Below are 57,671 nucleotides of genomic sequence, written 5' to 3'. Positions count from 1 at the left end.
TTTATCGCCCTGAAAACATGTACCAGATCGCCGGTTAAGCGTTTGCTTGCGGTAAGCAAGGTATGGTCGGCATATATTTGCGATGTTTTTTCGTTAAAGTTTCCGGTCGACAGGCTGGCATAATAAGCGGGCTTACCTTTTTCCATCCGGGTAACCAGGCATATTTTAGAATGCACCTTGTAGCCTGGCATACCGTATATCACCTTCACGCCCTCTTCTTCCAGCCGGTTGCTCCAGGCAATATTGTTCTGCTCGTCAAAACGGGCGCGCAATTCCACCAGGCAGTTCACCTTTTTGCCATTTTTGGCGGCGTTAATGAGCGCGTGTACCACCTTGGAGTTTTCGGCCAGGCGATAAACCGACAGGCTGATCTCTTTCACCTTGGGATCGATAGCGGCTTCCCGCAAAAAGTGGATCACATAATCAAACGACTGATATGGTGTGTTAATCAAATAATCGCGTTTGGCAATAGATGTCATTAAGCTTTTACCGAACGACAGATCATCTACCGTTAGCGATGGGTGTTTGGTATACTCCAGATCGGGCCGGCCCACATTGGGGAATTTAATAAAATCCTTAAAATTCTGATAGCGGTTGCCGGGTATCAGACTTTCCTTATTAATGCCCATCTTGCTCACCAGAAAGTCCAGCATGTCATCGGGCATATCCGCATCATATTGCAAACGCATGGGCTTGCCTTTTTTGCGTTTTTGCAAGCTTTTAGCCAGTGCGTCTATAAACTTCTCGCTCACCTGCTGGTCAAGATCAAGCTCGGCATCGCGGGTAAGCTGTATGGAGTAAGCTTCGATACTGTCATGATCGAAAATAAAGAACACATCCTCCAGGCTATAGCGGATAATATCATCCAGCAGGATAATGAACTTCAGATTATTGGTTTCGGGCAGTACCAGGAAACGCGAAACCGTATCGGGGATCTCCATCAGCGCCAGCCGTGTCTTCTTATTCTTCCGAAGCTTAACAAAAAAATAAATAGCGCGGTCGCGCAGTTCGGGCAGCGGCGAGTGGGGGTCCAGCATTACCGGCACCAGGTTACTGAGCAACCGCTCGCGAAAATAGTTTTTCACAAACGTACCCCGGGTAACATTCAGCTGGGTTTCATTGATCAGGAAGATGCGCTCATCGGCCAGTTCTTTAACAATAATGTTTTCGTACAGGTTGTTAAATTTTTGCTCCTGCTTAACCACCATATTTTTGATCTGGTTCAGCAGTTTTTTAGGATTGTAGCCCAAAAGCTCCTTGGCTTTCTCGTTCAGGCTAACCAGCCGGCTAAGCGTAGCCACGCGCACCCGGTAAAATTCATCCAGGTTAGATGAAAATATAGCCAGGAAGCGCACACGGTCTATCAAAGGCACGGTTGGGTCGGCAGCTTCCTGTAGCACCCTATCGTTGAAATACAGCCAACTGATCTCCCTGTTAATTAATGGTAAACGCTGATGAGGCATAGTTGATAATCTCCGGGCTAAATCGCCCTATGGCAAATCTGCTTATTTATTTGTTAAGATAATATTAAGTTAATTGTTTTTGTTAATTAAGTCGGTAAGTCCGGAAGACAGAAAGTCCGAAAGACAAATGCGCAGATTTCTTACTATCTTTCGGACTTCCAGACTTTCCGTCTTCCGGACTAATCAACTATCTTTGTAAAAACCTACAGATATGCCAACATTTGATATTGTAAGCAAAATTGACGGGCAAACGCTCGACAACGCTATCAACACCGCCAAAAAAGAAATACTGAACCGCTACGATTTCAACGGATCGAAAAGCACTATTGACCTGGACAAAAAAACTAATATGGTAACCATTGTTACCGAGGATGATATGCGCCTGAAAGCCATTACCGATTCCATCATCAGCCGCATGGTAAAACAACAGCTTGACCCCAAAGCGCTTGATTTTGGCAAAGAGCAATACGCATCGGGCAATATGATCCGCAAGGAAATCAGTATTAAGGAAGGCCTTGATAAAGAAGCCGCCAAAAAAGTGGTTAAAAAAATAAAAGACAGCGGTCTAAAAGTACAGGCATCTATTATGGATGATATGGTGCGGGTACAGGCCAAAAAGATCGACGATCTTCAGGCTGTGATCAGCCTGTGCCGCGGCGAAGACTTTGGCCAGCCCCTGCAATATGTGAATATGCGTAATTAACACCGCCCGTTATCAAAAAGTAAGCTATTTAATTAAACATAAAACAGATTTTTGATATATTTAAGCACGCTCTGCCTAAACAAGGAATGATTAAAGACCGCAATGCTTAAAAACCTAATATTCTTATTATTTATACTGCCTGCCGCTTTATTTGCACAAACCATTACGGGTAAAGTGGTGAGCCAAAATGGCAAAAAGGCTGTGCCCGATGCCAGCGTATTCTTAAGTAACGCAAGTGTAGGCAGCAAAACCGCCGATGACGGCTCTTTTATCCTGAATAATATTAAAAATGGCCAGTATGATTTAGTGGTTTCCTGCATTGGTTTTGAAACCTACCATCAAAATGTAATGATCAATAACGATGGCCTTAATTTGCCGGTTATTGAACTCTCTCCCAAAACAACCATACTGCAGGAAGTAAAAATTCTTTTTGACGGAAGCCGCGACAGATATGTTAAAATATTTACGGAAGAGTTTTTGGGCCGCTCAGAAAATGCGGCGGAATGCAAATTAATAAACCCCGAACTGCTTGACCTTGATTTTGACAAAAGGACGGGTAAACTGACCGCCAGTACTACCGATTTTTTAATTATCGAAAACCAGGCTTTGGGTTACCGGATTAAATACCTGCTTAAATCTTTTACCAGGGACCCTACGCGGGGATATGTTGCGTACCAGGGCTCGTCCATATTTGAACCGCTTACAGGTAAAGAATCGCAGCAGAAACGCTGGCAAAAAGCGCGCATTAAAGCCTATCGTGGTTCGGATATGCACTTTTTGCGGGCCTGTATTGCCCAGCAGGTAGATGAAGAAGGCTTTACCGTGCGCCGATTGATCAGAAAATCAAACGCCGACCGACCGCCTGATAGCCTGATTAAGGCAAAACTTGCTTTTTTTAGAGGGACCTCACCATTTACTGCAGGCCGGAGCGATTCTATACAGTATTGGTCGGGCAAATCAATGCTGGCAAAATACATTCAAACATTAGTGAAAGCCCCCATCAGCAGTCGTGATTATATCAAGCTAACCCAAAAGAAAGGCATCTATGCTTTTGGATATGAGGATTGCCTGCAGATTAATTACAAAGGCGACCGCAGTACCGTGGTTATTTTTAACACCCCCTACGCATATTTTGATAGTAACGGCATTATCTACAACCCCGACAGCCATACGGTGGAGGGTTATTGGGGAACGCTGCGCATAGCCGATCTGCTGCCCGTTGATTACGAGTTACCTACAACGTTTTAATTACGATTTTGGCTTCAGTCGCGCTTCCAGCAGGGTTAGCAGTTCGTTAAACTCTTTTTCACTGTAGCCTATAGATTGGTAAATAATCCGGCCGTTCTCGTCCAGTACCACATTACGGGGGATGGATTGCGTGGCATATAATTTAAATATGGCCCGTTTCTCATCGGGCAGCATATCAAAGGTATACTTGTTTTGCTCTTTAAAGGGCAGCACTTTCTCCCATCCTTCTTCGCGGGCAAAGGCAAACATCGCAAATTTGGGATTATCCTTATATTTTTCCCAGATCTCTTTTTGTACCCTTGGCAATTCGGCGCGGCATGGCGGGCACCAGGTAGCCCAAAAGTTAAGCAAAACTATTTTACCGCGATAATCCTGAAGGTTAGCGGTTTTATCCTTGCTGATATTAAAGGCGAAAACAGGGGCTATATCGCCGGTTTTGGTTAACGTGGTTGCATCAGGCGCCTGGGCTTTTGCACCAAGGCCAATAACTGCCAGCGCGAATATTAAAGTAAGTTTTTTCATGATGATAGTATTTATGGCAATTTAAGTGAATGTGGCGAAATATGCAAGGCTTTGCAATTACAGACAATCCTTATCGTCAACAGACGACCACTCATGCTCAATATTGGTCATTAGTAAGGCATTGTCAAATTGCACTGATCCTTTTGGAAATATTTGTTCATCTTCAAAAAAACTTGATCTGACGTGAATTACATCCAATGGTTGCACCTCCCATTTATAGGCATTAAGTAGCAGGCCGTCATATTTTTTACCATTGGGCGAATACCCTGTTGCGCCAGCTTTAAAAAAGTTGGATGCGGTTTCCAGGTCGTTAAAGACAGAACCGGGTGCAAATGTGTTCGTTAGCTGCGCGTCAACACTGATCTCCGTTCCATCTTCACTTTTAAAAGAGACATGATAATTACCGTTGCTTTCTTTTACATCAAACTTAGCCCGGTGGTGTTTGCCAGGAAAAACGCGGCCGCCTGTTATCGTATTAAACAAAGATGAGCTATCGCGTCGTGGAATGTAAACGCCTTCCTTAAGTTCACCTTTCTCTGTCCATTCCACCGCTATGCGATGCGCGCCATTCTCAGAACTCATGCCTACGAATGCGGGTAAACCGGCAGGCCGTATTTCTTTTAACCTGATCAGGCAAATGCCGGCAATAGCCTTTCCGTTCACTATTTTAGGTGTGAAAGGTGCGGGAACAATTGTCTTAGCGATATCGGGGTCGATGGTGTAATTAACCAGTATGCGCCTGTCAATTATTCCTTTTATGTTGGGAATCCTCATTTATGGGGACAAGGTAGCTTATTTCCCATAAATTTCCCTGATCACTGATCAACCAATCTCTAATCACCAACAAATCTACTGCACCATCTTATTAGCGCAGCACGAACTGGCAAAAGCCTCGGGCTTGGCCTTAAACACAAAGCCCATGCTTAGGATGTAGCCCATCGCCTCGTGCAGGGCCTGGTTACTTTTAAAGGCCGGATTGGTATTAATATCGGCATGCACTTCCAGGTCTACATCGTAAAGGTCAAGCAAATCGCATAGTTTGTAGGAAATATCGATAGACTTTTGCACTTCGCTCAGCATGCGTTCCTTAATGCTCATTTGCTGGCTGCTGCGTTCCTGGTGGATATACATAAATCCGCCGCGTTGTTCGCGCAAAAAAACAATCACGGTGGCAAAGTCGGTAACCGTACCCTTTACCTGCGAATCTGTCCCGATACATACTTTTAACTTATTGCCGAGGGCAGCTTCGCGCTCAATAGCTTTCTCCACTTCCTCCATAATTGGCGATTGGATGATCTCGCCGCTGAATTTTCTCCAGGTCATATAAAAATCGTGTTAGGTGAAATTATAACAACCTCTGCTACAGGTTTATAAAAATAAGCGATTATGTATGGTATTAACGTTAACTCCTGGTAATTTATTTGTTAACATCTTACTTATTATCAACAAATTAACCGCCTTAATTACACATAGCCAGTATCAGGCATTTTAAAATATGTTTCATTATCTCCATCTTTAAACAAAAAACCCCTTAGAAATGAAATGGAGTAATTATTTATGGTTAGCGGTCCCGGCAATTTTGGCGGCGGGCTGCAAAGGCAAATCCGACTCAGCATCCGAAGCGCCAAAGCGCAGCGTTTTCTTTGATAAAGCTAATATGGATACTACGGTATCGCCCGGCGAAAACTTTTTCGACTATGCCGGCGGCGCCTGGATAAAGAAAACGGAGATCCCCGCATCTGAAACCGGCTGGGGCTCATTCTACACCCTGGATGATGACAATACCAAAAACCTGCACAAAATATTGGAGGAAACGTCGGCCCAAACGCATGATGCCGGCAGCCTTGAACAAAAAGTAGGCGACCTGTATGCCAGTGGTATGGATACGGCCGGTATTGATAAGTTGGGCTATACCCCCGTTAAGCCACTACTGGCACGTATTGATGGGGTTAAGGATTATAAAGGGTTGATCAATCTTGCGGCCGGTAGTTTTAAAGATGGCGACGGCTTTTTGTTTGGCTTTTATGTAGCGCCCGATGATAAGAACAGCAAAAAGAACATGGCGCAATTCAGCCAGACTGGTTTAGGCCTGCCTAATTGCGAGTATTATTCAAAAACAGATTCGGCATCGGTAAAAATACGGGCCGAATATGTAAAGTATATCGCTAAACTGTTTACCCTTACCGGCGCAGACGCGTCGACAGCCGCTAAAAAGGCCGCCGATGTATTGAAACTGGAAACCGAGATTGCCAAATCGCACTCTACCCCGGTTCAACTGCGCGACCCGCAGGCTAACTATCATAAGTATACGGTTACCGACCTGCAAAAACAGGTGCCGGATATCGATCTGAAAAATGTGCTCGACCTGATGGGTATTAAAACCGATACTATTTTAGTTGGCCAGCCTAAATATTACGTGGCGCTGGGTCAGTTGCTAAAATCGCAGCCTATTGATGTTTGGAAAACCGAGCTGGAATTTACCGCCTTAAATAGCTCGGCATCGTACCTGAGTAAAGATTTCAGGGACGCCCGGTTTGCATTTTTTGGCACCACCCTTAGCGGACAGAAAAAACAAAAGGAACGCTGGAAAACCATTACCTACGCGGTTGATGGTGGTATTGGCGAACTGCTGGGCCAGCTTTATGTAAAGCAATATTTTACACCTGATGCTAAAAAACGCATGCTTGATTTGGTGAACAACCTGCAAAGCGTATACAAAGCCCGCATAGAGAAACTGGACTGGATGAGCCCGGCTACCAAACAAAAAGCCATAGATAAACTGGCCGCCTTTACTAAAAAGATCGGCTATCCTGATAAATGGAAAAAATACGATGATGTAGAGGTTACCCGTGTTGGGTATTACAGCAATATGGAATCTATCAGTAAACATAATTATAAAGAGCAGCTAAAACGTATTAATAAGGAAGTGGATAAAACCGAATGGGGCATGACGCCGCCTACTGTTAATGCCTACTACAATCCGTCGTTTAACGAGATCGTTTTCCCGGCCGGGATCCTGCAGTTCCCTTTCTTTGATAAGGATGCCGATGATGCCATTAATTACGGTGCCATAGGCGCGGTAATAGGCCACGAGATGACACACGGCTTTGACGATCAGGGTGCGCAATATGATAAAGACGGCAACCTGAAACAATGGTGGACTAAAGATGACGAAACCAAGTTTAAAGCCAAAACCCAAATGGTGGTTGACCAGTATAATAAATTTGTTGTATTGAAAAACCTGAACGTAAACGGCAAGCTAACTCTTGGCGAAAACATTGCCGATATTGGCGGTTTAGCCATTGCCTACAACGCCTTCAAAAATACCGAACAGGGCAAAAGCGAAACCAAGATTGACGGCTTAACGCCTGATCAGCGTTTTTTCCTGTCGTTTGCACAGGTATGGCGTATTAAAACCCGCGACGAAACCATGCGCATGCGGATCAGTACAGACCCCCACTCGCCCGAAATGTATCGTGTTAACGGTCCACTATCCAATATGCCCGAGTTTTATAAAGCATTTAACATTAAACCCGGCGATAAAATGTATCGGGATGATAAGGATAGGGTGAAGATTTGGTAATTACCCCCTAACCCCCTGAAGGGGGAATAAGCTATAAACGCAAAACGCCCCGGAAAATCCGGGGCGTTTTGCGTTTATATACACCTTGTCATTGCATTGCGGCCTGGCCTGTGAGTTGGGGCGACGCGGCAATCCCGTAGCTATATAATGGAACATAAGTTAGATTATTGTGGAGCCCTCTATAGGATTTTCATCCCACCAAGTTTCTGCTTCACCGAAGTTTTCAATCACCTCCTTCGCCCGTTTTTTGTAGATATTTGTAAAAAAAGACTCGTTTTCGAAATTATACCAATAGTCTGTTTTGTTTTTTTCACTCCCTACACGTAACCTCATACCCATAAAACTTACTCGGCATTCAGAAGGCTTAAGGTTTTTACCCCAACTTGTTAAATATCCTCCGGGTGGACAGCTTGATATTTCTACCACAAATTTTGGGCTATATAAGCTAAATTGAAAAGTCAATAAATTTAATTTGTCATTCTTCTCCCGTCTGAAATGTGGATATGACCCTTTGAAACCATTATTCTTTAAAAAAGGTATAACAATTTCTTTAATAGCATTATCCATTTTAACTCGTTTTTCAGCTCCGGTCATGAGTGACAGATTAAAATTACTACCCCAACTTCTTATACCTAATCCTTTTCGGAGCAACATCTCCCAAACGTTTCTTGCGGTTTTCCTCGTAATCCGAGTAGTTACCCTCAAAGAAGTATACCTGCGAGTTACCCTCGAAGGCCAGGATGTGGGTACAGATACGATCCAGGAACCAACGGTCGTGACTAATGATGACGGCGCAACCGGCAAAGTTCTCTAACGCTTCCTCTAACGACCGCAGCGTGTTTACGTCGATATCGTTGGTGGGCTCATCCAGTAACAGCACGTTCGATCCTTTTTTTAGCGTGATGGATAGATGCACACGGTTACGTTCACCGCCAGACAGCACGCCTACCTTTTTCTGCTGATCGGCACCGTTAAAGTTAAAGCGCGATACATAAGCGCGCGAGTTCAACGGGCGGTTGCCCAGCATAATGGTTTCGTTACCGCCGGTAATGTTTTCCCAAACCGATTTCTCGGGGTCCAAATCATCATGCATCTGGTCAACATAACCTAAAGCTACCGTCTCCCCTACGCGGAATGTACCGGCATCGGGCTGCTCCTGCCCGGTAATTAAGCGGAACAGCGTAGTTTTACCAGCGCCATTGGGACCAATAATCCCAACAATACCTGCAGGCGGCAGCGAGAAGCTCAGGTCTTCAAACAGCACCTTATCGCCATAGGCTTTGCTTACATTGGTCGCCTCAATTACCACGTTACCCAAACGCGGACCAGGCGGAATGAACAGTTCCAGTTTTTCTTCGCGTTCCTTACCTTCTTCGCTGGCCAGTTTTTCGTAGTTGGCTAAACGGGCCTTGCCTTTGGCGTGGCGGGCTTTTGGCGCCATACGGCTCCATTCCAGTTCGCGTTCTAATGTTTTCTGGCGTTTGCTTTCGGTTTTATCTTCCTGGGCTAAGCGCTTGGCCTTCTGATCCAGCCATGATGAGTAGTTGCCTTTCCATGGGATCCCTTCGCCACGGTCCAGTTCCAGGATCCAGCCGGCTACGTTATCCAGGAAATAACGATCGTGCGTTACGGCTATAACCGTGCCTGCGTATTGTTTTAAGTGTTGTTCCAGCCAGTCTATCGATTCAGCGTCTAAGTGGTTGGTAGGCTCATCCAGCAATAATACATCCGGCTCCTGCAACAGCAGGCGGCACAGGGCCACACGGCGGCGTTCGCCACCCGATAGTACTTCTATTTTGGTATCCGGCTCGGGGCAACGCAGGGCATCCATAGCGCGCTCCAGTTTGGTATCCAGTTCCCAGGCGTTAACGGCATCAATTTTATCCTGCAGTTCGCCCTGGCGCGCCATCAGTTTATCCATGGCATCCGGGTCGCTGTAAACCTCTTCCAGCCCGAATTTATCGTTGATCTCTTCGTATTCCTTCAGGATGGCGGTAATTTCGGATACACCTTCTTCTACCACCTCGCGTACGGTTTTGTTGGGATCAAGGATAGGCTCCTGCGCCAGATAACCCACGGTATAACCCGGCGAAAATACCACCTCGCCCTGGTAGGTTTTATCCAGCCCGGCTATGATTTTTAATACAGATGATTTACCCGAACCGTTTAAACCGATAACGCCAATTTTAGCGCCATAGAAAAACGACAGGTAGATATTTTTTAACACTTGCTTTTGCGGCGGATAGATCTTGCTGACCCCCGCCATTGAAAATATGATCTTCTCGTCGGCCATGTAGAGTTTTATTTGAGTGCCAAATATAGGTTGTTTAGTGATGAATTAAATAGCTGTTGGAGATTAGTTTGCGTGGATAAAAATGCAGACATGCTCCCGTAGATATGTAGAAAGCTTACCTTATACCATGTTTGGACGAGGGTTCGAACTATATTTTTGAGCGGGTTTGCTCTTGGGCTGCGGGAGCGAAAAATCCCTCGCCTCCACTTTAAACAAAAGCCTGCCCTGATAAGGAGCGGGCTTTTCGATTTAAAACAGTTCCGTCCCATGGGGAGGGGCGCGATGGACTGTGCGTTGGCAGGGAGGGGTTTAGTCGCCAATGCAGCATCACCACTAAGTCATACCGAACTTGTTTCGGTACTCCACACGCAAGGTGGCCACTGTTGTAATCTGACCTGATTGATGGGGTGCTGAAACAAGTTCGGCATGACATGATGCAAATGTTTAGGGGGTTAACACGACTTAACACAATTCAATTTTAACTGTCTTTAACTTATTAAAAATCAAATAATTAACTACTTTTAGGGGTTAACATAAAAATACCATTTTAAATACTAATAAAATTAGCATTATTCAATAATATTCCGTATCTTTATAAACTCTAAAATAAAGATCACGATGAAAACAAAATCACCAACCGGTACTGATCTTACCGCCTCCCGCAGGAAAGTTGACAACCTCTTCTCCCAACAAAAGATCACTTTAAAAGATATTCAAAACTTCAGCAAAGCCGAACGCACCTATTTGGGAGAAACAGCGAGCCGTATACTGAAGGACTTAAAAGGCGCAGAAAGGGATAACTTTTTGGAAAAGATTAGCCCGATATTTGCCGACGACATGAATACTGCCGTTTGGGAATATAACCATGAGGCTATTAGTAACGCCCTCTCCAATTATATGCGGCAACATGGCACCATGCCCACCAAAAACGCCCTGGCCGAAGCGACGGGCCTTAGCCGCCAAACGGTGGCCAAACACGTTAAGGATTATAAATCGCACCCGGAGTATTTAGCAGAAAGGGAACAATTTAAATTGATGTCGCACAATGTATTGGCTAAGGTATTTACGTTTGCCAGCAACGGCGACATGAAAGCCGCCCGCCTTTATTTTGAAATGGTTGGCGCCATTAACAAGCCGCATACCGGCACCGTGGTGAACGGACAAACCAACTATATCCAAATTAACAATACCATCCTGAGCCAGGAAAATTTAAAACAGCTCAGCGCCGAACAGTTGACCCAGATAGAGAATATTGTGACGAATAAGGAGTGTAGGATGCTTGCGTAGGTTCTCTAAAAGAACCCAAGTTAATATATAAATGACTCGACAAGTCGTTTAGCGATTCTAGTTTTTAACAACTACCCAAAAGAGACACTCGTCAGCGAATTGCTTTACAGAAGATATTTCAGGGGCAATATGTTCACGAAATTCTTTATAGACAAGCCGAAATCCGTGTGCCACAAATAACGCCGAAACTTCTTCTTGGGTAGGAATGTGAATAAACTGATCGAGGGCATCTTTATTTTTGAAAAGGATGTCGCCAAACTGATCAAATCTCTGGTCGTTTTTCCCTATTTGCCACCTTTCATGCTCGGATTTCCAAAAATCGTCAAATTCCGGCTTGCTATGCCTATCGTGAGTTGTAAAAATAAAATAACCTTCTGGTTTTAATATTCTTGCGATTTCTTTTATCGCTGCAATACGGTTTTGATTTCCAGGAATCATCATTAATCCGTTAAATGCATAGATGACGGCATCGAATTGAGCATCAGAAAATGGAAGATCCGTGGAATTGATTTGAAAAAAAGGAATATTGGCCTTTGCTTCAGCGCCAATGCGGACAGCTGCTTCAATCATTTTTGGAGTCAAATCTGAACCGACGATATTTAGGTACCCCAGTTGATGTAATCCAAAACTAACCCTCCCTGTGCCGCAGCCTATGTCAAGAATGTGATCGTCAAAATTAAGATATTTAGTAAAAATAAGCTTTTCTGATGACCATAGGCCCAATTGGGTAGTTGCGGTTGCATAATATTCCTGTTCTTTAGAACTACTGAATGATTCGATGACGAATGTATTGTCTAACATTACAACACACTTTAATTGTACATTATAGATCTAAACCGTTTTATAATTTCTAGCGGTTCACTACTTCCCACAAGATTTACCTCTCGGTTGAGTAAAGTAACTTTGTTGGCATAACCATCTAACAAACTAAAGTCATCTTCCAGAGAAAAGGTTTCGCAAAAAGGATCGAAAGTGTCAAGCGTAGATATTAATTCATCTTGGTCAAATTTTTTAAGAGGAGGTAGGGCAAGCATGATAGGAGAACGATAGCCATCACCAAAAATTGGCGTTAAGTTTCCACGCTTCCGAAGCTGATACCACACTGTTTCTAATTCTGAACCTCCAGTTACAACATAATTAGGTTTAATGAAAGCTTCATATAATAGGCAACACAACGAGTCAATATGATCAAAAGATTTAATAACCTGACTACTGTTAATCGTCTTATCAGCGATGCTGGATAATTTGATGAGATCATAAAAAAATTTTCTGTGCCCACGGTTATATAACCTCAGCAAGCTAGATTCAGGAATGATCTCGATATTGTCTAATTTTCCGACAAATATTTTAATACGGTTAAACAAAAGATTCATCGCTTGATTTGCTTCATCTGGTGTGTTGATCTCATTGTGAAAATCCCCATTGGCAGTTATTAGATCCTGCAGTATAATCGTACATTTAAAATTATTCTCTGAAAATACTTTTAAATAAGAAAATAATGCAAAATGTATCACATTGAGATGATTAAGTGGCTTGAGATTAAACAAAATATTGCCGTTGTGACCAGACGAATTTAGGGAAGCAACCTCAGCATGTAGCGTATGGCCTGCTGGTTCGATAATCTGGATGTGAAATTTTTTTGCTATATCCTTGATTTTCATTAAATCTCGTTTGCTGTACGAATTTTATTATTATGTCTATTTGCCAATAGCTTGCATATACCTACAAATGCCGGAACGGGAAAAATATAGGTAAAGTTACTATTCAAAAGAAAAGATATATATTGTCGGAATTGATTGATCTCAGGATGGTGTTCATCATAAGTATATTTCCCATGAATAAAAACCACGTGAATAACTAACCACGCTATCATGCCGACTGCCGCAATTACGCTCGGTTGCGTTATAAAGCCCAGCAGTTCTGTTTTGTCGTCCGACAAATGCCCAAAATCAGACCTGATGATTTTATAATTTCCCTCAATAAGTTCGGCCACATCCGTTGGCCGTAATTTCGTAATGTTTATTTTGCGAGCCATACCTGTTCTAAAAAAACATTATCGTTTTCCAACGCATTTTTTCTTTCAATGCATTTGATGCACTTACCACAAGTTATTCCATTTATAGACGAGAAGCAACTAACCGTTTCATTAATAGCAATGTTGTAATCCTTTGCCATACTAAATATGTCCTGTTTGTGAAGTTTTTGAAAAGGAGTCAATATTTCAAATGACTGACCAATTTCGTCGGCAATTAATTCCGTTACCAAATATTTAGTTTTTTCAAACTCTGTTTCTGTAAGGTTGATAAAATCATCTTGATGAACAGCCCAATTTAAACTGTAAATTTCATTGGCCACAGAGTTCATTGCCGCTATCATTAACATAAGGTGAATACTTAACGGTGCTTGCTGCAACCCATTGGGAATACAATCTTTGGCACCACCTAAAGAGAATTTAAATGCCGGATTATTCCCATAAATATTGACAAGCATTGACACATCGAACACTTGGTGGCTGATTTCTAATTTTTTTGCAAAAAATTCTGCCGATCCTACTTCGTCTGCATTTGTACCGCGAGGATGATGAAGGAATGTAAGCGCATTGACTTTATACCCTTGTCTGACTAGATGATATGCCAGAGTCACAGAATCAGGGCCTCCGGATAATAATAGACTAGTTTGTTTCATGATTAGTGAGGTCTAGACTGCAAATTACAAAATTAATTGAAATCCACATATTTATCTCTTTTATAAAGGCACCCACCCATTCAAGCGTGCCGCTTGAATGCAAGATAATATAAGCATCCCGCTTAATATTATAAAATTTAGTTTAAGCGGGACGCTTAATTGCTATATATCCAAGCGGCACGCTTGGACGGGCGGATTATGATGGATTTCTTGTTCTTCTTTGTAACTAAATATTTTGGAACGGGTCAAAGATTTAGTATAATTATCGTGATTCTGAATTCATCTGGCACCACAAGAACGGCAACAGGAATGCAGCATGCCTTGCCTCTTGTATTATAAGGCTTATTCGCGGGGACTTCTTTAATTATACCAATTCTTATATTTATACATGAAAAAAACAATTTTCCTCGCCCTGTTAGTACTTCCATACTTTTCCAAAGCACAAATCAGCCATAAGTATCTCATTAAAACAGGTAAACTGTTTGATAGCGAAACGGGAACATTTAAAACTGGTTTGGATGTGTTGGTTGATGGCAGCAGGATAGAAGGCGTTAAGCCCGACAAGGACGTTACAGCCAATGAAAAGCAAGATCATCAGTTGATTGATCTTTCTAAATACGCTATTTTGCCGGGTCTTATTGATTCGCATACGCACCTGCTTTTTCGGGAAGAGTTACAGCCAGGCATGGACTTTTCGACCCTTTCTTTAGAAAAGGTCTTAACTCAGCAGGGTGATGCTTACCGGGCCATTTATGGGGCTGTAAGGGCCAAAGCCTATTTAGAGGCGGGCATTACTTCCGTGCAGGATTTGGGCAACTCGGGCAAATTTGCCGATATCGCATTGCGCAAGGCTATTGAGGATGGTTTGGTCATTGGGCCACGTATGAGCTGTGCCGGGCAGGGACTTTCCAGCGAGGGCGGTCAACTGCCTGGGCTGATTTACCAGCATCGCGGTATCGCAAATGATGAATACCGAATAGTGACCAGCCCTTTCGACGCTATTCAGGCAGTGCGTGAAAATGTCACTCAAGGGGTAAACGTGATAAAAATTTATTCCAACAATACACCTAACCGTACCGCACTTTCGGTTGACGAGATGCGGGCAATAGTTATCGAAGCGCATCGCTATCACCTTCGTGTAACCGCTCACGCTACTGATAATCAGGCCGTTTACAACGCTATAATTGCCGGGGTCGACGGCATTGAACATGGCTATGAAGTGGCGGACAGTACGCTTATTATGATGGCCAAAAAGAAAGTTATACTGGTGCCAACTGACGGCGACAGTACTATTTTCGCAAACTATGTAAAGATTGCCTACCCCGATGACAAAAACGCTGGGCCGCAAATAAAAAAAATGCTAAATGCCCAGGCCAGCCGGCTGCAACGCGCCCTCAAATATGGCGTTATAATAGCTGCCGGCTCGGACGATTACATTGACGTAAAGATGCCTTATGCGGCTTGGTCTAAACATATGCTCATTGGTTATCAGGAAGAAGGGGTAAGTATCCCGCAAATCCTCCAGTTTGCAACCGTGAACGCAGCAAAGCAGCTTAATATGTCCGGCAAAATCGGCGCGCTCAAAATCGGCTTCCTTGCTGATATTATTGCCGTGGACGACAATATTGATACGGATATACACGCCATTTTGAATATCCATTTTGTAATGAAGGATGGGGTGGTATACGTGAATAAGTAGTCATTTATTTAAACGCTGCTATCCATAGAAACACATCTTAATTATCAAATTTATTAAGAATGTACCACGCCCATTCAAGCGTGCCGCTTGAATGCAAGATAATATAGCGTGCCGCTTAAATTATAAAGTTTAGTTTAAGCATACCGCTTAAATTTCTATATGTCCAAGCGGTACGCCTGGACGGGCAGGGACTTTAAAATCATGTTACTATTGAGCTCTTCTTTGCTCATCAAAAGATATGTTCTTGTTGTTTCCGGAAACTTTTGATCTTCCGAATAAGTAGGTAACACCAAGACTGAAGGTTTTATAATGATAGTCCGTTCTTTCTGTCTGCACAAATTGGCTAAAACGTGCATCATATTTGTTTACCGTACCCAGAAAGTAAGATGGGTTGATTATCAAATTATTGTTAAGCAATTTTAATCTGGCCCCCACCCTAAAATCACGTTGACTGTATGTATAAGTATTTCCACTGGTTGAGGGAAGGCTTTGGCTGTAGTTCAGGTAGAAATTTAACAGTTTAGTTGCCTTGAAATTATTATTGACGCTAAACGATGCAGAGGTTCCGTTTTGGATGGGAATCGCTGCTATTTTGGATTTTGAGGATGAATAAAAAAAAGAGGCTGAGCTGCTGTTTTCCCACCAATTAAAAAATGCCCGGTTAAAGGAAATGTAGGCCCCCACGTTATCCCGTGTTAAAAAGTTTCCTCTGCTTGAAACCACTAATGGCCCCTCAATCGTTGTAAGTAATGAATTTACATCACTGGCGTGTTGTGTAAATGCAGTAAAAGAAAACATGCTTTTATATAGGTAATTAAGTTCGAAATTGTTACTGTATGAAGGTAATAGCAGTGGATTGCCGGTAGCATAAGTATAAATGTTTGTATAATAGTCAAAGGGGTTTAAGGAACTGAGGCCCGGGCGGTTGATCCGTCGCGAATAATTTAAAGAAAAAACATTGTTTCCGTCAGCTTTGTAAACGATATAGGCCGTAGGGAATAGGGCACCATAATTACGCTTATTACGCTGGTTTAAAGTAGGCGAATAACCATCCGTCATTGTGTACTCATAACGCAATCCTGCCTTGGCCGTCCATTTTTTTGATAGTTCAGATGCCATACTGTAATACGCGGCCAGGTTTTTTTCGGTATAATCGAAATCGTTACTGCGCGTTTGGTCCAGCAGGAGATTATCGTTGACATTATTATAATATGCTACGCTGGCCTTATTATCATAGTTGGCAAACTTAGCGCCTGTTTCTATTTTAGCCCATTTATAAGGCAATGTTAAATCTGATTGAATAGACCAGATATTGTATTTTGACAAGTTATTATTTTGAACTGAAGCATAGGTGTTTGCAGATTCAGAAACAAAACTATTTCTTACTTCAGGCCTGTTCGTGAAAAAATTAACAGAACTGCTTAATTTCTTTCCGGCCGAATCAATCTTTAAATCGTGATATATATTTAAGGTCTGTGCAAATAATGGCCTTGACATTTCGCCTTTAGTGTTCAAAACCGAATCGACAGTATTGCCCGTACCATAGCTATAATTATTAACATAGGTATCCTTCTCTTTGCTGTGTGAAATATTATAAATAAACCCGATGTTATTGTGCTTGTTTAACTCATAATCTATACTTAAACCAGCCTGCAAACCTGGTGTAATTGATATACGTTGCTCGTTACTAAGTATTTGACTGGGGTTCCCAATTATATTGAGCCAATCGTTCAGTATATTATGATAACGTGATTGGTTAAATGTAAAAGAGCTGTTAATTTTTTTTGAGCGGAAAAAAAGGGCGAGATTGTTGTTATAGGAGGCGTAGACGGCCTTCCGATATGTCGAACTTAATGACCCGCGCCAGCCTAAAGATTCGTTTTTCTTTAAAACAATGTTAATCAGGCCGGCATTGCCCTGGGCCTCATATTTTGCGGGCGGGTTGGTAATGATCTCGATTTTTTCCACACCTTCAGATCTGAGAGCTTTCAGATAATTAGTCAGGTCTGTTCCGCTTAAATAAATTATTTTCTCATTTATCATAACGCCCATACCGCCTTTGCCCACCATAGAAACGCCATTGTCGGATACCTTTAAAAAAGGCGCCACCTGCAAAGCCTCAAAGAGGGACGAGCCATTTGCCATTATCGTGTTGTTCAGGTTAAATATCCACCGATCAACCTTTCGTTCAAGAACAGGACGTGTACTTGCAATGGCGACTTCCTTTAGCTCTTTCAATTGTTTGTTGAGAATAACATCAGTTAATTTAACAGAAGAGCCGTTAAATGTAATATTGTTTAACAACTGATTATTGTAGCCTATGCACGAAACCTTAACGGTAAATACGCCGTTATTTAAATTAGTGAGCTCGAAATAGCCTTCCTTGTTACTTACCCCATATTTTACCACGGTTGAGTCTGCAGCATTTAAAACTGTTATAGTTGCACTTTCAATTCCCCTACCCCCGGTTTCTATTACCCTGCCAGAAACAGCCTGCGCAGAACTTTGATAAATTAAACTTAAAAGCAAAAGAAAACTTAATGTGCTGGCTTTGTAAAAAAATAAATTCATATAAATTTTTCATGGGTTTGCCTATAATACTCAACCAATAAAAAAAGGTTACAACAAATTAAGCTTTGATGGAGCAAGATGTGCCGCGTGTAGAATGAAATGTCATATGCGATATGAAAATTATCCATCCTCTTACCCACCTTTACCCCGCCCATTCAAGCGTGCCGCTTGAATGCAAAATAATTTAAGCGTCCCGCTTAAATTATTATAGTAGCTTAAGCGGGACGCTTAAAACTACTATGTGTCCAAGCGGAACGCTTGGACAGGCAGACAGAGAATGAAATATCGTACACGATATCAAAACTATTCCCATCCTCCTGCCCACCTTTACTTTTATATTTTAAACAACTACATTTACGGGTCATTCAGTTGCTCATATGCACAAGCCCTTTTTAATTAAAATTAGTTTAACCTTTCTTATACTGTTCACTTGTGCAGGTTTAAAGGCCCAGGACAGCCAGACAAAACAAGTCCCCGGCTTCCCGACCAAAGAGATCTACGACCTGCATGTAGACCGGCATGGCTTTATATGGATAGCCAGCGATTATGGCGTAAGCCGGTACGATGGTGTTAACTTTACCCATTTCAGTCACCCCCGCCAAATTTCCTTAGGCTGCACCAATCTGCTGGAAGATGGTTACGGCCGCATCTGGTTCAACAACTTCAACGGACAGATCTTTTATATCGAGCATGAAACGGTTACGCTGGTAGAAAGTTATGATTACAAAAACGAGCACAACTTCCCCCGGATGGCCCTGTTTAACAACCAGCTTTTGGCCACATCAGATAAAGGCTTGTTTGTGCTGAACACCCAAAACTTAACAGCAAAATACATCGGCAATACTTATACATCAAGCCTGGCGGTATTACAAAACCGGGTACTGGTACGCGGCGACCAAACCTGGTATGCCTATACCCCGGCAAGCGGTCTGAAAAAAATAACCTATACCGGCGACCAGGAAATGAAGGGTAATGTTTACCAGTTGGCCCAAAATACTTACCGCGATACCGTATACATGATGGTTAACCCCACAGGCGTGGTAAAAAAACTGCTGCTGCAAAACGATACCGTTAAACAGTGCGGGCAAATAGCGTTTAACACTTTCATCAATACCATAGCTATCGCACCCGATAATCAATGGATTAACACCAACAATTACAGCTACAATTTAAAAACCGGGGAGAAAATAAAAGGGTATAACTTATCTGATATTGTAACCGACCACGAAGGCAATAAATGGTTCTGCAGTTTATACTACGGGCTATTAACCCAATACAAAAATGATATTGCCAATAAAACAACATTACCGGCTTTAGATCCCGACGACCTGGTGGTTAGTATCAAAAAATACAAAAACGGGCTACTGCTGGGCACGCAAAAAGGATGCCTGATGCTGTATGATCCGGTTTCAAAAAGTACCGTTTTTAAGATCAGGCTAACACCTGCCGGGGGGGCCATTAACTACATTGCCCCCATTAATCCGGATGAATATATCATCGCGTCGTCGCTGGCTACGTATAAGATCGCCCTGCTCACCAAAACAGTTACCGAGTTAACCAGCATTAAAACCGTAAAGCAACTGTGTTACGATGATAAAGCTATTTATATTGCATCAACCAGCGGCCTTTATGTAATACCTAAGGAAAAATCTGACCGATTGAACCAGCAGATCGCCGCCGCGTTTGGCCATATCTTTAAATACAGCCCGGCCGATAATTATTTTTACCTGCGGTTACGCAGCCGCACGTTAGCCTATTTCCCGGACCAGGCCGCCTTGTTTGTTGCGATAAAAAACAGCTTATTTAAAATCGACAAAAACGGCATGAAGCCCTTTTTATTTAATAACGAACAGGTTTACGCAGCTTCGTTAGCGTATGCAGATCACCGGCTGTATATCGGTACCATCAGCAACGGCATGTTGGTGGTCGAAAAAAACGATATCAAACAGATCTCTGTGCAAAACGGACTATTCTCTAAGTCGGTATTTAAGATCAAACCTATCGATAAAAATTTATGGATCTTAGGATCGGGGCCTTTACAGATCTTTAACACACAAAAACAAGCCCTGCTTGATAATTACGAGTTCCCCGACCGCAGCGCGTCCGAGGTGTTAGACTTGGACGGAATAGGCCCAATGGTGTATTTAGCTACGGCAACAGGTTTGGATAATTTCCCGCTGGTAAAGACCAGGTTTGATAAAAAACTGAAAAATTATTTACTGTATGTTAAGGTGAATAACCAGATATCAACAGAAAACCACAGTAGTAAACTATCCTACTCGCAAAATAACGTATTGTTTAATATCGGTATCCCGGCTTACTTAAAGGCTCGTGAAATTTATATTAAATACTGCCTGGCGACAAAAACAGACAGTACCTGGCTAACAACCGAGCCGGGCGAACGCACCATTCACTTCTCGTCGTTAATGCCGGGATCGTACACCTTAAAAGCTATCGCGGTTGATCCCCGGTTGGGAATGGCGGATAGTATGATCAAATATAATTTTACTATTAAAGAACCCTGGTGGCGCGGAACAGCTTTTAAAATAGCGGTTGTTTTGGCCTTCCTGCTTTTTGTTTTTTATGGTTATGTGCTGATGTTGCGTAAAAGGCTGTCGCTTAAAAAGGCGTTTGATACCCAGCAACAACTGATCCTGGCCGAAAGGCAACGGATAAGTTCTGAAATGCACGACGATATTGGATCGGGGGTATTTGCCATCCAATCGTTGGCTAATAAGGCCGGCAAGGCCGAACATGCAGGCCCGGAGATTGACCAGATAAAAAGCATGGTTAACGATTTGTCGGTAAAAATACGCGAAGTTATCTGGAGCACCCATGTGGGTAACGATAACCTTGAAATGCTGATCTATTACACTTTTGCCCAGATCGATCGTTTACTGGAGCACGCGGAGATAGATCTGGTTTCAGAGTTCCCCGATCAGATCCCGGATTTAAAGATCACTGTTCAAAGCCGTCGCACCATCTACCTTTTAGTTAAGGAAATAGTGCACAACGCCATTAAGCATTCAAAAGCAACTACCATAACGCTGAAGATGTTTACAGATGAACAAACGCTTTATATCGCTGTAAGCGATAACGGAGTTGGCATAAACCCCGGTAATTCGCCATCAAAAGGAACCGGGAACGGCATGGGCTTGGGAAATATCCGGTCGAGGGTTGAAAAATTTAACGGCAAGCTTTCCATAGAGAGTAATAACGGCGCCCATATTAACATTGAGATACCGCTTAGCGCACTGAAGGTTGTTGAATTTGATAAAAAGCTGAATAAATGGCAGTTACTCATCGCCCGCCTTTTAAAGCTGCCAACGGATCACCGGTAGGGCGAAACCTGCGAATTTTATCTTTGGATTGGCGTAATTGCTTATATTTGATCAAAACGTTTATCTATGAGCGATATTAATAAAGCCGACATCAAGCAGGAAGTGTTTGATCTCTATGATGATTATGCCCATAACCGGTTAGACCGGCGTTCCTTTGTACAAAAGCTATCCTTATACGCTGTAGGCGGACTAACCGTACCGGCCTTAATGAGTTTCCTGATGCCCGATTATCAGGGAAACGTACAGATTAAACCGGATGACCCGCGTTTGAAATCTGAGTATATCAAATACGATTCGCCAAAGGGCGGCGGTGCCATCAAAGCTTTACTGTCGGAACCTAAAGATAATAAAAAGAAACTGGGCGGCATCATTGTGGTGCACGAGAACCGGGGCTTAAACCCTTATATCGAGGATGTAGCCCGCCGGGCTGCCTTGGCAGGCTTTATAAGTTTGGCACCCGACGCCCTGACGCCACTGGGTGGTTACCCCGGTAATGACGATGAAGGCCGTACGATGCAAAGCAAACGTGATCCGAAAGAAATGGTGGAGAATTTTATAGATGCCTTTCATTACTTAAAAAATCATCCGGATTGCAACGGCAAAGTTGGTGTAGTTGGTTTTTGTTACGGTGGCGGCATAGCCAACACCCTGGCTGTACGGCTGCCCGATCTGGCGGCCGCGGTACCTTTCTATGGCAGTCAACCCACAGCAGATGACGTGCCGAAGATTAAAGCCCCGCTCCTGCTCCATTATGCCTCGCTGGATGCCCGCATCACAGGCGGCTGGCCGGCTTATGAAGCGGCCTTAAAAGCGAACGGTAAAAAATACCAGGCCTATATTTACGATAATGTTAACCATGGTTTCCATAACGACACCACACCGCGCTATGACAAAGCCGCCGCGGAACTGGCATGGAAACGCACCATTGAGTTTTTCAGCGAGTATTTGAAATAGCAGATCGCATGAAAATACTTTTCTTCTCGGCAAAACCTTATGATAAGGCATCGTTTGATACGCATAATGCCAATTATGGTTTTGAGCTGGAATACCTGGAAACCCACCTGGGGCCGCATATCGTTAACGCGGTAGATGAGGGTACATTTGCCGTATGTGTATTTGTTAATGATAAGTTGAACGCCGAAGTGATTGGGATATTAGCCGGGAAAGGCGTAAAAGTAATAGCCCTGCGCTGTGCCGGCTTTAATAATGTCGACCTGGCAGCAGCTGAGCAATACGGGATCAGCGTGTGCCGGGTACCGGCCTATTCGCCCGAGGCAGTGGCCGAACATGCGGTTGCGATGCTGTTAACACTCAATAGAAAAACACACAAAGCCTATAACCGGGTGCGGGAGCAAAATTTTTCGTTAAACGGATTGTTAGGCTTTAACCTGCATGGTAAAACCGTCGGCGTAATCGGTACGGGCAAAATCGGTAAGGCTTTTTGTAAGATCATGCTGGGCTTCGGGTGCAAGGTTTTAGCTTACGACCTGATGCTTGACGAGCACATGGTAGCTGCCGGTGTACAATACGGCTCCTTTAACCAGGTGTTGCAGCAGGCAGATATCCTTTCCCTGCATTGTCCGTTGACACCGGAAAACCGCTACCTCATTAACGAGGCTACGCTTAGCCAGATGAAACAGGGCGCAACGCTGATCAACACCAGCCGCGGTGCGCTGATTGATACCCACGCGGTGATCGCCGCTTTAAAAACTGGCCGACTGGCTTATCTGGGTATTGATGTTTATGAGCAGGAAGAACGCTTATTCTTTAAAGATCTGTCGGGCAGTATTATCGAAGATGATACCATACAGCGGCTGATGAGTTTCCCGAATGTGCTGGTAACGGGCCACCAGGCCTTTTTTACCGCCGATGCCCTGTCCCAAATTGCCGAAACTACCCTGAACAGTGTTGATCAGCTCAGTAAGGGTATGGCGCCGGATGACGCGTTTATGGTCCGGCTAAGTTAGTGTTAAGTCAAAAGTCTTTAGTCCGAAATCTTAAGTCAAATTTGGTCCTTTTCTGATTTAGACCTTCAGACTTTCGACTAAAGACTAAGGGAATAAATACGGCAGGTAAATGATGGCGGCACATACAACCGCGAAACAGCAAATAACTAGCACAGCCCCCGAAGCCAGATCTTTTACCTGTCCAATCAAGGGGTCCTGTTCCCTGGTAACCCGGTCCGCTAACTTTTCGATAGCTGTGTTGAAGATCTCGGCCATCCATGCCAGGCCGATCAGTATCAGGGTAATGAGCCATTCGGTTCGGTTAACCTTCAGCAGGCTGTTTACTATCATAACGGCAACAGCAGCGGCCAGATGAAAGATCATATTATGCTCATATCTAAATGCCATCCATATCCCACGTATGGAGTATGGATAGCTGTTCAGGTGTTTCTTGATTCTGTTCATGCTTTTTCCGGTGTGATATTTTATGCTATTTTATAACATGTGCTAAATAAACAATGCAGTAACTGGCCAAACAAACCATCGTTTTTGAGTTCAACGAAGTTAAAATATTCTGCTTGTCAGATCGATCACTGAAAGCGTAATTTCCAATCAGCCAAAATATGGCAGAAATGCCAATGTCCATCAAATCAAAGCGTCCGTTGGTAATGTGAAGGAGTTGAAATATTTCCAGGCCAAAACAAAATATAAGCGGAATAAATACACAATCCATCCGCCAGTTATTCAGCTTAATATAATACGGTTTTGAAGTAAGCGTAATGCAGAATACCCATAAACCTTCAGGCAGGGAATAAACAACAATGTTATTGAATGGCAATACCTTAACAATATGTGATTTTAACATGGTATACGTCCCGAATGAAATCATCCGGATCACGATCTCGTTCACAACAGTACGGTCTGTTCGGTAAAACAAGTAAATAAACAAACTGATGAGTAACGATACGCAAATAAAAATATACTTTCTGCTCACTTTTTCCGGTAAATTAAAAGTTTGAAATAGGATGCTAAGCCAAAATGAACTTCTTTTAGCAGGCTAAACTTTTTGATGGTGGCAATTTCATCGATACAAAAAACCGATCGGAAATGCAGGAGTTTTGAAATCGTCCCGAACGCGCGATCAATATGCCTCAGCCAGTTATTGGGGGTAAAATGATTAAGAATAAATACCTGTCCACTCGGTTTTAATACCCTGAACACTTCTTCCAATAATTGCGCCGGCTCATCTACCACGGCAATCACATGCGAGAGAACAACGTAGTCAAATTCGTGATCATTAAACAAGAGCGCTTTACCATCCATCTCGAAAACCCTGATATTTCCGCAACTCTTTTTGCTCGCAATTTCAAGCATGGCTGCAGATGTATCGATACCAATGATCTGATGCTTTTTATAAAGTTGGAAATGAGCGCCGTTGCCAACACCAATCTCCAGCAAACTGCCCTCGGGTAACCTATTGATCTCGTTAAATAAAACTTTCTTTTGTGGTTTCAGGAAGACATCCACCAACGGATATAAGAAGGAGAATTTGTTGTAAAAGTGATCCGTTTGTTTACTCATCTTAAAATCATCTGAATTATACTAACCTTATCGTTTCTTATTGATGCCTCATCCTTTAATAAACTGGAGCTTGCATTCCAGTTCGATAACTGTCACATATAGAAGCAAAAATAATAATTTACTTTTTATTTCAAAGTACTTTGTTATTTAATAAGTACATACCTTAAAACCCTATGGAGGGCAATGGAAATTGCAGAAATGAAAAGACTATAGCGGGAATGGATAAGGGATGACCCAGGTAAAAGAACTTTACTACCCTATTCCGAATAGTGATCTTCATCAGTTTTTAAGTTGTTGATGGTCATTGGGAAAGGGTATTTATTCGCTCATTTTTGGGCGAATAAACAAATAGATCACTAATTATTAAAAATCATGAAAAAACTACATTTCTTATTATTCATGCTGGCCATCACTACTGGTGTTAGTGCCTGGGCGCAAGCTAAAAAGGACACGACATTTAAAATCTTTATTAATGCTAAAGGCGGAATTCATGACCACGGCGGAACCCAACTTGGCTATATTGATAAAGAAAACATAGTCAGGAACAACAAAGGCCAGAAACTTTATTTTATTGACCGGGACGGCAACGTAATAGATGCGAAAGGGCAAAAGCTGGGCAAGGCGCAAAAGAACGGAAGTTACTACAACATCAACGGGGAGAATATTCTGAGTACAAAGGATTTAGACAAAGAGAAATGCGCGATCCTGGATCCGCAGGGCCATAACTTCGGTACGGCGCATAAAAACTATAAGTTGCATGCCTGTGCTGCACATTGTTACTTCCTGGAACAACAAAAGAAAAAGATACATACTCATCATTGATCAGTCTTTTGCTGAACGATATAAAATGCTGCATTAACGATACCCCAAACTTTTAATATCGTTAATGCAGCATTTAAATTTTATTGCTTAAAAAATTCGATATCGTCCATACTGCAATATTTTGCCCCCGATGTGTAAAAACCAATGGTGCATTGCCCGTTGGTAACAATGATATTGGTTACCTGTAGTTTTTGCCAGCCTCCGGCCACCGGTATGTTGGTATTGATCTGCGTACCGCCAAAATCTTTGGCAAACATATAGTTGCTCGTTTCGGCATAAGGGCTGATCACCCATGCCTGAAAGGTGTAGGTACCATTGGCTAAGCCGGTGATGGTTTGACTGGTAGATACATTAAAAGCGGAATTTTTATAATGTGTTAACCTAAAGCTGCCGCTGTGGGCCGTTGCCTCGGTGTAATTAGCCTCCGGATTGCTGCCTGCAGTTACCCAGCCGGTTGGTGTTTGGGTGCCAATGGTATCCACCTCAAACCCCGGATTGTTCACCAGCGAAAACGCGTCGAACGCCAGTGTGGGGTTTTTACCTGTAGCGCTAAAACAACTTTTATTTATGGCCGCGTGATTATATGCCTCGGGTTCCCAATAGTATACGCCCAGGCCGTGGTTGCCCGACAGGGAGACTATGTTATTCTGAAGCGTATTGATCATTAATTGTGCCTTTTTAGGATCAGACTGTGGATAACCGCATTCGGCAACCATCAGGTCTTTCCCGTACCGGGTAACCAAATCCTGCATATTGGTATAGGTTGATGCCATAACAGATGTATAGTTTGATGAAGGGTATACGGAGATCCCAATGATATCAAACGCCGCGCCGTTGGTTATTAAACCATCCAGCACATTACGGCAGGCGGTATTATCATACCCTTTTGAAAAATGCACCATTACCTTTATCGAACTGTTGACCGCTTTTACGGCATCGTACCCAGCTTTATAAAGAGCCGCATAATTAACCATATTCCCTGCCGAAATTTGCCCGGTAGGCCACAGCATCCCGTCATCGGTTTCGTTACCTACCTGTACATACGTTGGCGTTACCCCATGAGCGATCAACGAATCGAGACAGGCGGTAGTATGGGTGGCAACAGCTGTTTGAAGCGCCGACAGCGTATAACTGCTCCAGGCCGCCGGCTTGGTTTGATGCCCGGGATCGGCCCAGGTATCGCTGTAATGAAAATCTATCAGCAGTTTCATACCCGCGTTTTTAGCCCTTACGGCTTTGGCTATCACATCATTAATGCCATTGTAATAGCTTGGCCCGGCGGGGTTAACCCATACCCGCAGCCTGATGGTGTTGATATTACGTTCCTTCAGCACCGTAAACAGGTCCTGCTGATCTGTGGTGTTGAAAAAGAAATTCCCCCCGTTTTCCATCTGGGTTACAAAGCTTACATCTGCCCCGCGTAAAAAATCGGGGTTGGTGGTAATGATCGAGTTAACCGATAGCAGAGACGACTTTGATGTCGCTTCGCTCACCGGATCCGGTACGTTGAGAGTTGACTTACTACATCCCGAATTAACAAAAACATAAAGAATGATACCGATAGAAAAAAGCAGTTCTCTCCCGCTCCTCTCAAAATTTGAAAGACTTGTTTTCATAATGATATTTATAAAATGGTTAAATTGGTTTGGTATTCGTTGTTATGATTCACCCAATATCCTCATCCGTCCCCCTGTAATATTTAAATAACATTATTGCTTAAAACCCCATATTATCTGGGCTAAACCCACAGAAAAAAGCGCATAGCAAACCCTGTAGCCTTTAAAAAGCAATTCATTTATAACTGACATGTTGGTGTTAATTAGTCCAGTCGTCGGTTCTGAATGGTGATGCGGGCAAGCCGCTTTGGTTATACAAGTTACATCCGGCCGGGTTATTTGCCCAGGCATATCTGACTGCTACCGGGTGAGCGACACTATCGCTCCAGACGACGATCTTGTTACCTTCAATTTTTGCTTTTGCCCAAACAAAGCGCTTATCGTTCCCGGCTATGGCAAACTGGTTCAGGTCGCCGTTTTGGGCGGTAAGCTTGCTGCGCGAATCAGCAAACGACAGGATAATTTTATCGCCCTCAACCGCCATCGATTGATAAACAGGCCCGGTGCTCACTTCCCTGTTATCCTTATAGGCAACCTTCCCGGCAACTAATGCAAGCCGCATACCTACGTCCTTTTTATTACTGGGGTGTATATCATCGGCTTCACCCAGATCGATAGTGACGGCCGTGCCACAATCGGGCAATGTGCGGGCTACGACAGTTTGCGACTCGCGGAGTACGGCCCAATCGCTCTCTGCAGGCTCAGCGGAGGGCTGCATAAAGTTTGGCAGCTGCACTATTAAAAAAGGCAGACTGGATTGGTTCCATTTGTTGCGCCATTCGGTAATCATGGCAGGTAGTAGCTTGCGGTATTCGGGCGCTTTAAATTTACTGGCGTTGGCTTCGCCCTGGTACCAGGCCACCCCTTTTATGGTGTATGGAGTTATCGGGTCTATCATACCGTTATAGTCTACACCCGGCGTAAACTCTATCCGGGCAAAACTGCGTACCGGTAACGGCGGCGATACATAGCCAATTTTGTAAAGCCACTCACCGGCAAGGTCAATGCTGTTTACCCCATCCGCAAGCCGGTATACTTTACCTTTGCCTATGCCCCCCTGCCCTTCGTTATCGATGATGCGTATAGTGATGGTGTTGGCGCCTTCCTTTAACAAACCGGCAGGCACCTTATACTTACGCAAACTGTATTTACTGCTGTTAAAACCTATTTTTTGTCCGTTAATATAAGTGGTGTCTATATCGTCTATCAAGCCCAATTCCAGGTAACTATCCTTATTAAGCATGGATGCCGGCACGTTGATCGTTTTTTTAACCCAAACCACACCATCAATATTGCCGGTGCTTTGCGTATCCCAAAAACCGGGAAACTTTAACGTTTTCCAGTCGGATAGATCAGCATCATTCCCTGCCCATGATTTGCCTTGAGCGTTAAGCCCTATGTCGTTCTTTTGAATATTAGCGTACCATGCGGCGGCCACCTGTTTATCTTTGCGTACCACCGATGCGGCGTAGGCCGTATCTTTGAATTTATCGGCTGTTTCAATATAGTTCGGAAAGTCTTTCAAACCTTCCCTGCTTATCCAGGCTTCGGCAGGCGATCCCGGCCAGCTTGAATGGATGATCCCGATAGGTACCTGGTATTTCTGATATAAGTTTTGAGCGAAAAAATACCCCACGGCACTAAAGCGCAGCACATTTTCGGGGTCAGCAATTTTCCAGGTTCCATCCACATCGGCAAGCGGGGTAAAACTATAGTGTGGCTTTACATAAAACTCCCTGATGGGGTAATTGCCCGAAGCCGCGATATCCTGGCTGTAGCGATCTTTAACTTTAATCATCTGGAACTCCATATTTGATTGCCCTGAGCAGAGCCATACATCACCTATCAAAATATTTTTAATGATGATGGTATTGCCCGCCTTAATGGTCATATTGTATGGGCCGCCGGCCTTCATAGCCGGTAAAGTAATGCGCCACTTTTTATCCGCACCGGTTTTTACCGATGCCGTTTTGTTATTGAATTGTACAACAACCTCCTCGCCGGGCAAGGCCCAGCCCCATATATTCACCTGCTGGTCCCGCTGTAAGATCATATTATCCGACACCAAACGCGGTAAGGTAACGTCCGCTTTTACCCATACCGGCAAAACGATGATCCCTAATAAGATCAGTACTTTGTATATTTTCCCTTTTTTCATGTGATCTGCAATTTATTGGGGTACATTTCTACCACTCATTCAATGGTTTCAGGGTTGATTTTTGAACAGCTATACTTTTTTCGCCCGGGAGCAAAAAAACATTGATGGTTTTTTTGGTGTGCGGGGGCACGGTAAACTCAAAACCTACTAATGTTGTCCCTATGTTTAATGCGTCGTAACTGTGCTGCGGATCGGTGCTCCAGGTACGTATGGTTACGCCGGGTACGCCGTCTACATAAAAAGTGAGTTTTTTCCCTTTGCTGCTGAGCTGGGCCTGGTTACCATTAATACCGGCTATTGTGGCCGGTGTAAGCATGACCCACCTAATGGTACATTCCTTATCCCCGGTTTCTATTTCATCCCGTATGTTTACATATTGCCCGTTTACAATGGCTATCCCGCGCTGCGCTTTCGATAAGTCTTCCTGGTAAATGGCAGTGAGGTCCATTACCGCCCGCGTGAAGGTCGAGTCGCCCGAATATTTTAACATCGGGGCAGTCCCCTTAACGCTTTGCAAATGATTATTGACAGTTAACGTGCTATGCGACAGGTTTGAATACCGGAACACTTCCCAACGCTGCGAGTTTTGCTTCATATCCCAGATGTTTAGTCCCTTTGATTCGAGCGACTCATACTCCTGCATACCCAGATCGGCAGACCATCTTACACCTTCGGCATCCATTACAAACGAACCCGCATCCATGTGCCCGTGACTGGCTGATGGCGTACCACCCTTAAGACCTGCTGATATGGCATTAGCATTCCCCCACGAAGTGCGCATAATGGCAACAGGGTTTTCTCCATGCCCGGCCCAGATCTTGTTTTTAGGCGCCGTTATCTTCTGCATAGGGATGTTGTGGCCCCACAATAAGGCAGCCGGTAAAAATCGGTTCCCTTTGGCATAAAAATTACCGCGGGTAAGGTTGGCTTTTTCGTTGTAAAGCAAGGTGTTATCATTAATTTTATTGGCAAACCAAAACATGGCAGGCTGCAAAGCCTCCAGGCCGCCGCAATCCGAATAATTAAAGCACAAACCCGATGGGCCGATCAGGTTTTCGTAAAAGGTAGCGGTTTTTAAAAAGCCGGGTTGCTGGCTTAGTCCGTAATCTGTTTTAAACAGGGTTTCTATCGCGCTGATAAAAAACACGTTAAAGCTGGTGCCATAGCCCCAGTAACTATAGCCTTCGGTATAATTACCATCTGGCGCGTAGCCCTTCATCGGCAATAAAACACTATTTAAAGCGCGGTTAATTAATTGTACGGAAACCTGTGGCTGATCCTCATAAACAGCAAGGGCGCCGAAGGTGATGCCGCCATTACACACCTGGTTCCAGTTATTTGTGCCCCTTAGCCAGCCGTTATATTTGGGGTTGAGCGATGGATTGATCCCTTTTTGGATAATGGCATCGCTGATTATTTTGCGCGATTTGGGTGACAGATCAGCATAAAGCCAGTCGTAACCGATAGCAACGGCCGTAGTCATTTCGGCCACATCCAAAAAATGATCAGGGTTCCAATCGGTAAAGCCCGCTATGGCCAGCATTTCCTCTTCGCACCTTTTAAAATATTTCTTTTTAGCGGTGATGCGCCAGGCGTATGACAGGTAAAAGATCCGTCGTAAACCCTCTCGCGATTGGCTAAGCAGGCGGCGACCGATCAATTTGCGCTCTATGGGATATAACAAAAGCATGGCGTCGCACTGCTCAATAATGCTGTTATGCACATTTTGCCAAAGGGGTTCCTGCGCTATCTTTTTCTTTATGCTATCCTCCTGACCTTGTAATAATAAAAGCCGGGGATGGTTTACCATTTTGGTGACATCAATATTATGCTCCTGACCAAAAGCCGCAGATAAACCCACCATGCCCAATAAGAACAGGGTACATAAGGCACTTGCCGTTACTTTAAATTTGTATATCAATGCCATATCGTTTCGTGTTTAAATTACTGATCTGTTCATCGCGCTGTTTATTTACCTGTCACCGGGTTTTTATGGTCCAGCAAAAGCTTATACCGATCCAATGCTTCTAAAAAATAATAATCGGCATAAACCAGGGGCACATCAATCTCTACCCCGTGGGCAATACTGCCTACGCTGTGTTTCAAAATAAAATCGCCGTTTTCACCGGCTTTTGCCCGGTAAGCCGGTGTGCTTAACGAGTGCAATATAGCAACGCCCGCATCTTTATATTTAGCGCCACCCTCACCTAAAAATGTACTTAACTCAATTAATGCCGAAGCAGTAACGGCAGCTGCAGATACATCCCGGTATTTAGCCGGAGTTTCTAAAACGTGCGATTTAGCCGATGGCGTATATCCCGGTTGATTAGCATTGAAATCCCAATAGGTAACCTTGTCCGATGGCAGGTCTTTATGATCGATATAATAGTCGGCCATTTTGGTGGCTGTGGTTAAAAAACGCTTGTCGCCGGTTTCGCGGTAGGTCATGGTAAAACCATAGATCCCCCAGGCCTGCCCCCTTGCCCAGGTTGAATTATCAGCATAACCCTGCGCCGTTTCTCTCGACAACACCCGGCCGTTTTCCGGATCGTAGCATACTACGTGGTAACAGCTGTAATCATCCCGCAGTTGATTTTTCATGACGTTTTCGGCATGTTGTATGGCTATTTTCTTAAACGATGGATCGCCGGTGGCCTTTGATGCGAAAAACAGCAGTTCGAGGTTCATCATATTATCAATAATCACCGGAAATACATAGCGGCCTTTACCATCCCACGATCCAAAGGCGTTCCACGATTTAATGCTGCCTGTTTTTGCACTGTAACGGGTACACAAGGATTTTGCCCCCTGTATTAACACTTTTTTATACTGCTCGTTACCGGTTAGGCGGTAGGCATTTCCATAGCTGCAATACAGCATAAAACCAAGATCGTGATGTTCGGTAAAATTTTGCAGCGACTCCAGTTTTCCGGTCCACTTAATTGCCTGGTTTTTCAGCGCCTCATCCCCTGTCCCCTGGTAGGCATACCATAACGAGCCCGCGAAAAAGCCCGATGTCCACTCGTACTTATCGGTAAGCTTTAGGTTTCCATTTTTATCAATGGTACGCGGAAACAGGGTATCGGTTTTATTTGCTTTCTCCAACATTTTTGTAAGTTGAATTTTAGAAAATGAAAGATCATCGTTTATTAATTGTAAATCGCCTGATTCTGAAACGAAAGACATGATGATTAAACAAATTAACAAACAAATAACAACGTGCTTTTTCATAGGCAGAAAATAATTTAAGAAGATAGAATATAGATGGTGTATTAGATTTAATTAACGGTAACCGGCACAGATTTGGCAACATAACGCATATCATTAATACTAACGCTGCCGCCGGTAAAGGTGGCGTTGTAGGTGCCCTTAGCCGGATATTTATAAGTAAACTTAAGCGTTTGCGTATTTTGCGAAACAACTTTAATAACCGCGCCTATATCCGGGCTTACCTTTTTTAAATTGATGGGGCCAATAATAGCCCAGCTTTCGGCGGCGACTGTGGCAAATGCCGCAGAAGTAGCGCCCGTGACGATTAATGATGAAGTACTGATGTTCCAGTTATAATTGGCTTTTATTTTATAAGCAACAAAGCCCGGACTAAATGTTGGCACATTGTAATTGAGGAAAGACACATTGGCTAAATTAAGGTTAGCTATTTGGTATGAAGTGCCATCATCCAATACATTGTTCAGCACAAATGAATCAACCGTCCATTTATTTTGAATGCTGCCTGTAGTGGCCAGGTACTTAAAAGCGATAAAAACGGGTTTATCATTGGCAGCAAAATCTGAAAGATCAATATTTCCGGATGCAAGAGCGGTACCTGTTGAAAGTGCGGCCCTCGACGTAATATCTGTCCAGGTTGAGCTGGTGATCTTTGTTTTGGTTAAGGTAGTATCATTAGCGGTTACCCCCGGAAAATCGGCCGAGACCAATAATTGTAATGAATTTGCCTGCAAGCCGTTTGCCCTGGTTGTACGGAAACTTAATAAAGGTTTACCATTAGTGGCCGTAACCCGGTCGCGATACTCGTACCTTTTGCCAACTTCGCCCGAGTAAAAGCTAATGATATCGGGATTACCGGTAAAGCTAAAACTGGCCGTATCGCCCAATGTCAATGTACTTTTTTGGACAGATACATTAAAATCGGAGTCGCCCAGGCTAAGTGTTTTTTTGCAGCCGGTAACCAATAAGCCGGCAGCAAAAGCTATGATAACAATATGTTTAATCATTGTATTTAGTTTTAATATTTTATTTACCAGCCAGGGTTTTGGGTCATGGCTTCGTTTACATTGATCTCGGAAGATGGGATAGGCAATAACAGGTACCGCGACGATGACGATGCCGTAAAATAGCCCGTGTTCCAGGTAATTTTATTGGTGCCGCTGGCATTGGAATTAGTGATTTCGGTAACCATTGCCGCAAGTGTAGTACCGAATATGCCCCAACGGATCAAATCGGCTTTGCGTAACCCTTCAAAACATAATTCCCTGGTGCGTTCATCAACAATAAAATTTCTGAACTGGGTTTTAGACATACCCGCCGGCGCATCCGCTACCGCACTTACAGCGGTTATAGACAAGCCATAACCCCGGCGCCTAACCTGGTTAAGCGCATCATAGGCTATTGCCGTAGGGCCATTCACTTCGTTTTCGGCTTCGGCAAGCATTAACAGCACATCGGCATACCTGATGATTGGGAAATTGGTGCCGTTATAATATTGCTGCTTGGCCGGGCTTAGCGGCTCGGTATAGCGCCTCCACTTGCCCATTTCGCGGCCAATAATATTTGATGCAGTATAATATGACCGGGTTGCCGTAGTGGCCGTACTATTGAACGAAAAAGGGGCTATTACCCAATCCCTGCGCAAATCTCCGGCGGCATACCTGTTATACAACTTGATCGTTGTCCTGATGTTGCCGCCGGCAAAACCGGTATCTAAATTATTGCAGGCCAAATTCATGGTTCCAAGCTTGCCATTCTCAAAGTACGCCGTATTGTTTTTATTGGTATTAAAGTCGGCTTCCCACATGCACTCTTTTACATCATAAATATCCTGCGATTCGTTAATAAAGATCTGGCTGTAAGCAGAGGCTGCCGTACCCGGCGTAAAGGTTATACGTAAGGCATGTTCGCCGCTTGTAATCACTTTATTTGCCCAGCTGATCACATCGCTATATTTAGCTGCATCCTGTAAAGGGTAACCGGCCATATATAGGCAAACCCGTGCCAGCATTGCTTCCACCGCCGTTTTTGAAACATGGCTGGCGTTACCAATTTCGGTGGCGGTGTAAACCTTGCCTTCTGCATCCTGCATATCCTTCAATATCTGGTTATATACAGTTTTAGCTGGCGTACGTGGTACCGCTACCGAATTAACATTAGCGGTTGGCGTTAGCTTTAATGGTACATCGCCATAATTGCTCACCAGTAAAAAGTGGTAATAGGCCCGTAAAAACAACGCTTCGCCCAGTATGGCCTGCCTTTTTTTCTCGTCCATTACCGGCCTGTTAATATTGGTAATAAGCAGGTTAGCCCGCTCAATACCTACATAGCATTGCTGCCATAAGCCTATAATGTAGGGGTTGGTATAATCGTACTGGTAAAACATGGGCGCCGAATAGGCATTGGAGCTGTATTGATAAAAAGCCTCATCGGTGCAAATACCCAATTGGTACCACAGGGAACTGGCATACAGGTATTCGTTGCCCAACAGATCATATACACCGGCTAAGGCCAGGTTCAGGTCGCCTTCACTATTGTAATAATTTGAAGGCTGTATAAAATCGGTTGGCTGCTTGTCTAATATCTTTTTGCATGACGATAACATCGCCAGGGCCATTATGATCAATAACAATCTTTTCATAATTCGTTATATTTTTATTTTGGTCAACTATTAAAATGACATGTTTACACCCAATGTAATGGTACGCGGGCGCGGATAGGCCGAGTAATCAACCCCGGGCGTTAATACCGAGTTGAAAACACTAACCTCAGGGTCGATACCCGAATATTTTGTCCAGGTATATAAATTTTGAGCGGATGCGTACACCCGGCATGTTTTTAAACCAAGCCTTTTCATCAGGTTTTGCGGCAGTGTATAGCCTAAAGCAACTGTTTTTAGCCTCAGGTACGAGCCATCTTCAATAACGCTGGAATTGGTCCCGGTGGGTGTGCTTGGCCCTGCGCCGCCCGGCCCGCCACGATGTATGGTGGTATTGGTATTTGTCGGTGTCCACCTGTTTTCAAAACTCGCAAACTGGTTAAGGTTAGAGCGCCCAAGCGTGTTGCCCTCAAATATATACCGGTTGGCGTTGATGATATCATTACCGTACGACCATTGCATAAACATGTTCAGATCAAAATTCTTATACCTAAAGTTATTGTTAAAGCCACCGGTATGGATAGGCAGGCCACGGCCGATAATGGCATAATCGTTAGCGTCTATCACCCGGTCGCCATTAATATCTTTAAACTTCATATCCCCGGGCGCAATGGAACTCCTCAGGTTTCCATTGGTGGGGATATTGTCTTTCAAAATGTAACCACCGCTTGCTGTTTTATCAAAATCGGCATACTGGTAAAGGCCGTCAAATATATAGCCGTACATCATGCCCAGCTGGTTGCCAACCTTTGAGATATAGGCCGGGATACTTCTGTAGTAAAAATCAAACGGCGCGGCTGAAGTAATTGCTGCCTGATTTTCGCTTAAGCTTAATATTTTACTTTGATTGAAGGAGATATTAAAACTACTCTCCCAGCCAAAACTTCTGTTTTTTATATTAACGGTGTTTAACGTAAGTTCTAAGCCCTGGTTTTGCACGCTGCCTATATTACGCAAGGCCTGAGAATAGCCCAACGAAAGCGGAAGGTTGGCCAGCAGCAGCAGATCGGTTGTTTTTTTACGGTATACCTCTGCCGTCAAGCTGATACGGTTCTTGATAAAGCTCAGATCGGTCCCGATATTGACAGACGAAGTTGTTTCCCACTTTAAACCGGCATTGCCCAGGTTTGAAGGGAAGGCCCCCGATATGGTGGTATTGCCAAATGTATAACCCTGCGAGTTGGCAGCGATACCGATTGACGATAAATAAGCATAATCGCCAACCCTATTGTTACCGGTTACACCGTAACTCACCCGCAGCTTTCCGTCAGAAAGGGCATTGAATTTCTTCATAAAATCTTCTTCGGTAAAGCGCCAGGCCAAGGCCCCCGACGGGAAATAGCCCCAGCGGTTTTCTTTGGCAAACTTTGACGATCCGTCGGCGCGGAATGAAACCGTTAACAGGTATTTTGATTTGTATTTATAATCGGCCCGGCTTAAAAAAGAAACCAAACCCCATGATGATGTAAGCGCGTTAACCGTTTGGGGGGTACCTTCGTTCAGCCCGCTGATGCCTAATTGCGGGTTAGGTAAATTAGTTGCGCTGCTACCGTAACTTGATGATTTATTGCCCGATTCTGACATCCCGCCCAGCAAGGTTAAATGATGATCGTTATTAAATGCTTTGGTATAAGTTAAGGTGTTCTCGTTAATCCAGGTAGAGTTTTGAGAAAACAATACACTGCCATTAACGCCGTTTAACGACCCTACCATGGTGTGCTTGTTGCCATATACGGTAGAGGTATCGTTAAATTGATTGTTTTGCCCTATGGTTTTATTGATGCCGGCAGTTACCCTCAGTTTAAGGTCGGGGGTGATCATGTAATCCAGGTAGGTATTTACAACGGTATTGGTGTATAAACTTTGGCGGAGCAGATGCTGCTGGTTAATGACCGGGTTAATCCGGAAATCAACTGTCGGGTCTACGCCCGGATCAAACAATGCATCCTCCAGATCGGGCACGCCGCTTATGGCAAAATTGCGGTACCCCCAAACACTAAATAAAGTGGCCGTGGTATTGCTGCCATTAGCAACGGTAGACGGGGATATCCCCGACTGGTTATTATAAGCATGATTAACATATACGCCACCTTTCACTTTGCTGCTAAAAGTTTGATCGAGCGACATGCTGCCTTGGTACCGCTTGTAACTCGAATTGATAATGGTGCCATCCTGCCCTAAGACATTCCCGGATATATAATACCGGGTGCTGCTGTTACCTCCGCTTACCGACAGCGAGTGATTCTGGATCAGCGCCGGCCTGAACAGTTCGCCCTGCCAATCGATAGTTGGCACGTCACGATACGAATCTAATGTTTTACCATTTGTGAAATAGGTACTGGTGGCTGTGGTAACATCACGTTCCAGCTGGTATTTCACAAACTCGTAAGGGCTCATCACGGCCATCGTCTTGATGTTTTCCTGAAACCCGACTGAGGTATTCAATGAAACTACAGGGGGGCCAACTTTCCCCTTTTTTGTGGTAATAATAATAACGCCATTAGCCCCGCGCGAACCATAAATGGCCGTGGCAGACGCGTCTTTCAATACTTCAATGGAGGCAATATCCAGCGGGTTGATGAAATTGTTATTGGGGTTCTCCAGCGGGAAACCATCAACAACATATAAGGGCGAGTTATCCTGCGTAACTGAGTTTGCCCCCCTGATCACGATGTTAACAGCCGAACCGGGTTGCCCATCAACCGATGACACATTTACACCGGCTACCCGGCCTGCCATTGCTTCATCGAATGAGCGCACCGGCGCTTTCTGCATGTTTTCAACTGATGCCTTGGCTACCGATCCGGTTACGTCGGCTTTAGTTGTTGCCCCGTAACCGATAATGATCACCTCCTGCAATCCGCTGCTTTTGCCTTTTAAAGTGATGTTATACTCTGTCCGGGTATCAACTACCATTTCTACCGCATCATAGCTAATCCCGGTAAATACCAGTGTATTGCCCGGCGACGCGCTTAGGTTAAAGCGCCCGCTGGTATCGGTCAGGGTACCCGTAGTAGTTCCTTTAATACTTACAGTAATAGCAAATATGGGTTTACCATCAGCATCTTTTACCACACCGGTAATTTTCTTCTGCGCAAACGCGGATGCCGAAAACAGTAATAGTAAAATGATCAGTTTAAAGGTGGTGGAAATTGGCCGTAACAATACCCGGCATTTGGCAGTACAATAGTAAAATTGTAATCTCATAAGCAACAAATTAAAAACGGTTTAATAATCTTAAAAACAGCATCAGCCGATCCTGTTTTCGTGTAATTGGTATAAGGCAAATATGGATACAGTTTAAAAAATCGCGGGGGCAAAAAATCGACTAAATAGGGCACTTTTTTAAAAAAACGCTGTGTATTGGGCAAATACGGGTCTTTTTAATAAATATATAAGTTTTAATCATTCCATTTTAGCCCCGTTGTAAATAAAGCAAGGCGTGTAAATTTTTATAAAAAGTATGGCGTACGGGCAATGTTAAGTCACGCAGAAAATCATTTAAAAAGCAGGGTAAATACTTTGTGCTATGGCGGGTATTTTTTTTATTTTTGAAATGATAACGTATTTGTAACCAGATCCTCCCCATACCTGAATTTTCTAATGATTTGAACTGTGCTGTATGAAGTATTTTTTGATCTGCTTTTTCCTGGCTACCTCCTTTTTAAGCAAATCGCAGCCTGTCAAATTCAATGCTTTAACGGTTGGTAACGGCTTATCGCAAAATTCCGTTTTATGTATCGCCCAGGACAGCCGTGGTTTTATGTGGTTTGGCACCCGTTACGGTTTAAACAAATACGATTCGCAACGATTTACGGTATATAAAAATACGCCTGATAAACCGGGAAGTATTTCCAGCAATTACATTACCGCTTTGTTATGCGACAGAGAAAAAAACCTATGGGTAGGCACCAATAATGGTTTAAACCTGTATGACGATAAAAAAGACTGCTTTGTTAAGGTAAGTTTAGCGCCTCCATCTGTAGCAAGCAAGCAAGGGCCAATGGTCAGCTGTATATACGAGGATAAAACCGGGCGAAAATGGGTAACATCAGGTAACTCACTTTACCTGCTGACCGAAAATAAGGGGCAAATCAATATCAGGCCGATCATATCAGTATCCAAAAAAAATATGCGATGGGGCACCATACATTGCGTATTTCAGGATCATGAAGGCATTATTTGGGTAGGCACAAGTATGGGAGCCGTCCGATTAATCGAAAAACAAGAGGAATTTGTATTTGAACCCCTGGTGCATAGCGATGACAAGCCCAATAGCATTTCCAACAACCAGGTTTTCAGCATTGTTGAAGATAGCGAAAACCAGATCTGGGCCGGCACTATAGTTGGCGGCTTAAATCAATACAACCGGGAAACCCGCGGCTTTACTCATTTCCGTCATTCAGATAATAATACAAATAGCCTGGTCAACAATAATATCCGAAAGATATTGACCGATAATAAAGGCAATTTATGGATAGGCACACAGGAAGGCTTATCTATACTCGATACTAAAACCAAAACCTTTACCAACTGTGTAAACGACCCCTGGAATAAAAACAGCCTGAGCCAAAATTCAGTTCACAGTCTGTATAAAGATAATGTGGGCAACATGTGGGTTGGTACATTTTTTGGCGGCGTAAACAGTTACTTTTATTACAATACGCCGTTCACTATTTATAGCAACAAATCGTCCAGATACCGGCTGAGCAACAATGTGATCAGTTCTATTGTAGAAGATGAAAAAATGAATTTGTGGATAGGGACCGAAGGCGGCGGCTTAAATTATTTAAACCGGGTAACCGGGAAATCAACCTATTATTTCAACAACCCCGAGCAACCTCTAAGCCTGGGGGCCAATTTGGTAAAAGTGGTTTATAAAGACAAGGCCGGCAATATATGGGCCGGTACCCATGGCGGCGGTCTCAACGTTTTTAATCCCCAATCGGCCACATTCTCCAGGTTTCTTTACCAGAATCATGAAACCTTAGGTTCGGAAGTAACCTGTTTGCTGGAAGACAGCAAAGGGTTGTTTTGGGTAGGTACAGAACGCGCGGGCATTAAACTTTTCGAGAAAAAAGGGACCTTGCTTATCCCCTACTCTGATGGCGATAATATTACCCGCGCCATCGGAAACATTTCCATATTATCTGTTATTGAAACCGCAGATAAAAACATATGGGTGGGTGGGCCATCAGGCTTATTTATGATCCGTAATAAGCAGGTTAAGCCTATTGCTAAGGGGAATAGTAAGCCATCCTATTATGTCAATTCCATTTTTGAAGACAGGCAGAAGAATATATGGATAGGTACTTACTACCAGGGCTTGATAAAGTATGATCAGCAAGGCCAGGTTAAAGCCATTTACAAGGAAAAAGATGGCTTGCCGGACAATAACATATTGGGAATCCTTCAGGACGATCAGGGTGCGCTTTGGATAAGTACCGGCAATGGCCTTTGCCGGTTTGATATGAACCGGCATACGTTTAACACCTATACCGAAACGGACGGTTTGGCCGGCAATGTTTTCAATAACAACTCGTACTACAAAAGTAAAACCGGGGAAATGTTTTTTGGCGGCTACAACGGCTTTACAGGCTTTTATCCCGATCAGATTGAGGTGAATAAAAAGATCCCGCCTGTTTATTTTACCGGGTTAAAGCTTTTTGACAAGTGGGTAGGCATTGACGCGACCGACCATCTGCTTACAAAAGATATCAGCTATACCAGCGATTTGACGTTGCAGCACGATCAAAACGTATTTACCTTAGCCTTTGCCATTCTTAATTACATAAAACCCGACAAAAACAGGTACAGGTATAAAATGGATAGCTTTGATGAGCAATGGCACGAAACCACTAATCCATCCGTAGTTTATACAAACGTACCGCCGGGCAAATACCGTTTAATTGTACAAGGGGCTAATAATGATAATTTTTGGAGCAACAGCGCCACGCTCAAAATAAATATTTTGCCGCCGTTTTGGAAAACATGGTGGGCATACAGCTTATACGCCCTGCTATCCATAGGGATAGTTTTCTTTGTAGTGCGGTACTTCTTTTTGCAGGCATTATTAAAAAAGAATGATGAACTGACCCAGTTAAAGCTCAATTTTTTCACCAACATATCGCATGAGATACGTACACATCTCTCCCTGATCATTGGTCCGGCGGAAAACCTGATGCTCGAAGAAAAAAAGGATCCGTACACCCGGCAACAACTGGTAAGCATTAAAAATAATTCGGAAAGCCTGCTGCAATTGGTGAACGAACTGATGGATTTCAGAAAGGCAGAGACGGGCCACCTGTCGCTTCATATCGCCAAATGGAATATCGTGCCTTTTATCGAATCTATCTTCTCTTCCTTTTACGATAGTTCTGTTTCTAAAAATATCCAGGCCGATTGCATAAGCTCCGTGAGCGAGATGGAGATCTACTTTGATAAAGAACAGTTAGAGAAAGTGTTTTATAACCTGCTCTCCAATGCTTTTAAATTCACCCCTGACGGTGGCTTTATTAGCTTAAGCGTTGAAGACAAACCAGATTTTATTGAAGTTAGCGTAACCAACAGCGGTAAAGGAATAAGTAAAGAAAACATGGAAAAATTATTTGATAATTATTTCCAGGAGGAAGATTATGGGAAAGAGAATACCGGTTATGGTATTGGGCTTGCCTTATCTAAAAGCATTGTGGAACTGCATCAGGGTAATCTATCGGTTATCAGTCAGCCCCAGCCTGATGGTGAGGGATATATCACCTGTTTTAAAACAATGCTATTAAAAGGAAAAGGGCACTTTGCAGCGACTCAATTAAGCTATCCATCAAAGGAAACACCTAAAGCCGCGGATACAAGCTTCGCTAATTTGGGTACAACAGAAACCCTGCGTGATATAGCAGGAAACGAACTGTTAACCAAGCAGGTGATCTTATTGGTTGAAGATAACTTTGCGATCAGGGCTTTTATTAAGGAATCGTTGACAGATCAGTATGAGATTTTGGAAAGCCCCAACGGGGCCGAAGGCTTAGCAGCCGCGTTGCAGCATACACCAGATCTGATAATCAGTGATGTGATGATGCCCGAAATGGATGGGCTAACGCTTTGCAGTATGCTAAAAACCGATGAAAGGACCAGCCATATCCCGGTGATTTTGCTCACCGCTAAAAATACAGTCGCGCATCATGTAAGCGGCCTTCAAAACGGCGCGGATATTTATCTGACCAAGCCATTCAGCATCCAGGTTTTAAAGCTGCAGATCTTTAATTTACTCAGTGCCCGACAAAAAATTTGGCTGCAGTTTAACAAACAGCTTAAACCTTATGGCGGTTCGTTTCAAAATACAGGTGATCAGCTTTTGCCGGGCACCAATCATGTTAACGACGACCAGATCCCCCTGCATCCGCTTGACCGGGCCTTTATTGATAAGGTAACCACCATGGTTAATGATAGTCTGAATAACCCACAGTTTGGTATCGCGCTTTTATCAAAACAGGTGGCTATGAGCCAGCCTGTTTTGTTCAAAAAAATAAAAGCCATAACAGGCTTGTCCGCCAATGAATTTGTAAAATCATTACGACTGAAAAAAGCTGCGGAATTATTGCTCGAAAACCGCTACACGGTTTATGAAATAGCTTACATGGTGGGCTACGAAAGCAGTAAATACTTTAGCCGCGAATTTAAAAAGCACTTTGATAAAAGCCCTACAGCGTACGCCGCTTTAAAACACTTGCACCTTAACGAATAATCGGGAAATGAACAGCAACAATCTGATACCGGCTTATTTTATTTTTGCCTTGCCCCAGAATTTTTGCTGATACCCCGATGCCGGCATGATCGATTTGATGGCCTCCGCCACTTCTATCGGCAAATCCGATTCCAGTATATCTGCACCCATGGTAAATGTTTCACGGAAATGCGCCGCGCGCTCGGCCGGGTCTTTCAATTTATCGTAGCTTGGCGCGGCCGATATCATGCACATCACACCTTTGGCATGCAGCAAATCCATTATTTCCTTATTCTCCGGCTTATTTTTGGGGCCTATGTAAGCAATCATATTTTTCCACGGTACGCCTGCTGCTTCGTATTCGTAAAAAGCCTTTTTGGTTAACACAAAAGCCGATAGCATATGATCGGGATTGTCCTTAATGTAAAACATGGCCTGCTTGGCATCATGAACCGTCAGCATAATAAAATCGTTTTTACATTCCTTTATAATTTTGGCGGTCATTTCCAGCGGTACATCCTTATGATCCAGGTTTAATATGGTTTTACCTTTACTCCACAATATCATTTCTTTCAGCGTAGGGATCTTATAGTCGGTCACATTCCCCTGCGGGTCCTTTAGCCTGAACTGCTGTAATTCGGCATAGGTATAGCTATTCAGTTTCCCCTTGCCGGTGGTAGTGCGGCCAAGCGAATCGTCGTGCAGCACTACCACCACGCTATCTTTGGTTAAACGCGGGTCCATTTCAAAAAAGGCCGGGGTATGTTTCAGCGTATTTTGAAAAGTAGCGATACAGTTTTCGGGGTAACCGGGGGTTGTGCCGCCACGGTGACCACTAATAACCGGCATATCTTTACCGGTATGTTTAAAGTACGATTGAAACTCTGCTATATTTTTGAATTTCAGGATATTAATTTCCGTTTGAGCGCTGGCTGTTTTTGCAGCAACGGTGAATAATAAACAGCAAATTATTGGGGTATAAACAAGCCTTTTCATGGTATTGGTATTTATGCGTTTAATTTTTTCAATGTCATTTCTCCCTTGTCATCCAGCTCAAAAAAAGTGATGGCAGAGTTCTCCTGGAATATGCGGCGATAATGCTTTAATTCCATACCTAATTTATAAGCCATATATAAACGGTTGATCCCGTTGTGGCCAACCACTACAATGGTTTCACCCGCGTGTTTTTGCAGCATTTCGGTATAAAAAACATCAACCCGCTTTACAATATCACTGCCTGACTCGCCGGTTGTACCGGCTTTGGCTATAGCAGGGTTCTGCGCCCAATCCTCCCACGATTGAGGGTTTTCGGCCACAAACTCTTCTTTGGTTTTGCCTTCCCAATTGCCAAAATCAACCTCAATAATACGGGCATCGGGTTGCACCTGCTTGCCGGTAGCAATTTTTGCTGTAACCTGCGCGCGTTGCAGCGGCGATGAGTATACCGCGTCTATCTCCACTCCTTTTAACCGCTGATAAACTGATTCGGCCTGCTTAATACCTTTTGCTGTCAGGCCTATATCGGTGCGGCCGCAATAGCGGTTCCCATCAGCATTATAGGATGTTTCGCCATGCCTTAATAAGTATACGCTAAGCATCAAAACCTCCTTTTATATATCCTTTATTTTGCATCACTTTTAAAAATTCCTGGTAATTAGCTTCGTATTTTTCGCTCAATTCCTTTTCAGGATCAATCCGCTTATCTATTACAACCAAAGCCTTCACCGCGTCGATAACCGAATTGAAATATGTTTTTGATGCCGCCAGTACCGCTGCACCAACCGCGCCCGATACATGCTTCATTTTATAAACCGGCTTATTCATTACATTACTGCGGATGGTAAGCCAGGCATTGCTGTTGCTGGCGCCGCCCGCGGTGTAAACCGCGCTCACCTGCTCGCCCGAGAGGTGTTCTATCAATTCGTAAGCATAGCGCTCCATATAAGCAACGCCTTCCATATTAGCCGTAAAGCGCTCTGCTTTACTCAATCCTTCCGGTTCAAAACCGCGCGCCTGCGATGCAATGAACGGGAAACGCTCGCCATCCTGCCTTAAGGGGTAAGCTATGTTCGATGTTGGGATCAGTTTCTCCGCCTCGGCGTTTAAGTTGACCAGGTCATCGCCAAATTCGTTAGTTACCCAATCGGCGCCGGTATTGCTGGCCCCGCCCGGCATCCAGTAGCCTGCAGGGTGCCGGTGACTGTACAAACGCCCCAAAGGATCGAGCACTTCGTTTTTGGTTACACCTTTTATCACCATGGTAGTCCCAATGGTGGTATTCCACTCGCCGGGATTGATAGCCCCCGATGCAATTTGCGATGCGCAGCCATCAGTAATACCCGCCGTAATCTTAACGTTAGACGACAGACCAAGCTTTTGGGCCAGGTCTGCCGAAATAGTGCCTATTACCGTACCCGATGGCACAACCATAGGCAGCCACTCTTTTTTAAGCGGCAGATGGGTATATAAATACCCGGGCCAATTATAATGGCTTACATCATAACCCGATTTAAACGCGTTGGTATAATCGGTTACGCCCCAAACGTTGCTTAACATACCGGTAACATAATCGGCGGCATGGATCCAGCGGGCTAAATCTTTTGCCTTTTCGGGATACGTTTCTACAAACCAAACCATTTTAGCCAGGCCGCTGGAAATGCTGAAAGCCGTATAGCCGCTGTTATGATATTTCAGCGCGGCATCAGTACATTTCTTCGCCTGGGTAACCGAACGTTTATCGCTATACATAATGGCATTGTGCAGCGGTTGATTATTTTTATTTAACGGAATAACGGTCCCCGATGTAGACGTTACAGCGATAGCCTTAATATCCATAGCCGCTTTTTTTGCAGCTTTATTTTGCAGCAAACGGCTAAGCGACGCGTAACAGGCATCCCACCATTCGGCAGGCGATTGCTCCTCGCGCGATTGTTCGTTTAAAGGAAATACCTGTTCTTCCGATGCGATAATAGCCCCTCCTGCATCTATCAGCACCACCCTGGCGCCTTGCGTACCTACATCTATCCCAATAAAATATGGTGCCATTAACTAAATATTTCTTTAAAAGATGAACGGGTATTTTTCCATTGGGCATACAATGTTTTGTAATGCTCCCTTTCGGTTGGTTCAACCACTTCCAGCGTAACTGCGGGCGGTTGTTCTTTACCTAAAGCCTTATTACAGATCAGCACCCCGCCTACTACAGATGATTGACGGTAGCTGTTACGGATCATTACTTTTTTATTGAGCAAAGCCGCTATAAACTGCCTTAAGGTATGGCTTTGTACGCCGCCACCGCAGGCCCATATATAATCCTGCTCATGCGGGCTTACCGAATTCAGCGTTTTATAGTTTTCGCATATACTGCAGGCAATATCCCAAAGGGTGGCCCATACAAAACTGGCCCGCGATAGCTGATGCGATACCGGGGCGTCAAAAATAAACCCGCCTTTGGTCAGCGCCGATTTTTCATCGGCCAGCATAGAACCTAACGAAGCTACGCATTCAAAATCCCTGATTTCGGCAAGTTCCTTTTCAATCACATCATAGCCCTCATTAGGGTAAAAAATTTCTTTCAGCCGCTGATAATTCAAACCGGTTACACCGGCATTGGCTTCAAACATAAAGCTGCTTTCGTCGGTATGGCGGCCTGTCCAGGTGCGCTCCTTTTCGTCGGTAATATAAGCGCCGGTTAGTTTAATAATTGGCGTTGTTGTGCCCGATACAATCACTACATCATTGGTTTCGGGGCGGGTGCTCATAATGGCTAACTGTGTATCGCCGCCGCCAACAATTACCCGGGCGCCGGCAGAGATACCAAGACTTGCGGCCTCATCCGGCTTAACGGTACCCAGGATAGTTCCCGAATCGGTTAGCTTTGGTAATACCGCTGTATTGATATCAAAAACCGCGCACAGATCGGCCGACCATTTTTTTTGAGCTATATCGTACAATAATGTTTCGGATGCCTGCGAATGTTCGTAATGTACAACGCCGCTCAGCATGTATTCAATCCAATCGCTGATACTTAAAAAGGTGGTAAGATCGTTCCAGATATCCTTACGTTTTTCGCGAATCCCTACAATTTTCATAGCCGAAAACAGCGAGGTTGGATATCTGCCGGTTAAGCCATATACATAGCTTTTATCTTTAATTATATGCTCCCATTCACGCCCGCGGTGATCAATATTTGGCAAGCCTATCAGTGATTTGCCGTTTTTATCCAGCAGTACAATTCCTTCACGCTGACTGGTTGCGGTTAATGCCAGTATATCAACATCACCCGCTTGCGCCAGCGCGTTGCGGGTTAAACCGCTCACCTGCTCCCAAAGTTGTTGGGGGTTAAAATATAAAGATTCGGGATAATGCGTGTCTTTATGATAAATGATGTTTTCCCGGTCAATGCCCAGTATTTCACCCGTAAGCGTGGCTACGGCAACACGTACGTTGCCGGTACCAATATCTATAACAATGTATGCTTCTTTTGCCATGCCCGCTTAGGTTGTTTGTGATGCCGCTTGCTTTGATGCAGCCCAGTCAAAAATCCGTTTATTTAAAATTACTACGTGATGGTCTTCAACCTCGTGTGTAGCTCCGGCCGTATGCGGTGTAGCCAGTACATGCGGGTGGTTAATCAGTTTATAATCTGTTTCATCAGGCGGTTCAAAGTCAAATACGTCTAATACCGCTCCCCTGATCAGGTTATTCTCAATCGCGTAAAGCAGGTCGTCGCGCTTCACTACGCTGGCCCGGGCTGTGTTCACAAATATAGCATCCGGCTTCATTTTGGATATTAAGCTTTTGTTAATCATTCCGATGGTTTGATCGTTCACCGGCAAGTGGATCGATACAATGTCGCTATTCTCAAAAACGTCTTCAATGCTTGTTTTCTGATAATCGGGATTGTTTGTTTCCATGTACGGATCGTAAAACTTGATGCTGCACGGAAAGTTTTTCACCATTTCGGCAATCCGCTGACCAACAGCACCAAACCCAACCATGCCGATAGTGCGGCCTGCCATTTCGTTCCCTTTAAATTGCAGATACGAGGTATGCGCGCCTTCGCCCCAGTTTTTACCGGTTAACCATTGCCAGCTTGGGATGGTGTTACGCATCAGGTTAATTACGTTGGCAATAAACATTTCGGCTACGGCCTGCGCGTTACGCGCCGGGGTATGAAAAACCGGGATACCGTTAGCCGCGGCGGCCTCCAGATCAACGTTTGAGGGGGTGCCCCTGCAAACACCTATAAATTGCAGGTTAGGGTGCAAATTAATAACATTGGCGGTTACCAGGTCGTGCTCGGTAATCAAGGCATCGGCCCGGGTATCATCCAGTAGTTGGTTTAGTTCGGTTTCGTTAAAAGCCCGGCCATTCTCTTTCCATTCTTTGTAAATAACTTCTCCAAATTTAGCGGAGAGGATATCCTGCCCTTTTTGATTATAGGGGGCTGTAATTAATATTCTCATGTATATATAATATGACTAACGTATATGCGATTTTTATTTTTTGTACATTCTGAACGCTCCTGCACGGCCTCAACAATTGGGCTTAGCAGGCATGCGCAATCAATTATGCGGTTGCAGCCATTGCTTCCGCATGCGATGTTTTTGCGTTACCCGGAAGTGAAACAAATAAAGTAAGCACGGCCGCTATTACATACAGGCCCGATAAGATCCAGATTACCCCGGTACTCCCTACACTGCCTATAAATAAACCTACAATAGCCGGGCCTACAAATACGGCCAAACCGGCGCCCAGGTTAAGCACAGCCATAGCCGCGCCTTTATCTTTTTTAACCAACGATGGTGTTAAGGCCGTTAACGGCACAAAGCCCGCCAGCAAACAGCCCCATAAGCAACCGCATAGCAATACGATCCAAAAATCGTTGCCAAAAATTACCGGCGAGTAGTAAAACAATAAGGTACTTGCGGCACAGCCGATGCAGCCAAACCAAAATACAGTGTTCTTCCAGCCAAAGGCATCGCCTACAAAACCAAAAATTAAGTTAAATATGATGTTTGATGTAAAAATGGTAGCCCACATTTGAAGCCATTGCGTGGTAGAAAAACCATGCTTTTCCATATAGGTAGGCATAAACACCAGGAATGCAAATTGCGACGTGGTGTTGATGATGCGTATAATACCGCAAAGTAAAACCTTTGGTTCTTCGCGCATAATGGTAAAACCTTTCTTTAGCTCGTCCAGCTTGCTGGTTTTATTGGCAACGGTGCTGGTTTCAAACTTATCGCGGTTAAGCACTAATGCAAAAAACGCGCCCAGCGCCACCCAGAATATCGAACTCCATAAAGTATTTAAATAACCCAAGTGGATAATTGCCCAGCTTGAATAATAAGCGCCAAAAACGTTTAAGCCACCGGTAAATACAAACCAGAACCAGCCGGCAGCCGTACCCAGTTTATTTTGCGGACTGCGATAGCTGATCCAAACCAAAAACGAATAAGCAAACAACGGATAACCAAAACCCCGGATGGCATAGGTAAGCAGCATAATTGGATAATGCAGGTTAGGCAAGCCCAAGCCAACAAAACCCGCCGTACCAATAATGTATAAAAGGATACCGGCAAACATTGTTTTCCGGGGGCCGTAGCTTTCGGTAAGTACGCCCGAAAACCAGGATGATACCGCAATGGTTACACCATAAACGGTGAACAGCAAAGCCGATTCCTGTATATTTAACCCGCGGCCAATAATGTAAGGACTTAACCAGCCCCCCTCAAGCCCGTCGCCCATCATAAATATCAGTATCCCTAAATAACCCCAGGCCAGGTTTTTTGGCATACCGACTTTATCGAATACTGAGTTTTGTTGTTGATTAACCATTTTTTTTCTCTTTTAATTTAGTTTGGTAATTGGTTCAGAAATTACACAGAAGATCAATTGGGAATATCTTTCTGCTGGTTTAATTTAATTACGAATTGTTTCACTTTTATAAAATAAACTTAAACAAATAAAGTATTTTAAATAAAATAAAACAAAATTTAATGAAAATAAATTTTTTGAAATAAAATTATCGTAGGTTTATTTTAAAATTACATTAACAGTAAATTTCATATTTTTAGCCAATAATCCCCTCGTAGATGAAAAATATTACCGACAGACACCGGTTTATTCTTGAAAAATTAAAAAAGGAAGGTAAAGTAGATATTACCGACCTGGTAGAAAAAATGAAGGTTTCGGGTGTAACGATACGTAAAGACCTTAAACTGTTGGAAGATAAGAACCTGCTGTTCCGTACCCGTGGCGGCGGGTCAATCAATAACCCCTATGCCGTTGACCGGCCTATACAGGAGAAAGAGTTCATCAATTCGGACGAGAAAAAAAGAATAGCTAAAGCCGCTATCGAACTGATCGAGCAAACCGATTCGGTTATGATAGGCTCGGGTACTACCGTTTTTGAAGTGGCCCGGGCGCTTAACCCTGCACATCATATAACGGTGATCACCCCTGCTTTAAAGGTTGGTTTAGAATTAAGCGGTAAACCCAATGTTGAGGTTTTGCAATTAGGCGGTATCATCAGGCCCAAATCATCGTCGGTGGCGGGGGCGCATGCCATGCGTGTGCTGGAAGAAATATCCTGCGGTATATTATTTATAGGGGTAGATGGCATCGACCTTGATTTTGGCGTTTCTATATCAAACCTGGCCGAGGCCACCGTAAATCAAAGGATGATAGAAACCGCGCAAACCGTGGTTATTTTGGCCGATAGCACTAAGTTTGACCGCCGTGGCCTGGGCCGCATTTGCAGCCTTGAACAAGTACATTACATTATTACCGATAATAAAGTAGCCGACAGCACTCAGAAAGCCCTTGAAGAAAAGGGCATAAAACTGATCATTGTGTAACACCGAACTAAAACCTGACCATAAATGCCCCGGCTTTGGTTGGGGCATTTTTATTTTACCCCAGCCACATCGGATATTATTACTTGGTGCGATTATTGCAGCATATTGATTACCAATACTTAATCCGTTTATTATGAGCAAACTAATAATGATCGACGATAATCCGATGGAGCATCTGATCATGCAAAGAATGTTTGACCGATATGATCTGTTCCACGATGCCGCCCATGCCCTTGACGGGCAGATGATCATCGACTTTTTTAAGGAAAACCGGCACAATACCGCCGAGTTGCCCGACCTGATCTTCCTGGACCTGAATATGCCCGGGTGCAGTGGTTTTGATTTTATGGAGCAGTTTGAACCGCTCTACATGTCTTTCCGCAAACCGATCAGTATTTACATCGTTTCGTCCTCAATCGACGAAAACGAGAAGCAGCGGGCGCTTGCTTATCCTTTTGTAAAGGAGTTTTTGACGAAGCCCGTAAAAAAAGAAAAACTGGAACAATTGTACACCAGCTATCTTAAAATTAACCGCATAGCGGGGTAATTAGCCGTTTTAATGTGTACTATTGCAGTATGCGCTTTTAAATTTTACCTTATACTAACAACAGTTGCTTTGCAACCATCATGGATTCTAAAAATTTAGAAGAACAGCTGCTCATCGCCCACCGGGAGAAAGACAAGCTGACTACCGATCTGGAACTACAGTATAAAGAAAAGGGAAAGCTGGCTGCCGAATTGATCCTTGCCAATATTGAGCTGGATTTTCAAAATGAAGAAAAGCTGAAACGCGCCCGGGAATTAGACATTGCCAACAAAGAACTTGATTTTCAAAATGAAGAGAAGGCCCGGCGGGCCGCCGAACTGATCATCGCCAACCAGGAGTTACGTTTCCAAAACGCCGAAAAAGCAAAGCGCGCGGCCGAACTGGTGATTGCCTACACGCAATTAGATGTGCAGAACCGCGAACGCGAACAGCGCGACGCGGAACTGATATTAGCCAATACCGAGCTGATATTTCAAAACCGGGAAAAGGAGAAACGCGCCGCCGAACTCATTATCGCCAACAAAGAGCTGATCCTGCAAAATAAATTAAAGGAGAAACTCGCTGCCGAACTGATCATCGCTAATAAAGAACTCGTATTTCAGAACCTGGAAAAAGAAAAACGGGCAAACGAACTGGTTATCGCCAATAAAAAACTGGTATTTGAGAACCAGGAAAAAGGTAAACGCGCGGCCGAGCTGATCATTGCCAATATTGAGCTGGATCTTCAGGATGAGGAAAAAGAAAAGCGCGCGGCCGAACTGATCATTGCGCTAAAGGAACTGAATTTCCAGGACGAAGAAAGAGGCAAGCGCGCTGCCGAACTCATCATCGCCAACCGCGAGGTGCTTCTGCAAAAGCAGGAAAAGGAAAGACGTGCGGCGGCCGAAGCAAAGAAAGATGAGTTTTTTAATATGGTGAGCCATGAATTTAAAACCCCGCTGACCAATATCAAAGCCATCAATCAACTACTGGAGAAGAAAACGGACAAAAAGGATAATATCTACCCCTTTATAGCCAATGCCGGCAACAGCATCAGGCGGTTGGAAAAGCTGATTGAAGACCTGCTGGATGTAACCAAGATCAATTCTGGCCAGATAGATCTGAATATGGCCGCTTTTTATTTTCCCGATGCGCTGACCAACAGCATCGCCAATGTGCAGCTAACCGCTCATCAGCATGAGATCATACTGGAAAACTCGGTCGACCAGCGTTATACCGGCGATCAGTTCCGGATAGAACAGGTAGTGATCAATCTGCTTACCAATGCCATCAAGTACTCGCCCGATGCCAGCCAGATCATCGTCAGTGCAAAAATTGATTCCGGGTTTATTGTAGTCAAGGTACAGGATTTTGGTATTGGCATTGCAAAAAAAGATATCGATCAATTATTCCAGCGCTTTTACCGGGTAAGCGAAACAGCCATGCTGTTCCAGGGCGTAGGTTTGGGGCTGTTCATTGCTGCCGAGATCATTAAAAAGCATAAAGGAACTTTTAATATCGAAAGTGAACCAGATAAAGGCAGCAGCTTTTGTTTTCGCCTGCCCCTGGTCAAGTAAATCCAATCGCACCGAAACAAAATAAAAAATACGCCAAAACCTGTAACCTAATAGCGCTACGTGGTGTTTTTAGCGTATGAAACACACCTTGCTATACCTTATTACAGGCTTGAACCTTCTTTTTTTCAGGCCGCTGCTTACCTCCGCCCAATCCCGGTCTCAATTAAAGCAGATTGATTCCCTTATGCAAACTGCCAATAGCCGTGGGGTTTTTAACGGCACTATACTCATCGCAAAAAAAGGTAAGGTCATTTATCAAAAAGCCTGGGGATTTGCTGATGCAACCAAAACAAAGCCGCTAACCATCGATATGCTTTTTGATATCGGCTCCATCTCAAAGGAGTTCAACGGCGCGGCGATCATGCTGCTGAAAGAACAGGGTAAATTGCAATTGGAAGATCCTGTATCCAAATACATCGCCGGCCTTCCCGTCTGGGCGGATAAGATACAACTGAAGCACTTATTGAATTATACCAGCGGCTTACCCGGTTTCAGCGCACAATCTGATGAAACCGATACCCAATTACTTGCTCACCTGCAAAGCCTGCAAGCGCTCAGCTTTGAACCGGGCACAGCTTATATTTACGCCTACGCCAATGTAGTCCTTCAAAAACGGATCATCGAAAAAGTATCCGGCCTTACCTACGCCGATTTTATCGACCGGTATATTTTTAAGCCCAGTGCTATGGCGCACAGTATCATAGATGCCGATTTAAGCCGACCAGATATAGCCAAGTCATTTGATAATGATTTTAAACCGACGCCCTTTATCCAGCTGGCTACCGGTTTTCCAAGACTAAACGTTACCGATCTTTATACATTTATTACCCGGTTAGAAGATTTTAAGATCATCAGCCGCGAATCATTTAACCAACTGGCGGTAAATTTTCCGGGCGGCGAAAGCAGTCTGGGTACCACAGGATTTGAAAATGGCCAACTTTTGTGGCACCGGCACCAGGGCTCAAACAGCAATTACGAAGCGCTGATTTATACCGACCATGTGCAGGATGTTACATTAATTATGGAAACCAATAACCAGAATTTTAAAGTAGACGCGATAAAGACCGCCGTATTGCATATTTTAAAAGATGAACCATTTACGGTCCCTAAAAAATCGGTTTACCTGGATATCCGCGAAAAAGTATTGAATGATCTGGAGCAAGGCCTGGCCCTTTACCGGGAAATTAGAGCGAACGGACAGGATAAATATGATTTCAGTTTTGAAGCCGGGGACCTGATCAGTACCGGTAAGTACCTGCAGCGGAGAAGCCGTTACGATGATGCCATTCGTATTTACGCGCTTGCCGCGCCTTTATGCACCAGGCCAGCCGATCTTTCTTACGCCAATGAACTAACCGCCGAGTGTTATCTAAAGAAAGGCGATAAAACACTGGCCCGAACCTGGTACACAAAAGCGTTAGAGACAGATCCGGCTAATAAAAACGCAAAAGGAATGCTTAGCACACTTGAGCAATAATCAAAAGATCAGCAGCATTCCGGGCTGCGTAAACAACCTGTGATTGATATGGCTTAAGCTATCCCCTGCCTTAAATGTGATGAATGGTGTTTACTTTACCAGCGTCTTAATAAGCTCGGGGATAGGCTTATCCATATCTACCAGTACATCCGGTTGTAGTATGTTCTCCCCGGTTTTGCCAGCGGGACGGATCCATTCCTTTACACCAAACCTTACATCCAATTTGGTATTAGGCAATTGGGTTGCATATAATTCTCCGAAGTGGTTAGGGTGCCCGTTAGATGGTACCTGACCTATTAGTTCGGCAATATGATTATCCTTAACTATTGTTGCAAACATAATAGCGCTGGAAAAAGTCCCATTGCCAACCATTACATACACCTTGCCTTTAAACCTATCGGGGTTAGGGTTAGAAGGGGGATTATCGGATGAGTCGAAATGAATAACCTGACCCACTGGCTGTGAGGTATAATAGGAATTACTTGCCCCCCACGACTTCATTAAATTCAGGTACTCTTCGCTCCGCTTCCAATTGCATTGATAACTGCGATACGGTTTATCATAAAAATAATCAATCAATATGTTACCCACCTGTGAATTACCACCACTGTTTCTGCTTACATCTATAAAAAGGGTTTTAACCCCATCGGTTTTAATCTGGCGGAATATGCCGGCTATCTGTCGCTTTATCGAATCCAGGTCCTTGTCGTTTCGCGCATCAAAACCCCGGGCATTAATATATCCCGCGTCGCCGTATCGGGTATACGAGAGGCTTTTATCCTGTACACCAGTTTGCCCTGCTTTACGCAATACATAATCCTGCCAAAATTTAAACCGGCCGCCGCTTACATTTATAACTTTCCCGCTTTCGTTTTTAACCTTAAAAGCTGTTGCGGTACCGGGGGTTGATAAGGTGTACAAATAACCAAATTGTTCTAACGCGTTTTGCGCCCGTTGCGATGGGAAGCCAATTGTATAATTTGTGCAACGTGATACCAGCGTGGCTATGGGCTGGCCATCTACCTGAGTAATTATGTCGCCTTTTTGTAAACCGGTATTCGCTATCAGCAACTCATCAACCCGATAGTTATTTCCCTGCTTAATTAATGAAAAAGGCAGGAAAGTTTCTCCATTTTTATACGCGTATGTTTGTAAAGGCGCTGCAATGCTAATCTGCGCATGCTCATCTGATAGTGGCGCCATAGCTGGCTTAATTGTTTTATAAAAAGCAGTCGCCGTCATAGAATCGGTTAATTGCCCGTTAATAAGGTCGAAAACTTTTTCATAATCAGCCCGGGATAGTTCGGTAAAGGGATCGGCATGGGCATTAAATAGCTGCTGTTTTAAAAAAGAGAGGTCAGCCCTGAGTTGCTGGGCCGAAAACTTACGTTCGGGGTTGAGGGTTTGCGCGTAAGTGCTTCCGGTTAGCCATATAAACAAGCAGCAAAGAAAGATTTTTTTCATAATAGTTGATATGATAGAAGATGCAAAACAGCCGTAAAAGGTTGCATTAAATAGCGTAATTGAGGGTTAAGCAGCCAAATTAATGGATTATCATTTGTTTTTACAATAATCAAAAGATCATACAACAAAAAAGGCCCCGGGTTGCCGGGGCCTATATCCCGTTAAGGGATTGTTTTAGAGAATTGTGAGGGTAATGCTATTTGAAATGGTTAATAATCAAACTGGCCAGCTCGGTACCAATGCGCTCCTGCGCTTCGTTGGTAGCCGCACCAATGTGTGGAGTTAATGATATTTTAGGATGTTTCAGCAATGCCTCGTTAGGGGTTGGCTCGTTATCGTAAACGTCCAGTCCGGCAAAACTTACTTTTCCGCTATCTAAAGCAGCAATTAAAGCGGCTTCGTCAATTAAACCACCACGTGAGCAGTTTACAATAGCTACGCCTTTTTTAACTTTTTCAAATTCGGCAGCGCCTAATATTGGTTTTTCAATAAATGGCGTGTGCAGGGTAATAAAATCAGCTTGCGCGATGATCTCGTCCAGGGTAGCGGTTTTTACAGCCACATTAACCTTAGTACCGCCGCAGCCTAAAACAATCTCCACCTCGGGGTTAAAAGGGAACAGGTCATAAGCTAACACGTCCATACCTACACCGATAGCTATCTTAGCAACTTCGCGACCGATACGGCCAAAGCCCATGATGCCAATGGTTTTACCACGCAGCTCGATACCTTTGGCATAAGCCTTTTTCAGGTCGTTAAACTTAGTAGCGCCTTCAATGGGCATCTTACGGTTACTATCCTGCAAAAAGCGGATGCCAGTAAACAGGTGCGCAAAAACCAGTTCGGCAACTGATAAAGATGACGATGCAGGCGTATTATAAGTGGGGATGCCTTTCTCTTTGGCGTACTCTACATCAATATTATCCACACCAACACCACCGCGACCGATCACTTTCAGGTTTGGGGTGGCATCGATAAGGGCCTTGCGTACTTTAGTAGCGCTGCGCACGGTAATTACATCGTACTCGTTTAAACGTGCAGGCAGTTCATCCTGCGGGATGTTATTGGTATCTACTATAAACCCGGCTTCTTCCAGCAATTTCTTGCCTATCGGGTCGATACCATCATTAGCTAATATTTTGATCATTTCTTTTAAATGGAGATTAGTTAATTAGTTGATTAGAGATTAGGGTATGTGTGCCAGAGAAAAGAACTAATCTCTAATCTCTAATCACCAACCTCTAATCACTAAACTTTATTCTTCTCTGCAAACTCCTGCATGGCTTCAATTAAAACGTATACGCTATTAATAGGCAATGCGTTATAAATTGATGCACGGAAACCGCCAACGCTTCTATGGCCTTTAATGCCGTCAATACCGCGTTCTTCGGCAAACTTCAGGAATGGCTTTTCGTGTTCGGGGTTTTCAACCACAAAGCAAACATTCATGTGTGAGCGGTCTTCTACCTTACACACGCCTTTGAATAGCGGGTTACGGTCAATTTCTTCATAAAGTACGGCCGCCTTAGCTTCGTTTTCTTTTTGGATAGCCTCAACACCACCTTTAGCTTTTAACCAGCGCAGGGTAAGCATAGATACGTAAATAGCAAATACCGGCGGGGTATTATACATGGATC

General features: G+C 43.9%; 44 protein-coding genes (2 of these 44 running past the window's edge). 14 read left to right on the top strand and 30 right to left on the bottom strand.

Features of this window, described 5'->3' with window-relative positions; all coding sequences use genetic code 11:
- On the bottom strand, positions 1-1,463 hold the 5' portion of the coding sequence (gene ppk1, locus AC07M6_RS03410) for a polyphosphate kinase 1 (RefSeq protein WP_494887509.1). It extends 592 nt beyond the left edge of the window; 1,463 of the gene's 2,055 nt are visible here — the first part of the coding sequence; its start codon is at positions 1,461-1,463; its stop codon lies beyond the left edge, outside the window.
- 211 nt (positions 1,464-1,674) lie between these two features.
- Between ppk1 and AC07M6_RS03405 the strand changes: the two genes are divergently transcribed.
- Together AC07M6_RS03405 and AC07M6_RS03400 are read left to right on the top strand one after the other, a co-directional pair.
- On the top strand, positions 1,675-2,166 hold the full coding sequence (locus tag AC07M6_RS03405) for a YajQ family cyclic di-GMP-binding protein (protein WP_494887508.1): 492 nt from the start codon (positions 1,675-1,677) through the stop codon (positions 2,164-2,166).
- A gap of 102 nt (positions 2,167-2,268) precedes the next feature.
- A complete protein-coding gene (locus tag AC07M6_RS03400; RefSeq protein ID WP_494887507.1) occupies positions 2,269-3,414 on the top strand; it encodes a carboxypeptidase-like regulatory domain-containing protein in 1,146 nt (381 codons plus the stop codon).
- Here AC07M6_RS03400 and AC07M6_RS03395 read toward each other — a convergent pair whose 3' ends face one another.
- The 3 genes from AC07M6_RS03395 to AC07M6_RS03385 all read right to left on the bottom strand — a co-directional run bounded on the left by AC07M6_RS03395 (position 3,415) and on the right by AC07M6_RS03385 (position 5,259).
- Positions 3,415-3,936, bottom strand: a complete 522-nt coding sequence (locus AC07M6_RS03395) for a TlpA family protein disulfide reductase (RefSeq protein ID WP_494887506.1) — start codon at positions 3,934-3,936, stop codon at positions 3,415-3,417. It lies immediately after the preceding gene.
- Positions 3,937-3,993: 57 nt separating this feature from the next.
- Positions 3,994-4,710 carry a DUF2071 domain-containing protein gene (locus tag AC07M6_RS03390; protein WP_494887505.1) on the bottom strand — a complete coding sequence of 239 codons (717 nt, stop codon included), beginning with the start codon at positions 4,708-4,710 and terminating at the stop codon, positions 3,994-3,996.
- A gap of 75 nt (positions 4,711-4,785) precedes the next feature.
- Positions 4,786-5,259 carry a ribonuclease H-like YkuK family protein gene (locus tag AC07M6_RS03385; RefSeq protein WP_494887504.1) on the bottom strand — a complete coding sequence of 158 codons (474 nt, stop codon included), beginning with the start codon at positions 5,257-5,259 and terminating at the stop codon, positions 4,786-4,788.
- 214 nt (positions 5,260-5,473) lie between these two features.
- Between AC07M6_RS03385 and AC07M6_RS03380 the strand changes: the two genes are divergently transcribed.
- Positions 5,474-7,519 (top strand): M13 family metallopeptidase, encoded by a 2,046-nt coding sequence (locus AC07M6_RS03380; protein WP_494887503.1) that lies wholly within the window; start codon positions 5,474-5,476, stop codon positions 7,517-7,519.
- A gap of 159 nt (positions 7,520-7,678) precedes the next feature.
- Here AC07M6_RS03380 and AC07M6_RS03375 read toward each other — a convergent pair whose 3' ends face one another.
- Positions 7,679-8,113 (bottom strand): DUF4304 domain-containing protein, encoded by a 435-nt coding sequence (locus AC07M6_RS03375; RefSeq protein WP_494887502.1) that lies wholly within the window; start codon positions 8,111-8,113, stop codon positions 7,679-7,681.
- A 19-nt stretch (positions 8,114-8,132) separates the two neighbouring features.
- On the bottom strand, positions 8,133-9,812 hold the full coding sequence (ettA, locus tag AC07M6_RS03370) for an energy-dependent translational throttle protein EttA (protein ID WP_494887501.1): 1,680 nt from the start codon (positions 9,810-9,812) through the stop codon (positions 8,133-8,135).
- A 618-nt stretch (positions 9,813-10,430) separates the two neighbouring features.
- On the opposite strand from ettA, the gene AC07M6_RS03365 reads away from it, so the two are divergent.
- The gene (locus AC07M6_RS03365) at positions 10,431-11,099 is read left to right on the top strand and encodes a hypothetical protein (protein WP_494887500.1); all 669 of its coding nucleotides are present in this window, start codon (positions 10,431-10,433) and stop codon (positions 11,097-11,099) included.
- Positions 11,100-11,156: 57 nt separating this feature from the next.
- Here the strand turns inward: AC07M6_RS03365 and AC07M6_RS03360 are convergent, their stop codons facing one another.
- The 4 genes from AC07M6_RS03360 to AC07M6_RS03345 are packed head-to-tail and all read right to left on the bottom strand — an operon-like array spanning position 11,157 to position 13,784.
- Entirely contained in the window at positions 11,157-11,900 is a 744-nt protein-coding gene (locus tag AC07M6_RS03360; protein WP_494887499.1) for a class I SAM-dependent methyltransferase, read from the bottom strand.
- 11 nt (positions 11,901-11,911) lie between these two features.
- Positions 11,912-12,760, bottom strand: a complete 849-nt coding sequence (locus tag AC07M6_RS03355) for a hypothetical protein (protein WP_494887498.1) — start codon at positions 12,758-12,760, stop codon at positions 11,912-11,914.
- On the bottom strand, positions 12,760-13,092 hold the full coding sequence (locus AC07M6_RS03350) for a hypothetical protein (protein WP_494887497.1): 333 nt from the start codon (positions 13,090-13,092) through the stop codon (positions 12,760-12,762). Before AC07M6_RS03350 ends, AC07M6_RS03355 begins: the two co-directional genes overlap by 1 nt.
- A gap of 26 nt (positions 13,093-13,118) precedes the next feature.
- Positions 13,119-13,784, bottom strand: coding sequence for a 7-cyano-7-deazaguanine synthase (locus AC07M6_RS03345; RefSeq protein WP_494887496.1), 666 nt, complete (start codon positions 13,782-13,784; stop codon positions 13,119-13,121).
- A 388-nt stretch (positions 13,785-14,172) separates the two neighbouring features.
- On the opposite strand from AC07M6_RS03345, the gene AC07M6_RS03340 reads away from it, so the two are divergent.
- Positions 14,173-15,483 carry an amidohydrolase family protein gene (locus AC07M6_RS03340; protein WP_494887495.1) on the top strand — a complete coding sequence of 437 codons (1,311 nt, stop codon included), beginning with the start codon at positions 14,173-14,175 and terminating at the stop codon, positions 15,481-15,483.
- Positions 15,484-15,690: 207 nt separating this feature from the next.
- Here the strand turns inward: AC07M6_RS03340 and AC07M6_RS03335 are convergent, their stop codons facing one another.
- On the bottom strand, positions 15,691-18,054 hold the full coding sequence (locus AC07M6_RS03335) for an outer membrane beta-barrel family protein (protein ID WP_494887494.1): 2,364 nt from the start codon (positions 18,052-18,054) through the stop codon (positions 15,691-15,693).
- 377 nt (positions 18,055-18,431) lie between these two features.
- On the opposite strand from AC07M6_RS03335, the gene AC07M6_RS03330 reads away from it, so the two are divergent.
- From AC07M6_RS03330 to AC07M6_RS03320, 3 genes are all read left to right on the top strand, one after another.
- Positions 18,432-21,395: a sensor histidine kinase gene (locus AC07M6_RS03330; protein WP_494887493.1), complete on the top strand. Its 2,964-nt coding sequence runs from the start codon at positions 18,432-18,434 to the stop codon at positions 21,393-21,395.
- A 66-nt stretch (positions 21,396-21,461) separates the two neighbouring features.
- A complete protein-coding gene (locus AC07M6_RS03325) occupies positions 21,462-22,349 on the top strand; it encodes a dienelactone hydrolase family protein (RefSeq protein WP_494887492.1) in 888 nt (295 codons plus the stop codon).
- Positions 22,350-22,357: 8 nt separating this feature from the next.
- Positions 22,358-23,362, top strand: a complete 1,005-nt coding sequence (locus AC07M6_RS03320) for a 2-hydroxyacid dehydrogenase (RefSeq protein ID WP_494887491.1) — start codon at positions 22,358-22,360, stop codon at positions 23,360-23,362.
- A gap of 84 nt (positions 23,363-23,446) precedes the next feature.
- Here AC07M6_RS03320 and AC07M6_RS03315 read toward each other — a convergent pair whose 3' ends face one another.
- The 3 genes from AC07M6_RS03315 to AC07M6_RS03305 are packed head-to-tail and all read right to left on the bottom strand — an operon-like array spanning position 23,447 to position 24,922.
- Positions 23,447-23,806 carry a diacylglycerol kinase family protein gene (locus tag AC07M6_RS03315; protein ID WP_494887490.1) on the bottom strand — a complete coding sequence of 120 codons (360 nt, stop codon included), beginning with the start codon at positions 23,804-23,806 and terminating at the stop codon, positions 23,447-23,449.
- 25 nt (positions 23,807-23,831) lie between these two features.
- Entirely contained in the window at positions 23,832-24,335 is a 504-nt protein-coding gene (locus tag AC07M6_RS03310; protein ID WP_494887489.1) for a hypothetical protein, read from the bottom strand.
- Positions 24,332-24,922 (bottom strand): class I SAM-dependent methyltransferase, encoded by a 591-nt coding sequence (locus AC07M6_RS03305; protein ID WP_494887488.1) that lies wholly within the window; start codon positions 24,920-24,922, stop codon positions 24,332-24,334. The genes AC07M6_RS03310 and AC07M6_RS03305 overlap by 4 nt, the downstream gene beginning before the upstream one ends.
- 372 nt (positions 24,923-25,294) lie before the next feature.
- Between AC07M6_RS03305 and AC07M6_RS03300 the strand changes: the two genes are divergently transcribed.
- On the top strand, positions 25,295-25,744 hold the full coding sequence (locus AC07M6_RS03300) for a hypothetical protein (protein WP_494887487.1): 450 nt from the start codon (positions 25,295-25,297) through the stop codon (positions 25,742-25,744).
- An 80-nt stretch (positions 25,745-25,824) separates the two neighbouring features.
- Here AC07M6_RS03300 and AC07M6_RS03295 read toward each other — a convergent pair whose 3' ends face one another.
- The 7 genes from AC07M6_RS03295 to AC07M6_RS03265 all read right to left on the bottom strand — a co-directional run bounded on the left by AC07M6_RS03295 (position 25,825) and on the right by AC07M6_RS03265 (position 38,612).
- Positions 25,825-27,360: a glycoside hydrolase family 53 protein gene (locus AC07M6_RS03295; RefSeq protein ID WP_494887486.1), complete on the bottom strand. Its 1,536-nt coding sequence runs from the start codon at positions 27,358-27,360 to the stop codon at positions 25,825-25,827.
- 199 nt (positions 27,361-27,559) lie between these two features.
- Positions 27,560-29,518, bottom strand: coding sequence for a sialate O-acetylesterase (locus AC07M6_RS03290; RefSeq protein ID WP_494887485.1), 1,959 nt, complete (start codon positions 29,516-29,518; stop codon positions 27,560-27,562).
- 28 nt (positions 29,519-29,546) lie between these two features.
- Positions 29,547-31,445 carry a heparinase II/III domain-containing protein gene (locus AC07M6_RS03285; RefSeq protein WP_494887484.1) on the bottom strand — a complete coding sequence of 633 codons (1,899 nt, stop codon included), beginning with the start codon at positions 31,443-31,445 and terminating at the stop codon, positions 29,547-29,549.
- Between the two features lie 41 nt (positions 31,446-31,486).
- Positions 31,487-32,626, bottom strand: coding sequence for a glycoside hydrolase family 88 protein (locus AC07M6_RS03280; protein WP_494887483.1), 1,140 nt, complete (start codon positions 32,624-32,626; stop codon positions 31,487-31,489).
- 170 nt (positions 32,627-32,796) lie between these two features.
- Positions 32,797-33,753 (bottom strand): DUF5017 domain-containing protein, encoded by a 957-nt coding sequence (locus tag AC07M6_RS03275; RefSeq protein WP_494887482.1) that lies wholly within the window; start codon positions 33,751-33,753, stop codon positions 32,797-32,799.
- 23 nt (positions 33,754-33,776) lie between these two features.
- Positions 33,777-35,387: a RagB/SusD family nutrient uptake outer membrane protein gene (locus tag AC07M6_RS03270; protein WP_494887481.1), complete on the bottom strand. Its 1,611-nt coding sequence runs from the start codon at positions 35,385-35,387 to the stop codon at positions 33,777-33,779.
- 30 nt (positions 35,388-35,417) lie between these two features.
- The gene (locus AC07M6_RS03265) at positions 35,418-38,612 is read right to left on the bottom strand and encodes a SusC/RagA family TonB-linked outer membrane protein (RefSeq protein WP_494887480.1); all 3,195 of its coding nucleotides are present in this window, start codon (positions 38,610-38,612) and stop codon (positions 35,418-35,420) included.
- A gap of 415 nt (positions 38,613-39,027) precedes the next feature.
- Between AC07M6_RS03265 and AC07M6_RS03260 the strand changes: the two genes are divergently transcribed.
- The gene (locus tag AC07M6_RS03260; protein ID WP_494887479.1) at positions 39,028-43,146 is read left to right on the top strand and encodes a hybrid sensor histidine kinase/response regulator transcription factor; all 4,119 of its coding nucleotides are present in this window, start codon (positions 39,028-39,030) and stop codon (positions 43,144-43,146) included.
- A gap of 33 nt (positions 43,147-43,179) precedes the next feature.
- Here AC07M6_RS03260 and AC07M6_RS03255 read toward each other — a convergent pair whose 3' ends face one another.
- The 6 genes from AC07M6_RS03255 to AC07M6_RS03230 form a co-directional block, all read right to left on the bottom strand.
- Positions 43,180-44,121, bottom strand: coding sequence for a glycerophosphodiester phosphodiesterase family protein (locus AC07M6_RS03255; protein ID WP_494887478.1), 942 nt, complete (start codon positions 44,119-44,121; stop codon positions 43,180-43,182).
- Positions 44,122-44,132: 11 nt separating this feature from the next.
- Positions 44,133-44,723, bottom strand: a complete 591-nt coding sequence (locus AC07M6_RS03250; RefSeq protein ID WP_494887477.1) for a histidine phosphatase family protein — start codon at positions 44,721-44,723, stop codon at positions 44,133-44,135.
- Positions 44,716-46,170, bottom strand: coding sequence for an FGGY-family carbohydrate kinase (locus AC07M6_RS03245; RefSeq protein ID WP_494887476.1), 1,455 nt, complete (start codon positions 46,168-46,170; stop codon positions 44,716-44,718). Before AC07M6_RS03245 ends, AC07M6_RS03250 begins: the two co-directional genes overlap by 8 nt.
- The gene (locus AC07M6_RS03240; RefSeq protein WP_494887475.1) at positions 46,170-47,615 is read right to left on the bottom strand and encodes an FGGY-family carbohydrate kinase; all 1,446 of its coding nucleotides are present in this window, start codon (positions 47,613-47,615) and stop codon (positions 46,170-46,172) included. Before AC07M6_RS03240 ends, AC07M6_RS03245 begins: the two co-directional genes overlap by 1 nt.
- Before the next feature lie 6 nt (positions 47,616-47,621).
- Positions 47,622-48,593 (bottom strand): NAD(P)-dependent oxidoreductase, encoded by a 972-nt coding sequence (locus tag AC07M6_RS03235; protein ID WP_494887474.1) that lies wholly within the window; start codon positions 48,591-48,593, stop codon positions 47,622-47,624.
- A 103-nt stretch (positions 48,594-48,696) separates the two neighbouring features.
- Entirely contained in the window at positions 48,697-49,968 is a 1,272-nt protein-coding gene (locus AC07M6_RS03230) for an MFS transporter (protein WP_494887473.1), read from the bottom strand.
- A gap of 257 nt (positions 49,969-50,225) precedes the next feature.
- On the opposite strand from AC07M6_RS03230, the gene AC07M6_RS03225 reads away from it, so the two are divergent.
- The 4 genes from AC07M6_RS03225 (at position 50,226) to AC07M6_RS03210 (ending at position 54,570) form a co-directional block, all read left to right on the top strand.
- Entirely contained in the window at positions 50,226-50,990 is a 765-nt protein-coding gene (locus tag AC07M6_RS03225) for a DeoR/GlpR family DNA-binding transcription regulator (protein WP_494887472.1), read from the top strand.
- 133 nt (positions 50,991-51,123) lie between these two features.
- A complete protein-coding gene (locus tag AC07M6_RS03220; protein WP_494887471.1) occupies positions 51,124-51,537 on the top strand; it encodes a response regulator in 414 nt (137 codons plus the stop codon).
- Positions 51,538-51,617: 80 nt separating this feature from the next.
- Positions 51,618-53,093, top strand: a complete 1,476-nt coding sequence (locus tag AC07M6_RS03215) for a sensor histidine kinase (RefSeq protein ID WP_494887470.1) — start codon at positions 51,618-51,620, stop codon at positions 53,091-53,093.
- 184 nt (positions 53,094-53,277) lie between these two features.
- A complete protein-coding gene (locus tag AC07M6_RS03210) occupies positions 53,278-54,570 on the top strand; it encodes a serine hydrolase domain-containing protein (RefSeq protein ID WP_494887469.1) in 1,293 nt (430 codons plus the stop codon).
- A 90-nt stretch (positions 54,571-54,660) separates the two neighbouring features.
- On the opposite strand, the gene AC07M6_RS03205 is transcribed toward AC07M6_RS03210, so the two are convergent.
- The 3 genes from AC07M6_RS03205 to serC form a co-directional block, all read right to left on the bottom strand.
- Positions 54,661-56,034, bottom strand: a complete 1,374-nt coding sequence (locus AC07M6_RS03205; RefSeq protein ID WP_494887468.1) for a S41 family peptidase — start codon at positions 56,032-56,034, stop codon at positions 54,661-54,663.
- A 196-nt stretch (positions 56,035-56,230) separates the two neighbouring features.
- Positions 56,231-57,181, bottom strand: coding sequence for a D-2-hydroxyacid dehydrogenase (locus tag AC07M6_RS03200; RefSeq protein ID WP_494887467.1), 951 nt, complete (start codon positions 57,179-57,181; stop codon positions 56,231-56,233).
- 101 nt (positions 57,182-57,282) lie between these two features.
- On the bottom strand, positions 57,283-57,671 hold the 3' end of the coding sequence (gene serC, locus AC07M6_RS03195) for a 3-phosphoserine/phosphohydroxythreonine transaminase (protein WP_494887466.1). The gene runs 682 nt beyond the window's last position; only the last 389 of its 1,071 coding nucleotides appear in the window; its start codon lies beyond the right edge, outside the window; it ends in the stop codon at positions 57,283-57,285.

It is taken from the genome of Mucilaginibacter sp. GW821-FHT07H05 (assembly GCF_059418485.1).
This window is presented reverse-complemented; position numbering and strand designations above follow the sequence as displayed.

Excerpts from the sequence above, each read along its gene's own strand:
- AC07M6_RS03375 (WP_494887502.1), bottom strand. The coding sequence starts at position 8,113 with ATGACCGGAGCTGAAAAACGAGTTAAAATGGATAATGCTATTAAAGAA.
- AC07M6_RS03280 (WP_494887483.1), bottom strand. The coding sequence starts at position 32,626 with ATGTTGGAGAAAGCAAATAAAACCGATACCCTGTTTCCGCGTACCATT.
- AC07M6_RS03390 (WP_494887505.1), bottom strand. The coding sequence starts at position 4,710 with ATGAGGATTCCCAACATAAAAGGAATAATTGACAGGCGCATACTGGTT.
- AC07M6_RS03240 (WP_494887475.1), bottom strand. The coding sequence starts at position 47,615 with ATGGCAAAAGAAGCATACATTGTTATAGATATTGGTACCGGCAACGTA.
- AC07M6_RS03250 (WP_494887477.1), bottom strand. The coding sequence starts at position 44,723 with ATGCTTAGCGTATACTTATTAAGGCATGGCGAAACATCCTATAATGCT.
- AC07M6_RS03365 (WP_494887500.1), top strand. The coding sequence starts at position 10,431 with ATGAAAACAAAATCACCAACCGGTACTGATCTTACCGCCTCCCGCAGG.
- AC07M6_RS03215 (WP_494887470.1), top strand. The coding sequence starts at position 51,618 with ATGGATTCTAAAAATTTAGAAGAACAGCTGCTCATCGCCCACCGGGAG.
- AC07M6_RS03255 (WP_494887478.1), bottom strand. The coding sequence starts at position 44,121 with ATGAAAAGGCTTGTTTATACCCCAATAATTTGCTGTTTATTATTCACC.
- AC07M6_RS03345 (WP_494887496.1), bottom strand. The coding sequence starts at position 13,784 with ATGAAACAAACTAGTCTATTATTATCCGGAGGCCCTGATTCTGTGACT.
- AC07M6_RS03325 (WP_494887492.1), top strand. The coding sequence starts at position 21,462 with ATGAGCGATATTAATAAAGCCGACATCAAGCAGGAAGTGTTTGATCTC.
- AC07M6_RS03200 (WP_494887467.1), bottom strand. The coding sequence starts at position 57,181 with ATGATCAAAATATTAGCTAATGATGGTATCGACCCGATAGGCAAGAAA.
- AC07M6_RS03305 (WP_494887488.1), bottom strand. The coding sequence starts at position 24,922 with ATGAGTAAACAAACGGATCACTTTTACAACAAATTCTCCTTCTTATAT.
- AC07M6_RS03330 (WP_494887493.1), top strand. The coding sequence starts at position 18,432 with ATGCACAAGCCCTTTTTAATTAAAATTAGTTTAACCTTTCTTATACTG.
- AC07M6_RS03230 (WP_494887473.1), bottom strand. The coding sequence starts at position 49,968 with ATGGTTAATCAACAACAAAACTCAGTATTCGATAAAGTCGGTATGCCA.
- ettA (WP_494887501.1), bottom strand. The coding sequence starts at position 9,812 with ATGGCCGACGAGAAGATCATATTTTCAATGGCGGGGGTCAGCAAGATC.
- AC07M6_RS03285 (WP_494887484.1), bottom strand. The coding sequence starts at position 31,445 with ATGGCATTGATATACAAATTTAAAGTAACGGCAAGTGCCTTATGTACC.
- AC07M6_RS03400 (WP_494887507.1), top strand. The coding sequence starts at position 2,269 with ATGCTTAAAAACCTAATATTCTTATTATTTATACTGCCTGCCGCTTTA.
- AC07M6_RS03395 (WP_494887506.1), bottom strand. The coding sequence starts at position 3,936 with ATGAAAAAACTTACTTTAATATTCGCGCTGGCAGTTATTGGCCTTGGT.
- AC07M6_RS03235 (WP_494887474.1), bottom strand. The coding sequence starts at position 48,593 with ATGAGAATATTAATTACAGCCCCCTATAATCAAAAAGGGCAGGATATC.
- AC07M6_RS03220 (WP_494887471.1), top strand. The coding sequence starts at position 51,124 with ATGAGCAAACTAATAATGATCGACGATAATCCGATGGAGCATCTGATC.
- AC07M6_RS03320 (WP_494887491.1), top strand. The coding sequence starts at position 22,358 with ATGAAAATACTTTTCTTCTCGGCAAAACCTTATGATAAGGCATCGTTT.
- AC07M6_RS03210 (WP_494887469.1), top strand. The coding sequence starts at position 53,278 with ATGCAAACTGCCAATAGCCGTGGGGTTTTTAACGGCACTATACTCATC.
- AC07M6_RS03355 (WP_494887498.1), bottom strand. The coding sequence starts at position 12,760 with ATGAAAATCAAGGATATAGCAAAAAAATTTCACATCCAGATTATCGAA.
- AC07M6_RS03385 (WP_494887504.1), bottom strand. The coding sequence starts at position 5,259 with ATGACCTGGAGAAAATTCAGCGGCGAGATCATCCAATCGCCAATTATG.
- AC07M6_RS03300 (WP_494887487.1), top strand. The coding sequence starts at position 25,295 with ATGAAAAAACTACATTTCTTATTATTCATGCTGGCCATCACTACTGGT.
- AC07M6_RS03315 (WP_494887490.1), bottom strand. The coding sequence starts at position 23,806 with ATGAACAGAATCAAGAAACACCTGAACAGCTATCCATACTCCATACGT.
- AC07M6_RS03380 (WP_494887503.1), top strand. The coding sequence starts at position 5,474 with ATGAAATGGAGTAATTATTTATGGTTAGCGGTCCCGGCAATTTTGGCG.
- AC07M6_RS03290 (WP_494887485.1), bottom strand. The coding sequence starts at position 29,518 with ATGAAAAAAGGGAAAATATACAAAGTACTGATCTTATTAGGGATCATC.
- AC07M6_RS03225 (WP_494887472.1), top strand. The coding sequence starts at position 50,226 with ATGAAAAATATTACCGACAGACACCGGTTTATTCTTGAAAAATTAAAA.
- AC07M6_RS03205 (WP_494887468.1), bottom strand. The coding sequence starts at position 56,034 with ATGAAAAAAATCTTTCTTTGCTGCTTGTTTATATGGCTAACCGGAAGC.
- AC07M6_RS03265 (WP_494887480.1), bottom strand. The coding sequence starts at position 38,612 with ATGAGATTACAATTTTACTATTGTACTGCCAAATGCCGGGTATTGTTA.
- AC07M6_RS03295 (WP_494887486.1), bottom strand. The coding sequence starts at position 27,360 with ATGAAAACAAGTCTTTCAAATTTTGAGAGGAGCGGGAGAGAACTGCTT.
- AC07M6_RS03340 (WP_494887495.1), top strand. The coding sequence starts at position 14,173 with ATGAAAAAAACAATTTTCCTCGCCCTGTTAGTACTTCCATACTTTTCC.
- AC07M6_RS03260 (WP_494887479.1), top strand. The coding sequence starts at position 39,028 with ATGAAGTATTTTTTGATCTGCTTTTTCCTGGCTACCTCCTTTTTAAGC.
- AC07M6_RS03275 (WP_494887482.1), bottom strand. The coding sequence starts at position 33,753 with ATGATTAAACATATTGTTATCATAGCTTTTGCTGCCGGCTTATTGGTT.
- AC07M6_RS03335 (WP_494887494.1), bottom strand. The coding sequence starts at position 18,054 with ATGAATTTATTTTTTTACAAAGCCAGCACATTAAGTTTTCTTTTGCTT.
- AC07M6_RS03405 (WP_494887508.1), top strand. The coding sequence starts at position 1,675 with ATGCCAACATTTGATATTGTAAGCAAAATTGACGGGCAAACGCTCGAC.
- AC07M6_RS03270 (WP_494887481.1), bottom strand. The coding sequence starts at position 35,387 with ATGAAAAGATTGTTATTGATCATAATGGCCCTGGCGATGTTATCGTCA.
- AC07M6_RS03245 (WP_494887476.1), bottom strand. The coding sequence starts at position 46,170 with ATGGCACCATATTTTATTGGGATAGATGTAGGTACGCAAGGCGCCAGG.
- AC07M6_RS03360 (WP_494887499.1), bottom strand. The coding sequence starts at position 11,900 with ATGTTAGACAATACATTCGTCATCGAATCATTCAGTAGTTCTAAAGAA.